Genomic DNA, 57,671 nt, shown 5'->3' with positions numbered 1-57,671 from the left:
CGGGCAACATCTCAATAAACTAGAGTGAGTCTAATTAACCTTTAGCAAAAGACTTAATGGACATGATATAACAATTATGGGTAAGATGTCACATAACTAAAAAACCCTAAATATAGTTTTTAAAAACTTCCACCGTTGCCATTCCAGTTTTTTGCCAACTAAATTCACTTGCTCGCTTAATCCCCAATTTTGAAAGCTGTTTTCTACAATCAGAATCATAAATAATAGTTGTCATTGCTGTGGCTATTTCCTGTGGATCATAGGGATTAATTAGAATAGCCGCATCTCCTGTTACTTCTGGGAGAGAAGAAATATTAGAAGTAATAACAGGAGTACCACAGGCCATGGCTTCCAATACGGGTAACCCAAAACCTTCCCATAAACTGGGAAAGACTAAAGCCAGGGCTTGATTAATAATAATTGGTAATTCTTTATATGGTAAGTAATTAAGAAATTTAACTAAATGATCTATTCCCAATGTTTGAATTTGGGTTTGTAACAAGGGAGTGTAACGTTTATCTGTAGGGCCAACTAACCAGAGTTCATAATCATTTCTATGGGGTATGGTGGAGAATGCAACGATTAGACGCCGAAGATTTTTATATGGATGCTGACGACCAATATATAAAAAATAGTTACGAGTTGGGAGGTTAAGAAACTGGAAGTGGGAAGAGTCACAAGCTAAAGGAATAGGTGTTATTTTGCTACCGGGTACTTGATGAAATTCCATGATATCATCAGCAGTAGCTTGAGAATTACAAATAATATGTTGAGCTTGCTTAAAAACCTGGGGAGTATAGTAACGGTGATAGAGAGTCAGGGGAGAAAAGGGTTGAGGAAAACGTAGGGGTATCATGTCATGTCCCATGACAATGGAGTGACATTTAGTATAGATAGGTGCTTCAGGAATGGGAGAGAAGAGAAGTTGCGATTTCAGCTGGTGATAGATTTTTGGCAGTTGCAATTGGGTCCAAATTAGACGGTTTAAATGTCCTTTTATTCCCTGTGCAGGGGTGAGATTAGGGGGGACGGGGTAACAGTTAAAATTGGGGTAGTTTTTGGGTGTTAGTAGGGTCGGTTGGAGTGTTTTTAAATAGGGAATGAGGTTTAGAGCATAGTTACTAATACCAGTTGGCTGGGGGAGAATAACCGATAGGTTGATCAGTAATTGGGATGAATTTGGACGTGTGTTCATTCTGGAATTGATCACCTGTGTAAAATACTAAGCATGTACCGATATTATCATCAAAATTATTCAAAAATCCGAAATTACTGATTGTGAAACTGGGGGGTGCGGAATGTGGGATATAAACACTAACTCAAAATCACTAAAAAATCACTAACAGGTAAGTTAGGTATATATTCCTCAACCCGCGTAACATCCCAGTCAGTAGGTTCTACTCTTAGTAGCTCCCAAGGGTGCATTACAGGTATATGATTGCTCTCTTGGTATTGACCCCGATAAAATGTGAAATTCTCCCTATCCCTCTACAAATATGCAAGGAGAGGGTTCATATCATGCTTCTGATTTTTTTTAACAATTTTAGAAAATAGGACAGTACTCCTGTTCCAGGTTTCTTTTTTTCTTGAAATTCATCAGCTAGTCCAGAAGAATGACCACAGCTATATGGTGACAAGTATTTTGAATTATCTATTAAAGAGTTATAAAAATGAATACCAGCTGTTTTAATTAATGATTCTGTTTCTTGTGAAAATGATGGACCTGATTTGTAAATTGCAGCCAGCATTCGATAGGACATACCAAAAATTATTACTTTGTTCATAATATCTGAGCTTTTTCTACTTAGTAGAATTCCAAAATAATATAAATATATACCTAAGTAAGGAGGTATATTATATAGGTATTTAGATGTTGAACCTAGACTAATCTCCTCTATATTTCTCGTTATTAGTTCGGAGATTGTTATGTTATATTTTTCACTAATAGTCTTCTCAATTTTCTCCCTTTCAATTTCGGCTTTTTCGTCCATTGCAAGATTAACATACTCTTTAAATAGCCTCCATTGTGCACCTTCTTTAACAACTCCTTTTCCAGAGTCAGACAAATAATCAAGATAATTCATATATTCTGAAGGATCAGAAGTTTTCCTGACTAAAGAATTTATATCTGCTTTAGGACTGGCATAAACTACTAGGCGCTCATTATGTTTTTCGATTATATTATTCTTGAAACCTGCGGATTCAAGAATATCTTTGATTGCAGGAATTGACAATATAAAGTTATGAAAACCAGGGGATAGAGCTGCTAACATAAGACTAAGTGGTTCGTTCTCTTGGATAAATTCAGCAGATGGAGTCGTTAAAATAAGTATTCCGTTATCTTTCATGTTTTTTCTTATTGCAACAAGAAAGTTTTTTGGATCATCCACATGCTCAATTACTTCAGATGAAATGACAATATCAAAACATCCAATTGGATTATCACTTACGTCTAAATATTTATTTATAATGTTAGCACCGAGCAATTGTCTTCCAATGTCTCCATATTTTGCAGCTTCTAAGCCCAAAGCACTACCATAATTCCTACGTGACCAATAATCTACATTAAATCCGAATCCGCAACCTACTTCAAGCAAGCTTCCGTTTTTATCTTTGAGACGCGATAGTAGGTTTATTCCGTAATCAATACCGCAACCTACTAGTACATAATGGTTTGTAAAAAACTCATTGGCATCTTCATCATCTGTTAAGTAACCAATTAATTTGCTTTTCTCCCATAATAAAGAATGACAATTAGAACATTTTATACCTCTATTATCAATATAATTTTTATTAACAACTGCATCAAAAGTTTTAACTTCTAAAAAAGTTTCATCATTAGGGAATCCACATATTGGGCAAAAAATAGGATTTTCGGTTTTACCAAGACAAAATTTTAGACTTTGCATTATGAATTATTCCTCAATGGTTGTTGATCTAAGAATGGGTATCTTGATTATATGGAAGATTGAAAACAGAACCTGTACAGTCGGCATAACTTGCTACCGAAGCAGTTTTACGGTTGTTCCCCATCCGTTTAAAGTTGCGACCCCATGCTTACCATTCCTATTACCATAACATTGATCTAGTCAACATGACAAGTTGGTTTTCCAGGGGGGAACCCCCCAACCTACCAGATCATGCTCAATTACCCGATTATGATGACAACTTTGTGAAGAACTTCCGAGAACACCTACAAAGCATAATATTAACCACATTCATTGAATCCATACTAGAAAAAATGTATCCCAACAGCTCTATTATATATGGCATTATAGTCGCATATGTCGGCGTTTCACAGAACCTGCGAAAAAAGGGTTATCAATTCTCTTTTTTGTTACTAAACTTTACTTTGTCACACCATGTCCCTATTAATGCTATTGATTCTCATTAAGCTCCCTAATTTTTGAATTGATTTTAGTTATTATGTACTACATTAGGATCCTGTTTTATCTGTCACAGCTTAGGGTGCGGAATGTGGGTTTTATTCCCTGTGCAGGGGTGAGATTAGGGGGGACGGGGTAACAGTTAAAATTGGGGTAGTTTTTGGGTGTTAGTAGGGTCGGTTGGAGTGTTTTTAAATAGGGAATGAGGTTTAGAGCATAGTTACTAATACCAGTTGGGAGAATAACCGATAGGTTGATCAGTAATTGCTGAGATGACGAATTTGGAGGTGTTTTCATTCCCTGTATAAGGATTTTCTTTGATAATGATTCGAAACATAATCCAGTATGCCACAAATTTTGCCCAAAGCCGCTTTTGGTCTTATAAGTAGCCCCATGATTGCCTTAATTATTTGTTGAAATAATCTAATGTAAAATATTAACTTATCTGTGTATTTATCTATCGTTAATAAGTAACTATAGGTACTATATCTAATCTTTCTAAATACATTTCTGTTAGTAACTGATGATGGTTGATGTATGACACTTAATTGTTTAGTTATTGCTATTAAATGTCCCTGATCAGCATAGCGCATACAAAAATCAAAATCCTCATAATATAAGAAGTAGGCATCATCAAATAAAGGACATTCAGAGAAGTTACGCAAATTAATTATTAAACTGCATCCAGAAACCCAATCGCAATTGACATAGTCTATGGCATCATTTGTCAATACATTTACCTCTAAAATCGCACCAGTTGCAGGTGTAAAAATGCCACCAGCAAACCAAATTTTTCCAGCAGGTGTATAAATAATAGTGCCTATTATAGATAATTTTGGATATGACTGTAAGAATGTTCTAGCTCTCTCTAAAGTATTGTCTGTAAAATAAGCATCGGGATTAATTATCCAAATTGTTGCCTCTTTATCCTGGGTATAAACCCACTCTAAACCTACATTACAAGCAGAACCAAAACCGAGATTTTTGTCAGCATCAATAATCAAAGTTGAGGGACTATTAAGGCTATAAATTGACTCGTCATCACTTGAGTTATTGACAATAATTATTTGGTAGTCAAGATTTGCATTATTAGAGATAGAGTCGATTAACTTCTTGATAAGATTGGCACAGTAATAATTAACAGTTATAAAATAAATCATCTTTAGTTAGTTTAATAAAGTTGAATATCAAATAAAATTGGATCACTTTTTTACCTTTTCATGTACAGATACAGGACACTGAAGAGCAGAGTAGTATTTATAGCATGCAATCCTAGTATAATTTCATGGTATTTCCAAGTTTATAAGTGGGAAAGAGACTGGAGAAAAATTTCTTTTGCTTTTGAGTTCTTAATACATTTTGTAAAAATGCACATGCAATAGTGCATCGAGATCAAATTCTCAGTATTTTTTTGAATCAAATCCCTTTTTAAAACTGGACAACCTGCAACCAAAAGCAAAGGCCATAACCTATGTGAAGGGTTCATCTCATGAAAATTTACTTGAAAAAACTCATTAAACAACTGTGGAATCAATTCTATCAAACACTGATTTGGAATACCTGACAGACTAATAAAAAAACTCTCAATGTTTTCCTTGGCGACCAACTCCATGATAGGGTACACTGACTTCAACTGATACCCATTATTTAGTAACAATTGTGATAAGCCAATTTCCCCCTTCTCTATCGAGAACAAACGGGAGTTTATGATAGGATAATCATGCCAATACTTGAGAAAGAGTTTAGATTGAAGCACAGTTTTGTTGAACTTCAAAAAATAAGATTGCAGGTGGTAGGCTATTTGCCAAGACTCTGTAAGACCTATCATATCAGTCTTAGTATCATCAATGAACTGAGATTGGAAACGAGTACTTTTGAGATTATCTCCTAACAAGACTACACTATCGTTGATCAGGTACAACTGAGAACAAGAGCTAAATAAAGATTGTTTATTCAGGAAAGCAATACCATCTTTCCACGCACCGAAGTCTCGTCCTATATTTCTTCTGATTATTAAAGCTGATAGGTTTTTTTCTACCCACTCTTTTGACTCATCAGACAACTTTGTCGTCAAAAATATAACGTCTATACCTTGTAACTGAAAAAACAAACAAAGTTCTTTGACTTGGTCTAAAATCAACCCATGCTTATTATAGTGACAAAAAAGAACACACGAATTAAATCCGTGGTTATTGCCATGATAAATGAATTCTGTGATAATTGCGGACTCCGTTGAGGAGAACTTGATCTTTAGTGGAATCAGAATTTGCCTTTCAAGTATTGTAGAGCAATATTTAATGACTTTTTTGATCCTTCCAATAGTAATGCGCATAAAATTAGATGAGATGTTTTACCAGTAGATTAACAGTATCAAGACTCATAAATTCCTGAAGGGCCTTCTCCCAGGTTGGCAAACTTATGCAAGTTTTGCTTTCCAGCTTTTGGGAATCAAGAAGACACATTTGGGGACGTTTTACCTTAGAAGAATAAGCTCCACAACTTATGGGAAGAATTGACTTATTTTCAAGTTTTATAGATCTGATAACCATTTTTGCAAAATCAAACCATGAAGTATTACCTTTGGGAGTTAAGTTATAGACACCTTTCATTTGGGAGATTTGATTGTTGTAAATCAATTTAGTTATAGATTTAGACACTAGATTTACGGGAGTTGGGGCTACAACAATATCATTTACTACATCTACAGTGTTCTGTTTCGCTAGACGCTCCAAGAAAGATGTAAAGAAGTTTTTTCTTACATACGAATAGATGCCAGAAATTCTAAATATGACCGTGTTATCACAAAAACTCTCTAACAAAACCTTGTCAGCATGAGCTTTAGTCCATCCGTAGTAGTTAATTGGACATAATTTATCTTCTTCTGTGTAAGGATCAGTTTTTAGACCATTAAACACATTATCAGACGAGAAGTGAACTAGCTGGATAGATAATCGATAACAAATCTCAGCAAGACGATGGGGAAAAATACAGTTGAGGAAAAAACCCTTATTCTTATCATTTTCTATAGCATCAATGTTTGTAAAGCCGACAGCATTGATGACGATGTCTGGTCGCAATCCAACAATCCTACTTTCCAATTGTTCCAAATTAAAGTATAGGTCTAGGTCACAAGATGACAAAGGAATTAAATGAAATTGCGAAAAGCAGGATAAGTCTGAAAGCAATTGACTCCCAATAATTCCAGTACTTCCTAGTATGACAACATTCATAAAATTTGTTTCCTAAAATATTTTACCAATCACTAAAGATACCGTAAGAGAAGTTAAAACTCGATATGGTATCCCCTGTAGGCGGCCAATTAAAAAGTCATTAAGTCAAAATAACCACCTATTTTAAATTCCATCCCGGTGTTAATAGACTTCCCGCCCAAATTTTCACTATAATTTTTGTAAGGTATAACTCTGAAATCAAAGCTAACATGGGTTGTACCTTCCAAATTCAGTTCATTACCATGGGTGCATCTTGTATGATCAAAATGAAGTATTTCTCCATATTTAACACTCTGGGGTTGGAAATCTCCCTTAGAGGATTCAGACTCAACATACAAGGATTTAGAACCGTACATGTCAGTGAAAGGAAGCAAAAAATTAAGCTCTTCATGTGGATGTCCATACCAGCCATCTCGATGATACTCACCTACCCATACATTGTTGGGAAACCCAACTCTGAAAGTAGGTACTTTTTGGTAGACCAGATCATCCCTAAGATAGGGATAAATAACAGCTCTCAAAAACTCTAGATATAGGTCTTTAAGAACAATGCCGAATGCATCATAAAACTGACGATGGAAAACAGTCACTTGATCACTTTCACGGGTAAACCGAGGGTAGTTCTTCAGCTCATGAAGTCTTTCTAGTGGGTAACCAAACAGTTCTTCAAGAATACTAGCAAAAGGAAAAGTGTTTACATCGTAGCTTATTATGTCTAAATGCTTAATCAATGACACCATTTAAGTCTCCAAATTACCTCTATTATGTCTACAAAATTTTTCAAGCTCACAGCAAATCCATAAATTTATGACGCCACAGATGAAAACAAGTCCATCCAAATGACAAAATAATCATTCCACTCAACAATGCACCCCATATCAACCCTAAATCTGGAGGTGAACCGGACAATGTAATCTGCCGCAAGCTCTCAATAATTGGTGATAGGGGATTTAAACCAAGAAAAGGTCTAACCTGTGGTGGCACAATAGCTGCTGGATAAAACACCGGGCTACTGATCCAAAGCACAAACACGACCAACTCATAAAAGTAGGGTAAATCCCTGAAGAACACATACAGTGCACTAACCAAAAATCCAACCCCCGTACAAACTAAAACTAGAGCTAAAAATGGAAACATCAGTGCCGCCACATTCACCATACTCTTGGCATTGATCAAAGTCATTACTGCCAATAGGGGAAATGTACTAACAGAAAATTGAAACACATTCGATGCTACCATAGAAACGGGAAAAATACTAACCGGTAACTGAATCTTATTCAATAATGTCCCATTACCCACTACACTCACCAAGCACTGGGTCGTGGATGCTGAAAAGAAATTTATCACCACCAGTCCCGTAAATGCCGCCAGCACGTAATTGGTGATGGAATTATTATAGTAGGCAGAAAAAGTAGCACCGAAAATCGCTGTGTATAGACTCGTCATGATTAATGGGTTAAGCAATGACCAATAAACACCCAAAATTGAACCCCGATATCTTACCTTTAAAGTCCGCACCACCAAAACATATAGAATTTCCCAAAAGCGTTGTAATTGCCAGTTGAGATTGGGTTTGGGCTGTTTTTCTTTTATAGATATGGTCATAGTCTAAAACCTGTCCAGGTGAGATACAGATACCGATAGGTACCGTACCATAATTTTTTCAAGTCAACACAAAATTTTAACTAGACAGGGCGATCGCACATAAAAATTAATAAAACAATCCAACCTAGCTGCTACAATCCCAAAGGAAGTCGTCTACCCTTTTGCAAATACTACTTAATAAGTCCGGACTATTAACATCAAAATATTCTAAATTGGAAGACTGTCTAAACCAAGTTCGCTGGCGCTTGGCAAATTGCCTGGTGTGTAAAGCAATTAAATCTATTGCCGCTTCTAAACTAATCTCCCCAGCTAAATATTGCTTAGTCTCTACGTATCCCAATGTATTTAATAAAGGTAAATCCACACCATACCTTTGACATAGATACTCCACCTCCTCTAGCAAACCATCTTTAATCATTTGCTTTGTCCTCCCATAAATTCTCAAATCCAAAACATCTGGTTCACAATCTAAATAAAGTTGTAAAATTGGGTAGGTGGGTGGTCTCTCTCCCTGCTGTTCAGATATGGGAAAACCTGTGACATAATACACCTCTAACGCCCTTAAAGTCCTGACTAAATCATGGGAGTGAATTTTTCTTGCAGCAACTGCATCAACCTGTTGCAACATCTGATAAAGTTGATGTTGACCTAATGACTCCAATTGGGAGCGCAATTGGGGATGTGGAGATACTCTGGGAATTTTCATGCCTTGGACAATAGCCCGAATATATAAACCTGTACCACCAACTAAAAATAATGGTGAAACTGGCAAATTATCAATTAACCGTTGGGCCTGTTCTTGATAATCTGCTACTGTTAAGGTTTCTGTTGGTTCACATATATCTATGAGATAATGGGGCACTAACCCCCGTTCTTCCTCCGTTGGCTTGGCTGTTCCAATATTAAATTCACGGTACACCTGACGGGAATCAGCACCTAGAATGACACAACCAAGTCTTTGTGCTAAACTCACCCCCAGTCCAGATTTCCCCGTTGCTGTTGCACCACAAATCACTATGAGCTTAACAGCCCTATCTAACCTAATTGATTGATCCATCTTGATTTACTCATTTACCTCATCCCCCCCTCTCATATCAATTTATCACTAAATGGTGCTAAACACGACACCAAGGCTTTAGTGCTATAATTCTGGGGTGATTTTACTTTTTTATGTTTCTAGCGAATTAACGCCCTTTAAATCAGGAGAATTTTCATGACGAGCAGTTACAGTGCCGATCAGATTCAAGTTCTGGAAGGTCTGGAAGCCGTCCGCAAACGACCGGGTATGTATATTGGCTCTACCGGACCGCGAGGACTGCACCATCTAGTTTATGAGGTAGTTGATAACTCTGTTGATGAGGCTTTGGCGGGTTACTGTACCCATGTAGATGTAGAACTCAATGCTGATGGTTCCTGTACGGTGACTGATGATGGTCGAGGTATTCCCACTGATATTCACCCTAAAACCGGTAAGTCCGCTCTGGAAACTGTGTTAACTGTACTCCACGCTGGTGGTAAATTTGGAGGCGGTGGTTACAAGGTTTCTGGGGGTTTACACGGTGTGGGTGTGTCTGTGGTTAATGCTCTATCGGAAGTAGTTGATATTACGGTTTGGCGAGAGCATAAGGTTCATACTCAACGTTATGAACGAGGTGCACCTACAACTGAATTGCAGGTAGAACCAGACCAACATTCCCGTACTGGCACATCCGTAAAGTTTAAACCAGATGTCCAAATTTTTACTACTGGTATTGAATTTGATTATATTACTCTGGCCGGTCGTCTCCGAGAGTTGGCTTATCTCAATGCAGGGGTGAAAATTAGTTTTACTGATCATCGTTTGGAACTCCTCAAAACTGATACCCCTAAAGTAGAAACTTATGAGTATAAGGGGGGAATTAAGGAATATGTATCCTACATAAATCGAGATAAGCAGGCTTTACATGAGGAAATTATCTACGTCCAAGGTGAGCGCAATAATGTTCAAGTGGAGGTGGCTTTACAATGGTGTACAGATGCTTATACTGATAATGTTTTAGGTTTTGCTAACAATATTCGCACTATTGATGGTGGTACTCATTTAGAAGGTTTAAAGACTGTTCTCACAAGAACTTTGAATTCTATCGCCCGCAAACGCAATAAAATTAAGGAGAGTGAATCCAATCTCAGTGGGGAACATGTGAGGGAAGGTTTAACCGCAGTTATTTCCGTGAAGGTTCCTGATCCGGAGTTTGAGGGACAAACCAAAACCAAGTTGGGTAATACGGAAGTGCGTGGCATTGTGGATTCTCTGGTGGGAGAAGTGCTGACGGAATATCTAGAATTTCACCCTGGTATTGCTGACTCTATTTTGGATAAGGCTATCCAGGCTTTTAAAGCCGCAGAAGCAGCTAGACATGCAAGGGAGCTGGTTCGGAGAAAGTCTGTTTTGGAATCTTCCCCTTTACCAGGTAAATTAGCTGATTGCAGTTCCCGCGACCCTGCTGAGTCGGAAATATTTATTGTGGAAGGGGATAGTGCGGGTGGTTGTTTTGTGGGGAATACTTTAGTTTCCCTCACGGATGGACGTAATCTTACTTTTACGGATTTGATAGCTGAACAAGCAGCAGGTAAACAAAACTATTGTTATACCATACAGGAAAATGGTGAGATAGGCACAGGAAAAATTCTTCATGTTCGCAGGACCAAAACCAATGCTCCAGTGGTCAGGGTAACTTTGGATAATGACCAGGTTTTGATTTGCACTCCTGACCATTTATTTATGTTGCGGGATGGAAATTACCAAGCTGCTGGTTTGCTCACTCCACAGGATTCTTTAATGCCCTATTATGACCAGTCTATACCTGCTGTAATTCGGAGTGCTGTCACCACCTATAACCACCGGGTGATAAGTGTGGAAAGTTTAGCCGAAAAATTTGATGTTTATGATTTAGAAGTTCCCCATACCCATAACTTTGCCTTAACAGCAGGAGTTTTTGTCCATAATAGTGCCAAACAAGGACGCGATCGCCGGACTCAGGCAATTTTGCCTCTACGGGGTAAAATTTTGAATATAGAAAAAACCGATGATGCGAAAATTTATAAAAATAATGAGGTACAATCATTAATTACGGCTTTAGGCCTAGGGGTGAAAGGTGAAGAGTTTGACGCTTCACAATTGCGGTATCATCGGGTAGTCATCATGACAGATGCGGACGTGGATGGGGCCCACATTCGTACCTTGCTGCTGACATTTTTCTATAGATACCAAAGATCATTAATTGAACAGGGATTCATCTACATTGCCTGTCCACCACTGTACAAAGTAGAGAGAGGAAAGAACTATCATTACTGTTACAGCGATCGAGAACTACAACAACACATCAGTACCTTACCAGGAAACGCTAATTACACAATTCAGCGATTCAAAGGGTTGGGTGAAATGATGCCAGAACAACTGTGGACTACCACCATGAACCCTGAAACCAGAACCCTGAAACAGGTGGAAATAGAGGATGCAGCAGAAGCTGACAGAATATTTACCATATTAATGGGCGATCGGGTTGCTCCTAGGAGGGAGTTTATTGAAACTTATGGTTCTAAGCTAAACCTAACAGACTTAGATATCTAGTCCTCCAAAGAAAGATAGCAACAGACAGAAATATCATCCTATACAATAGGAACAGTTTGTCAAGCTGCATAGGGTTGAAATTTCCACATTGCGCTAATGTGTTAATAAGGCTGAAAAAAAAATGAACTCAAGACCTGTCCCCCCGTAAGGGTGGGTGAACCAGAACGCCTGTCTAGCTCAACCCCGTTGGCGTTCTGACCAAAGCTGGGCTTTTGATTCTAATAATTCTGGCCCTTTCTCCTTTCATTTTAATTAGAATGCCACTGATCAAGCAAAAAGTTTTCAATAAGATTTAATGGTGTGACTACCTGTTTTAATGTCTTTTTGATAAAGGTGGCCTTCCATGAGGAAATGAGTTCATGGTTAATACACAAAAAAAGTGCAATTTCTGTGAAAGAGGTTACAATTAGAAAAGAGTTGACAAAATAAATCTGTCACCAGTCATATTTATGAGGTGGGGACGGGGTCAACTGGGAATTGTGTGTGGATAATGACGAGAATCAGGAGTGTTACTGAACTATCTTCAGCAAAACATCAGTGGATCCGTCAAAAGTTAAAATAATGCCTTGACAAAAGGCAAAAAAAGTGAAAACCCCTTGGGTATTTAACTCCATAAATTGATTCTGCAAGGAGCATGAGGAACGCGGCATGAACCAGGCTAACAACGTACTCGATAGCATTTATCAGCCTGAGCTAGAAATGATAAATCCGCCCGAGATAGAAGAAGAACTCTTATTAATCGAGGAGGAAGAGGACTTACTGCTAGTTGATGACGGGGATATTGATGATTTTTTAGAGCCTCAGACTGATGAGGACGACGCAAAGTCTGGAAAAGCCGCTAAATCGCGTCGTCGCACACAGACTAAGAAGAAGCCATTTACTGAGGACTCAATTCGTCTTTACCTGCAAGAGATTGGTCGAATTAGACTATTACGGGCGGATGAAGAAATTGAGTTGGCACGAAAAATAGCTGATTTGCTGGAGCTAGAAAGAGTTAGAGATGATTTATACGAACAGCTAGAAAGGGAACCGGAATTTAGGGAATGGGCCGAGGCGGTAAAATTGCCCTTACCAACCTTCCGCTATCGTCTTCACGTGGGGCGCAGGGCGAAGGATAAAATGGTACAATCCAACCTAAGGTTAGTGGTTTCCATTGCCAAAAAATATATGAATCGGGGTTTGTCATTCCAGGACTTAATTCAGGAGGGAAGTCTAGGTCTGATCCGGGCCGCCGAAAAATTTGACCATGAAAAGGGCTATAAGTTTTCTACTTATGCAACTTGGTGGATCCGTCAAGCAATTACAAGGGCAATAGCTGATCAGTCTCGAACCATTCGTTTACCCGTTCACCTTTACGAAACTATATCACGGATTAAGAAAACTACCAAACTTTTATCTCAAGAAATGGGACGCAAACCCACGGAGGAAGAAATTGCGACCCGCATGGAAATGACCATTGAAAAACTGAGGTTTATTGCTAAATCAGCTCAATTGCCTATTTCTTTGGAAACACCTATTGGTAAGGAGGAGGATTCCCGTTTAGGAGATTTTATTGAATCTGATGGTGAAACACCTGAGGATCAGGTTTCTAAAAGTCTTCTTAGGGAAGACCTAGAAAGAGTTTTAGATAGTTTGGGTCCCCGAGAAAGGGATGTTTTGAGACTGCGCTATGGTTTGGATGATGGTCGGATGAAAACCCTGGAGGAAATCGGTCAGATTTTTAATGTTACCCGGGAAAGGATTCGACAAATCGAGGCCAAGGCTCTGCGGAAACTGCGTCATCCCAATCGGAACAGTGTTCTCAAGGAGTATATTCGTTAGATATTAGGGGCATATTTTTGCTGGGATGGAGGTTAAAACTTCCATTCCCGGCGAAAATGTAAAAAACTCTGCAAGAACTCTTGTAACAGGTGGTTTTTGTGCAGTTTGTTGGTGCTCCATTCCCTAGCGGTTTGGGTGAGAATTTCTGAGCAGCTAGGGTAGACGACAGCTAAATTTTCTAAGTTATCAATTTTCAAGTTTTGAGCTATTGCTAGGCCAATGAGGTTGATTATTTCTTCTGCTTCTTGACCAAATATACTACACCCTAAAATTTTGCCGTTTTCTAAAACAATTAGTTTGCAAATACCTGTGGTCTCATTCTTAATTTGACCTGCTGTTGTGGTCTTAAAGTAGTTTTTAAAAACTAGAACTCGATTTTTATTATATGTTTTTTTGGCCTGTAATTCGGTGATTCCTACCCGTGCTACTATGGGTTGGGTAGATATTATCCAAGGAATGGCACTGTAGTTGACCCTATGTCTGGGAAAAAATAGGGCGTTTTTCACAGCTATTTTTGCCTCGTATTTGGCAATGTTCTCCATATCATAACCACCTATAATATCTCCACAGGCGTAAATATTGGGATTGGTGGTTTGTAGTTTGTCGTTGGTGATCAGGCGATCGCTTGAGGATTTAATTCTCGGACTGGCTAAGTTCAGGTTCTCTATTTTGGGTTGTTGGTGATTAGCTATTAAAATTTCGTCAGTTTCTATAGCTTGGTCTTTTAGTTGTACCCATTTTTGACCTTTAATTTTTGTTGTTTGGGTGACCGGTTGTTCTCGGAAAATACTTACCCCTTCAGCTTCTAGTTGGGCGATGAGTAATTCAACTATTTCTGGCTCCAAATGGGATAAAACCGTGGGATGGTTGAGGACTAAATCTATATGGCAACCTAAATGAGCTAGGGTTTGAGCGATTTCTATACTTTGGGGTAAACCACCAATAATTACCCAGTGTTTAGGTAGATTGGTGCTAACTAGGTAATGCCAAATATTAGTTAGGGTAACATAACCAGTGGTGGCGAGATTTTCTATGTGGGGAATTTTAGTCACCGAACCACAGGCCAGTAAGTATCTACTCCCCCTTAAAGTTCGACCTTGAACTCTAAAACTGGGTTTTCTAGAATTGACAAACTCCCCCCTACCAATAATTATATCTACTCCCTGAGTAGCTAAATTATCCAGAGAATTTATTAAGTTAAACTGGGACTCCATACCTTGGGCATAAAATATTGCCCGCTGGTAAGAAGAAATTAAACATCTTTCTGGCTGTTGCAGCTGCTTTAGTACCTGCGTACTAGGAGGTTGATCGGCACAAATGCCTAAACCCATCATTTCCAAGTACTGATAAGAGATCCTGCTCAGTTCCCTCAATGGGTAAACATAGTTTAGTTGATAAGTAGGTTGGGACTTTACTAAAGCTACTTTCGCATGTAGTTGAGCTGCATATAAAGCAGCTTCATATCCCGCTATACTATCACCAATGATTATTATATCATAGTCCAGTTTCATAGATGATTTTGGGTTATGGATTCCAGAGCAGTAATTAAACCTTGATTATCTGGTATGGAGCGCACAGCAACACGAAAATAGCGATCGCCTAGTTCCTTAAAACTCAAACAGTCACGAATGAGGATGTGGTGTTTTACTAGTAGCTGTTCTTGTAACCAAGAAGTGGAAATTTGGGACTCTACCAATAAATAGTTAACAGCACCCGGCAAAGGTTTAAGAGCAGGTAAACTAGATAAACCTTGTACAAGTTGATTTCTCGCTTGAGGTAACCAGGTCCAGGTTTGATGTTGAAATTCCCGATCTTGAAGTGCAGCTATAGCAGCACATACAGCCAAATTGTTTACGGGCCAGGGATCTCGCCAACACTGCCATTTTTGTAGCAAGTCAGGTGCAGCTATAGCATAGCCTAATCTCAGACCTGGCAAACTGTAGAACTTAGTCAGCGATCGCAATATGACCAAATTCCTATACTCCTGAACTAACCCTATCAAACTTTGCTCCTGTTCGGGGGTGAGAAAATCCATAAACGCTTCATCTACCACCACCAGGGCAAAATCCTGTAAGTAGGGTAAAATTTCCTCCCGTAAAAATAACCTACCCGTTGGATTGTGGGGATTATTCAGCAACAATCCATATTCCCCTAATCCAGAAACACACACACCAGAAGATAAAAAGGGGGGTAACCCCCTCTCCCAACTTAAATCCATAGGAAACTCCAACACTTTGGCATTATGGGCCGCCAGGGTGCGGTAATAATCGCCAAAAGCCGGAGTTACTAATATAGTTGCTCTTAGTTGTGCCAGTTCCCTACCCAGTAAGGTTAGTAATTCAGCCGAACCATTACCCGGTAAAATCCACTCCGGTGGTAGTTCATGGAAACGACCCAGAGCCAGTTTCAGCTCCATGTAATCTGGGTCGGGATAATGTTTTAGACTAGCCAATTGGGAGGCGATCGCATGAATTACGGTTTTAGGCGGTCCCAAGGGGCTAATACTAGCAGAAAAGTCCACAATAGCCTCTGGGGGACAGCCAGCTAATGCCGCCGCCCAAGCTAGATTTCCCCCATGTGCTTTGTGTTGCATCAAAACTGCACTTCCTAGAACTGAAACTACTCTTTTGGGGGTGCTACCTTTTCTCTAAATAGTTTCCCAGCGGAGAAAGCAGGAACCCTCGTAGCTGGTATTTCCATTTTTTCATTAGTTTTAGGGTTACGACCTTCACGAGCTTTACGGTCCCGTGATTCAAAAGAACCAAAACCAACCAAGGTAACCTTATCACCTGAAGCAACCGCTTCAACAATAGTGTCAATGGCAGCACTGAGGACAGCATCCGCTTGTTTTTTGGTCACATTGGCTTTTTCGGCCACTGCATCTACTAATTCACCTTTGTTCATATCAAACTCCTTGAGGTTTACTTGAGATTTGCTGCAAGATGAAATCCGGTCGCATCCTTACGGAAATCTCTGTCGGTAGAATTACAAAAATCGTTCGTTAAGAGTATTTGCACTCCCAACCCCTGTACATCAGATCAGCTCGACTTTTCAATGAATTATTCTAATGTCTTGTAGCCGAAAGTGGGTAGGTGAAAGCATTAATTTATATAGATTTCAGAATTTATTATCTTTTTTCCTCCATTGTTACTCTAAAAACCAGCATTTTTTAAGCATAAGTACTCACCAAAAGGCGAAATAAAGACCGATTCACGACTAGTTTTAAATTGTTTAATAGTAGCTGCAGCCCCAAAACGTTAATACCTGGCAAGCCGTTAAATTATTGAACTCCCACAAATCCCCAATCGGGACGTAATTTAGCTGCTTGACGTAAATACACGTGGTGTATGGGGGAAGAAGCGGGTAAATAGGCATGAATTAAAAACCTTATACAGCGCTGCAAACTTCCTTCCACATACATTTGTTGAACATCTAGCATGGCCACGCTATCCCATAAAGGACGACTGCGAGCGATCGCTGCTGGAAAGATAGCATCCAAGTCACGGGTAACAGAGAAAGTGACACTCAAAATTTCCGTAGGTCGCAGTTGATTACGGTCTTCTAACTCATTAAGTAATTCCGTTACTGCTTCTGTAATTGCCACTATACTATTTTCCCCAACAGTTGTCGCGCCACGAATTGCCCGCATTTGCCATTCCACTTCCAAGTTCCTCCTTTTCTGGTTGTCAGTTATTACTATCAGCGGTCAGTCGTCAGTTGCCAATTTTTACGACTGACCATTGACGAATGACATAACCTTCTAGGGTCTATATAACCACAGTGGTAACCCACTTGTAGACATTTCAAACTCCAGCCAATCAATTCCAGATCTAATACTTGATTTGGGATAGCGACTACCTGGTAGAACTCGACTCAATAATGGTTTCCGCTCTTCTAAGGTATAGCAGGGAGTTTTTTGGGGATCAAGTCCCACCAATTCGGTGGTCCAACGTCGAGCATCTTCCTCTGTTCCCAAACGGTCTACAACTCCCAAGTTTAAGGCCTGCTCTCCTGTAAAAATACGTCCGTCAGCGAAGGTCTTAACAGTTTCTATAGGTAAGGCACGCGCCTGAGCTACTGTTTGAATAAATTGCTGATAACTGACATCAATCAGTTCTTGCAGGATATTTTCCTCTGGTTGGGTCAGTTCTCTATCAAAGGATAAAATGTCTTTGTATGGCCCAGACTTAATTACTTTAAAAGAAACACCAACTTTTTCTAACAAGCGTTCTAGATTGTTTCCCCGTAGGATTACACCTATACTACCTGTAATTGTTCCCGGATTGGCCATAATATGCTCCGCCCCCATGCCTATATAGACCCCACCTGAAGCCGATATATTGCCAAAACTGGCGACGATTTTAGTTTTTTTGCCCAGTTCCTTGAGGGCACTATAGATCTCCTGAGAGTCCCCTACCGTACCACCAGGACTGTCAATACGTAACAACAGGGCAGGGAATTTCCTCTCTTCTACAGTTTTTATGGCTTCCAATACTCGCTTTCTTGTGCCACTGGCGATCGCACCAGTAATTTCAATGCGAGCGATTTGTTTACGAAACTTGGGTTTAAACGGCCAGATCATGAGTAATCTAATCTCTTATTTATATTTCTAATATATCAAACAAAAAATAACCATTAATTAACCTGGAGATTACCATATAGTTGATTTGTTTGCTTTTTATGGTTGGTATATAGGAAAATGGCACGAGGTAGATTATTTTTTGTGTTCAGCGAAGGTATGAAGAATCAGTATGGATATTAAACAATTATTTATAGCTGGTGGCGTGGTCATGTGGCCACTGCTATTGTCTTCCATAATTGCCGTAGGACTAATTATTGAGCGTATTTGGTTCTGGTCAAAAATTACCAGGCGACAAGAAAGAGTAGTTAAATACGTATTGAATCTATATCGTCAAAATAACTTAGTTAATGCCATTGATGTTCTGCAAAAGAATGCTGATTTACCCATCGCCCGGATTTTTTTGACTGCTTTAGAACTAGAAGAACCCAACCCGGAGGAATTTCGTTTGGCCTTAGAAACTGAAGCTCAGGCGGAAATACCCCTATTAAAACGATTCACCACAGTTTTTGACACCATTATTGCCCTGGCCCCCCTACTAGGATTATTGGGAACCGTACTGGGACTAATCAATTCCTTTGCTTCTTTAAACATTGGCAATGTGGGAGGGACTCAAACAGCGGGTGTTACCGGTGGTATTAGCGAGGCCTTAGTTTCTACTGCTACAGGTCTGATTGTAGCTATTTCCACTCTCTTATTTGCCAATTCCTTTCGAGGTCTTTACCAAAGGCAAATAGCCTTAATACAAGAATACGGGGGACAACTAGAACTATTATACCGTCGTCGTTATGAACGGGGAGATAAATCCTATGCGTCTACCAGATGAACCGGATATACCAGCACAAATTAATATTGTGCCCATGATTGATGTTATATTCGCAATCTTGACTTTTTTCATCATGTCATCTTTATACTTGACTCGTTTCAATAGTTTACCTGTGAATTTGCCTCAAGCAGGAACAACCCAAGCTGGTCCCCCTCCGCAAATAACAGTGACAATTGATCCCCAGGGACAGATTTTTTTGAATGAACAAAAAATTAATTTAGAGCAGTTATCAAAAGAAGTAAAATCACAAAGAAAACCATCACAGCCATTAATTGTAGTAATTAATGCAGACAAATCCGTTAACCATGGGCAGGTAGTAGGGGTAATGGATCAAATAAGACAAGTGGAAGGAGTGAAATTGGCCATAGCGACCAAGAAATAGGAGGAGAGATTTTCTCCAAAGGAAATTCTTGGCAAATGATGAATTTAGAGCAAAGATGGGATCGTTAAGTGCTAACCTAAAAGATGATATTGCTTGATCTTGTGGTCTTTGAAGACCAACTTGACCAAAAATAGCTTCATTTATTAGGCGCAGCATGGTCACCACCGCAGAAAAAACAAACATAGGTTACATTACCCAAGTAATTGGTCCGGTTGTAGACGTTAAATACCCTGGCGGTAAACTCCCCCAAATCTACAACGCTTTGACTATTAACGGCACTAACGAAGCTGGACAGGAAATCAACCTCACCGTTGAAGTACAGCAACTTTTAGGCGATAACCAAGTCCGAGCTGTGGCTATGAGTACCACTGATGGTTTGGTTCGTGGGTTGGAAGTTGTAGATACGGGCGCACCTATCAGTGTACCTGTAGGTAAGGCTACTTTAGGACGTATTTTCAACGTTTTAGGCGAACCTGTAGATAATCAAGGTCCTGTCAACAATGAGGAAACCTTACCTATTCACCGCGAATCCCCCAAACTTACAGATCTGGAAACTAAACCTTCTGTGTTTGAAACCGGTATCAAGGTTGTAGACCTGTTAACCCCCTACAGACGTGGTGGTAAAATCGGTCTCTTTGGCGGAGCTGGTGTTGGTAAAACCGTGATCATGATGGAGTTGATTAACAACATCGCTACTCAACATGGTGGTGTGTCCGTATTCGCTGGTGTAGGTGAACGCACCCGCGAAGGTAATGACCTCTATAACGAAATGATCGAATCTGGGGTAATCAATAAAGAAAACCTCAATGAGTCTAAAATTGCCCTGGTTTATGGGCAAATGAATGAACCACCTGGAGCTAGAATGCGGGTTGGTTTGTCTGGTTTGACTATGGCAGAATACTTCCGGGATGTAAATAAGCAAGACGTACTGTTATTTGTTGACAACATTTTCCGGTTCGTACAAGCTGGTTCTGAAGTATCCGCTCTCCTAGGACGTATGCCCTCCGCTGTGGGATATCAACCTACTCTGGGTACTGATGTGGGCGCTTTACAGGAACGTATTACCTCTACCACTGAAGGATCTATTACTTCTATTCAGGCTGTATACGTACCTGCAGATGACTTAACCGATCCCGCACCTGCTACTACCTTTGCTCACCTGGATGGTACAACAGTATTATCCCGTGGTTTGGCAGCTAAAGGTATTTATCCAGCAGTGGATCCCCTGGGTTCTACTTCTACAATGTTACAGCCCAGTATTGTTGGTAAAGAGCATTATGACATTGCTCGTTCCGTACAGTCTACACTACAGCGATATAAAGAGTTACAAGATATTATTGCTATTCTAGGTTTAGATGAGTTATCAGAAGATGATCGTCTAATCGTAGCACGCGCTCGTAAGATTGAGCGTTTCTTGTCTCAACCATTCTTTGTAGCTGAGGTATTTACTGGATCCCCCGGTAAGTATGTGAAGTTGGAAGAAACCATCAAAGGGTTCCAAAAAATTCTCGCCGGTGAGTTGGATGACCTACCAGAACAAGCTTTTTACATGGTCGGTGATATCAACGAAGCGATCGCCAAGGCTCAAAAACTGAAGGGTTAGTCATTGTCACTTGTCACTAGTTCTTGAGACTAGTGACTGACAAATTGGAAATAATCAAGGAAAACAGACAGATGACATTAACCATTCGTGTAATTTCTCCAGACAAAACCGTCTGGGATGGCCCTGCTGACGAGGTAATTCTCCCTAGCACTACTGGTCAATTAGGTGTACTAAGTGGTCACGCTCCCATGTTAACTGCATTGGATACAGGGGTAATGCGTGTGAGAGCAGAAAAAAATGCCAGCTGGCAGTCCATAGCTCTTTTAGGTGGTTTTGCCGAAGTTGAAGAAGACGAAGTAACCATCCTGGTAAATGGAGCCCAACGTGGTGACACTATTAATTTAGAGGAAGCTCGTTCAGAGTTTAACGCAGCCCAGAGCAAAATTAACCAGGTTGCAGCAGGGGACAGGCAAGCCCAGATACAGGCTAGGGCAGCATTAAAACGGGCTCGAGCTCGTTTTCAAGCTGCTGGTGGTATGGTATGAGGCTAAAATAAACAACAGACTGCATGGTGGTAGTAACCATCATGCAGGTTTAATTGGTGGCAATCAAGTGCTACCAGTGAAAGCAACTTCAGGAAACTTTAACTGTGCTTCAGACATGGGGCGGTTTTTACCTTCTTCCTGCCAATAATTAATCACCTCTGTGGCGTTGTTCAGTAATTCCACGCGATCAGGATCACTGATCCAGTGTTTGGATTCCAACTCCTTCTTGAGTTCTTCCCAAGCATCATTACGGGGCCAGAAGAAATATTTAGTCAGGGGACTAGTACCTTTACCGACAACCTGATCCACTGCTAAGGCTACATTATCATCTAACCAGAGAATTTTTAAGATAAATTTGGTCAATCGTACCTCCGGGGAAAATCCGGCTATAACTTGCTATGGTTTGCAATCTCCTATTCTAATCTAAAACTTGACTAGTGGGGAAGTAAAGAGTTAAAATCAGTGGAAAATTTCTCGTTTTTGTGAACTCTTGGCTTGGAGTTGGTTGGGACTAAAAATCTGTCTGACCAGGTCAGCCAATTGCTCAGCACTATCGACAACAGCTATAGCTTGAGCGCTATGACTCATTTCTTGTAAGATTGTTGGCGACTTTAATAGTTCTAAAACTTGGTTTTGTAAAGTTTTTGCTGTCAGTTTTGATTGTTGAAAAGTTAAAGCAGCACCCGCCTTGGTAAAAACAGCAGCATTGTAGGATTGATGATCTTCCGCTGCAAAGGGATAGGGAATTAAAATAGCAGGAGTACCACAAACTGCCAACTCGGCCAAACTCCCAGCTCCAGAGCGACTAATGGCTAGATTAGCTCGACCCAACAAGCCTGCCATATTGTCATAGAAGGGCAAAACTATGTATTGGGGGTGTTGTAAACTATTAGCATCAGGATCCCTATCTCCCGTTAAGTGGACAACATAAGCTCCCGCATTACACCAAGCAATTACTGCTTGTCTAACCAATTGATTCACCGCTACTGCTCCCTGACTACCCCCAAAAACTACAATTAAGGGTACTTCGTCGGGTATGGGTAACTCTAGTGGGGAACTGGTTTTTCGGTTTAAAAACTGCGATCGCACGGGGGTGCCAACATAGACAGTTTTAGCATTGGGTAAATATTTGGTAGTTACGTCAAATCCTATAGCCACCCTAGTGCAATAGGAACCAAAAAATCGGGTTACCTTTCCAGGTAGAGCATTGGACTCATGAAAAATAACTGGTAAACCCAAAGAACGAGCTGCAATAATAGCTGGACTGGCGATATAGCCACCTGTGGTGAATACTCCTTGAAACCGACCTTGACGAAGAATCTGTCTCACCCGAAAAATGGACCGAACCAGTTTCCAGATGACAGTTAAAGAAGCTAAACTCAGACCCTTCTGAAAACCTTCCACTGGGATAGTATGTAGGGGGTATTGGTTTGGTACTAGCTGGGTTTCTAGTCTATCGGGTACTCCTAACCATTCGATATCATATTCCGTCAATTTTTCGGCCAGGGCGATCGCTGGAAATAAATGTCCACCCGTACCACTAGCAGCTACTAATAGTTTTAACCTTCCGTTTACCATTACCGTTATACCGTTTATTCCTTAAATTGTTTTGTAGTTACTGCATTTTTTTTGATTGAGTCCTATAATAGGATTCTACAATGGGATACAATATAGATCACCATATATCCTGTTATTTACCGTTATTTAACACAGAATTTTCCCATCCTAGCGGGGGATCAGAAATTCCTGAGCTTGTGTAGAGAACTTAGTAAACTATTATTAGTGGTAGCTTTTGTTAGCTATTCTTAACTAAATTCACTAAACTTATTTGAACTTATTGATTTATTCATGCAGCCAAACCAAAAACTACTCTTTAGTATTTCTTTCCTCTCACTCCTGTTGAGTTTGGACATAGACAGTTGTGCATACGCACAAACAGTAACTCCAGATAATGCACCCCCCCAACTGAAAAAGCTGATTGCTCAAATTGATGCTGCTTCCAGTCGTGGTGACATCAAGGGAGTCATGGGATTTTATAGTTCTAAATTTAGCCATGGGGATGGATTAACCCGACAAGCTATGGAGCAGTCTTTAAAATCCTTTTGGCAAAGATACCCAAAATTGAGCTATCAAACAAAATTACAATCCTGGAAGTCAAACGGTAAGACTATCATTGCGGAAACTGTAACCCGGATTACGGGCCAGTCCTCCGACAGGACGAGCCCTCTTGCCATAAATGCGGCTATCACTTCAAGACAGCACATTACAGGTGCGCAAATTACCCATCAAGAAATTTTGTCAGAACGAACTCAAATGACATCGGGCAAAAAACCTCCCCAGGTGGAATTTAGGTTACCACAACAAGTAAAGGTGGGTGAGAAATATGCTTTTGATGCTATTGTGAAGGAACCATTAGGTAATAACTTCCTCCTGGGAACCGCTATGGAAGAAACTATCAAACCTAATAAGTATCTTAATCCTACACCAATAAACTTGGAATTACTTAGTACGGGGGGGTTATTTAAAACTGGCACTGCTCCCTTACAACCAGTAAATCAATGGATTTCCGCCGTCATTGTTCGCGATGATGGTGTTACCATGATTACTCAAAGGCTGAAAGTGGTTAGGAATTAGTTGGTTAAATACCATCGGGATTCCAGTTTGTCAAATTTGTGTATTTATTACTTACTAAATCCAGGGGTTGAATTGCACCATTAGAGCTGGAAACTCGAAACCAATAAACCGGACTGGTGGTGCTGTCAGGGTGATTTTCTAGGACTTTGACGGTGTAAAATGGTTGACTAGTTTTCGGATAGCTGCTAACGACTACACCCACATCAATAGTTCCTTGGGAAAGGGTTTTAATCTCCTTGGCTTTCCGTTGTACCTGTGGTAAGTTCCAAACAGATTTAACTGCTTTTTGTTTATTGATCTTCACGACGGCAACCTTTATGGAACTGGGTCTGTTCGTTACCACTTTAGCTACCTGTACAGATGGGGGATTCAATGAACTTTTAACTTGATTTTGCCCCATGAGGTAGGTGATTGAGTATGCTCCTGATAATGCTAGTAACCCTAGAAAAACTACATGGTAGTACCTAAATTGTTCCTGGAGGTAGTAGGTTAATAGCTGTTTGGGGTAAACTTTAAACATGTTTCCACACCTTGATTTTATAGTTTTCGCCTGGCTACATACATATAATATCAGAGCTTGTGCAACTGAATATTTTTTGTTTCCATCCAAATATCTGGTCTTGACAAAGATCCCCGGTTGTGAAGGGTTACCAAATAATCTTAGAATTTGATTTAATATATTTAGCTCTATTTAGTTCTTGACCTAAGTATGATAATTGTTTTTGACATTGATGGTGTGATTCGGGATGTGAGTGGTTCTTACCGCCGTGCTTTGGCAGATACAGTAGAATATTTTACTAACTATGCCTATCGTCCTACGGTCACGGATATTGACGACCTCAAATCTGAGGGGATATGGAACAATGATTGGGAGGGTTCCCAAGAGTTGATTTACCGTTACTTTGTCAGTCAGGGTCAGCAAAGGGAAGACTTACAATTAGATTATGAGAGCATTGTTGCCTATTTTCAATCCCGTTATCGCGGTACTGACACAGAAAACTGGAATGGTTATATTTGTCATGAACCCCTATTATTAGAACCAAGTTATTTAGAGTCCCTGACCCAGGCAAATATCAGCTGGGGATTTTTTAGTGGTGCAACTCGTGGATCTGCTAGTTATGTGTTAGAGCGACGCTTAGGTTTAAAATCTCCAGTTTTAATCGCCATGGAAGATGCGCCTGGTAAACCTGACCCTACAGGACTTTTTGCTACTATTAATCTTTTAGAAATTGCCAAACAAGACCAAAACAAAAAACAACCGGTTATATATGTGGGGGATACAGTAGCGGATATGCACACTGTAGCTAAAGCCAAAATTTTGGATAGTTCTCGAACCTGGGTAGCTGTGGGGGTTTTACCACCCCATGTCCAGGAAACTCCATCCCACAGAGATGCTTATCAGAAAATTATGCTGCAAGCAGGTGCAAATATATTGTTGACCAATGTTCAGGAGTTGACACCATCTAAAACAGCTGAATTAGTAAATATATATATTTAATTGAATATGAATCAACCAATAGTTTGGGTTAACGGAGACTGCTTAAGTCCCCACAGTCCTGCTTTCAAGAAATATCCTGATAGTCCAGCAATTTGGGTCTGGGATGATGCTTTAATTGCAGAATGGCAACTTAGTTTAAAAAGAATAACTTTCATTTATGAATGTCTAATAGAGTTACCAGTGGAAATTCGCCGGGGAGATATAGCACAGGAAGTGATTAGATTTGCTAGAGAAAACAATACCGGTTTAGTTATCACTACCAAGAGTCCTAGTCCCAAATTTGCACAAATTTGTGATGTGATTCGTCCCCATTTGGATTTGGAAGTATTAGGAGTGGAACCCTTTTTTGATTATGATGGTTTTATTGACCTGAAAAGATTTTCCCGTTATTGGAAAGTGGCTGAAAAATATGTTTTTAGATCTAATCAAGATGGTTGAATAATTATAGCCAAGCTTATAAACAAAACTGGAAAGATGTTTAGACTAACCAAGGACACCCAAGATTTACTTACTGACCTGATTTCTCGCTATAAAGATCAGGTTGACTACTTAATGATTCGACTAGAAGAAGCAGAGGGAACTGATATCTTATTGCGTGGTGATAAAGTAGAAACTCTTAGCGAAGGCGTTTCTATGGGTGCCCATATTCGGGCTTGTCATAAAGGGGGTTGGGGTTTAACTAGCTTCAACCACATTGCCGATATTGAAGAACGCATCCAAGAGGCTATCTCCGCAGCACGCACAGTGGGAGATGAACAAACCATTCTCGCTCCTATTCCTGTTATTCAATCCACTTGCAAACTGGGCATAACTGGTATTGACCCATCCACGGTTCCTTTAAAAAAGAAAAAACAATTATGCGATCGCTACCGGGAAATACTAAAGAGCGTTGATCCTCGGATCACGACCACATCCGTTCGTTACAACGATAGTAGTCAGAAAGTAATAATTGCCACTTCTGAAGGAACCCTAATAGAGCAGTCATGGGTGGATATGGAAATGAGATTTGCTGCCACAGCCAGGAATGGGGACACAGTACAAACTGGAAGGGAAACTGTAGGTTCACGTAAAGATTATAATGACTTAGTCAACTTAGATACCATAATACAGGGAGCTGCCCAAAGAGCAGTCACGGCCTTATCCCTACCACCAGTCAAAGGTAACACCTACACCGTAGTTATTGACCCCATATTAACAGGATTATTTGTGCATGAAGCCTTCGGTCATCTTTCAGAAGCGGACATGGCCTATGAGAATCCAGATTTACTGGAAGTGATGACCTTGGGGAGACGTTTTGGTCCAGAGGAACTACAAATTTTTGATGGTGCAGGATCTCCAGGTCATCGGGGTAGTTATTTGTACGATGATGAGGGGACACCAGCGACAACCACCCAATTAATTGAGGATGGGGTGTTAGTAGGAAGGTTACACTCCCGTGAAACTGCGGGTAAGTTAGGAGAAAAGCCCACAGGTAATGCTCGTTGCTTAGATTATCATTTTTCCCCTATTGTGAGGATGACCAACACTTGGATAGAAAGAGGTAAAACACCAGTGGTGGATTTATTTACAGATATTAAAGAAGGAGTATATGCGCGTAATTGGTTAGGGGGAATGACCAATGGAGAAATGTTTACCTTTAGTGCGGGTGAAGCATGGATGATTAGGAATGGTGCAATAGGGGAACCGGTAAAAGATGTAACCTTATCCGGCAATGTTTTTCAGACTTTAGCAGATATAGAAGGAATTGGGGATGATTTTCACTGGGATGAATCTGGTGGATGTGGTAAGGGGGGACAGAATGGGTTACCAGTAGGTTGTGGTGGACCCAGTTTAAGGATTAGAGATGTGGTTGTGGGGGGAGAAAGTTAGAGTGATATTTGATATGGTAGTATGATGGGTAGTAGGGGAGTATAGTAAAAGTTGGTTAAGCATGTGAGTCATATTACTAAATTACTGCAAACAGTTAATGAATTGCGCAATTTCATTATTTTCTGGCTAGGACAATCTGTATCAGAGATTGGGAATCGTTTAACAGGATTTGGGTTAGGAATCTGGGTCTATCAAAATACTCATGAGGTTGCCGGATTAAGCTTAGTCGTTTTTTTTACAACCCTGCCTGGGGTATTAATCACCCCTTTTGTTGGTGCATTAGTAGACAGATGGAATCGCAAATGGACCATAATCTTTAGTGACCTAGCTGCAGCTACTGTAACGCTAACGCTTATAGTGCTTCTACTAACAAACAATTTACAGGTTTGGCATACCTACATAACGGCATTTTGCACTTCAGTGTGTGGTTCTTTTCAAATGATTGCTAAAGGTGCAGCTTTACCAATGATGGTTAAGAAACACCAAATAGGGAGAGCAAATGGGTTAATTCACTTTAGTACAGCTCTGGGACAACTAACGGCACCAATTTTAGCGGGAATACTCCTCGCTAATATACAAATCCAGGGGTTACTGATGGTTGACTTATCTTCCTATTTCGTAGGACTACTTACCCTTTTGATTATTGATATTCCTCAACCGGAACCCATAATTGAATCAAATCAGAGTGTGAGAGTTAATACGATTATTCACGATATTGCTTATGGTTGGAATGCCGTTGTCGAGAATAATACTTTATTAATTTTGCTAGCATTCATGAGCATTCATTTTTTAGTAGATGGTATGACAACGGTTTTGATAAACCCTCTAGTTTTATCATTTTCTTCCACTCAGAGTTTTAGTGTTATTATGTCAATAGCTGCTTGTGGAATGGTAGGTGGTAGTTTAAGCATGACCCTTTGGGGAGGAGGTAAAAAACATACTTCTACTCTGTTTACTTTTACGGCCTTAAATGGTGTAGGATTGGTAATTGCGGGATTTTCCCCTTCTATTCCCATTATTGCACTTGGTCTTTTTATATCATTTTTCTCATTACCAATTACTCTTAGCACCAATAGCATGATTTGGCAGTCTAGTGTTAATGGCAATATTCAAGGTCGTGTTCTTTCTTTATTTAACACAGTAATAGGGTTAGCATTAGCTATTGGTAATCTAACTGCTAGTCCTTTGAGCGACGATTTGTTTGAACCGATGTTATTAGAAGGTGGTTTACTATCTACTAGTATGGGGTCAATTATAGGGACTGGTGAAGGAAGGGGGATTGGACTCTTAATAATTATGGCGGGAATGATACTATTTTGTCTGTCTATTATTTTCTATACCCATTTTAATTGGAAAGATAAAAATTTAGAAACCAACGATGAGTTTAGCATTTCCGCTAAGGAAGTTGTGAAAGATTCATAAGCGGTTTTTACTCGGCAAGTTCTAATTGGCGAATTTTAGGATGTTGGGAAGCAATGATGGCAGTTGTTGTAATGAAACAACCAACTATTACAAATAAAAGTCCAGTACCACGACCAGGACCAGTACCTATTAACTGGCCTATAAGTGCTTTTGACCAAGTGCCATCAAATCCCATTAATGGTTCAAATACATAGTCAGATAGGGGTGCGGCAACTATGGATGCTAAAGGTGTTGCAGCGCTTGAAATTGCACCAGTTAGAGCAAAGACTCTTCCCTGTAAGTTTTCAGCAACTCTTGTTTGGAAGAGAATTTGAATCATGCCATTAATGAAGGGGGTATTAAAGAAAAATAGTATGGTGCCAATATACATTTGCAGTAACGAGGGACGTGAACCGCCAATGGCTATAGCCATTCCGCTCAATGACATAGCTATCAGAATTGTGGTAATTAAGTTTTGCCATTGGTATTTCCAACTACTCATCAATAGGGATCCCAAAATCATACCAATACCACTAAGAAACACGATTTTTCCCAGTTCAGATGGGGTAGTTAGACTCAGAGCCAAAGGATAAAATAGTACAGTCACGAAGCCAATTGAAAATTGATAAACTGTCAAAATAATCACAAGACTTGTTAGTCCAGGACATTTGATCAAATAAGTCCAACCATCCGTAACGTCTCGCCATAAAAAGGATATACTTGGTTGGTAATTGTTTTCCTCAGTCTGATGGATTTTCTCACCAAACTTGACTGATATCAGAGTGGTTAGGGCAATTAATAATCCTAGAAAATCAATTGTTAAAATCCCTTGTAGATGGATTACATCCAAAATTGCACCTGCAATTAAAGGTCCGACAATCTGCTGAATCCCCATAGATAGTTGTACCATCCCGCTGGCTCTTGATAGTTCTTCTGCGGGAACCAAAGAGGTAATGGCGGCTTTATACGCAGGGTTACTGAATGTGCCAATTATGGAGGCAAAAATGTTGATTAAATAAATTTGCCAGATTTCTATGTGACCAATAGTCGCAATAATCAACAAACTTAGAGTCAGTACTCCTATAATAATGTGAGCAATAATCATTGTCATGCGTCGATCCCATTTATCCACCAAGGTTCCTGCTACAGGGGAAATAATGATCGGTGGTATGGTGCAAGTTAGCATGAGTAAGGCGAACTGTGTGGCTGAACCTGTTTGCCTAAATACAGATATATTGAGAGCAAAACTGGTCATAGAGATACCAATCAGGTAAAATAGTTGTCCCAGCCAAATTATTCTGAAAATAGACATGTTGACATAAACGTAGTAAATTTTGCTCGAATAGTGTTATGATGGTTGTATATTGTCGTGTATGAGGATATTTCCGCCTTTTCACCGTTTTGGGGGATTGTGAGGTACACCTATTTTATGAGCTTGGTGTTCTCCAAAACTGACAACTTTGGTAATTTACCAGTGGGAGAACTACTATACAAGTTTTATGAGTGTAAACCACTAGACTAGTATAACTCAATAACTCAAAAATAACCCATTCAAATGAGTAAATTTAAACCACAAGCAGTGTCACAGTTTTGGGCGATCGCCAAACTTTATTGGTTAGAAGGTGAAAAACGACCTGCAATCGTTCTACTTCTGCTAATGGGTATTTTGCTATTAGGTAACACCCAAGTTAAGGTCTTTTTAAATGGTATTCAAGGAGACTTAATTTCTGCCTTGTCATCTCGCGACAGTAACAGATTTTGGCAAGGTATAGGAGTTGCTTTTTTAGGCATTATTCTGTTTGGATGTTTAAACTCTGCCTATGGTTATCTGCGAGAGATGATAAATATATATTGGCGCAGATGGTTAACAGCTCATTTTCTTGGTGAATATTTTCGGGATCGTGCTTTTTATGAATTGAACAATTTTGATAAAGAGATTGATAACCCAGATCAACGCATTTCTGAAGACATTACCAACTTTTGTCAACAATCGGTTCAATTTTTAGTCAACTGTGTAGAGTCAATTTTTGTAGTAGTTGCTTTTAGTTTTATTCTGTGGTCAATTTCACCAAATCTAGTTTTAGTCTTAATTATTTATTCCCTACTAGCCTATACAATTACTATAGCTTTTTATGGCAAGAAATTAACTAGGCTAAACATTGAGCAGCTAAGAAAAGAGGCAGATTTTCGTTTCAGTTTAATTCGCATCCGAGAAAATTCTGAATCCATAGCCTTTTACAATGGAATTTTGCCAGAATCAAGGAAAGTTAAAGAGATATTTAACCTGGCATTTAAAAATTTTCAGAAACTAATTCTTTGGTCAGAAATATACCTAAATATTTTTAAATATCAATTTGGTTATCTTCCCTGGATTATTCCGGCATTAATTTTGGGTCAACAAGTGCTATCAGGTGAGATTGAAGTGGGCAAAGTTACAGAAGCTGGAGGTGCCTTTGGCCAGGTAGCATTTTCAGTCAATTTGATTATGTATCAATTTGAGAAATTTACAAAATTTGCCGCAGCAATTAATCGCTTGTATGTCTTTCATGAATATTTCCAACGTCCAAAAAAACCAAATGCTGACAGAGATAAAATTGGCATCACTAAAGATAATTATTTAGGTTTTAGAAATCTAACTTTATACACTCCTAACTACGAAAAAATCCTGTTTGAAAATTTTTCCTTGGAAATTCAACCCAATCAAAGCCTTTTGATTATGGGGGATAGTGGTTGTGGAAAAAGTTCTTTGTTGCGAGCATTGGCGGGATTATGGAAATCAGGAAGCGGCGAAATTGTCCGCCCTGAACTATCAGAAATTTTATTTTTGCCTCAGCGTCCTTACATGATTTTAGGCACTCTCAGAGAACAGCTAATTTATCCATATAACCACACTGATATTAGTGATGAAGAACTTTATCAAGTAGTTGAAAAAGTTGGTTTATCCTACCTGATAGAAAGATTTGGAGGTTTAAATAGAGAGCAAGATTGGAGTGAAATTCTTTCCCTGGGGGAACAGCAAAGATTAGCCTTTGGCAGACTTTTAGTTGCCAAACCCAAATATGTTATTTTAGACGAAGCTACCAGTGCTTTAGATTTAAAAAATGAAGAAAAGTTGTACAATTTTTTGATAAGTATGAATACAACCTTTGTTAGTGTTGGACATCGACCCACCCTAAAAAAATTCCATCAAGTAGTTATTAACATGTCAGGAGATTCCCCATGAGTCGTGTAATGTTCTTCAATGTTTCAGCACCGGGCCATATCATCCCAACTTTTGGACTGGTTAAAGAATTAATTGACAGAGGCGAAGAGGTAATTTACTATGAAGTACCTAGCTTTGAAGGAGAAATATTATCCTTTGGTGCCAAGTTTCGCCCTTATCCAACCCTAAATCCTGAAACAGCGCCACCTGCAGAAAATGAAATGTCTTTAGTTCCCTCGTTAATCTGGTGTGCCCATCAGATGCTCCCAGAATTAATAGAGTCTGTGAGTAAAGAGAAACCAGATTATATTATTCATGATTCCCTATGTCTTTGGGGGAGATTATTGGGGCAAATTCTCAATATTCCCGCCATAAATTCTATCTCTACAGCTGCTTTTACCCCCCAAACATTTTATGAATGTCCGTGGTTGAGAAAAAAACTGCCCTTTTTTTTAAAACAAGCTGCAGAGGGTATGAAATATTATCGAAAATACCAAAAAGAATTGCGGTTAACCTATGGACTGCCACCAATTAAGTTTGTAGATACATTTACCAATATTGAACCGTTAAACTTATGTTACTTGCCAGTAGAACTGCAACCCTATCACTATAAGTTTAATCAGTTTAGTCAGCAATTTCATTTCGTTGGACCTTGTAACCTTATAAGGGGTATCGAATTTGATTTTCCTTTGGAAAAACTACAAAAGGACAAGGTAATTCTTATTTCTTTTGGCACTGCTCACGATCCAGGAGTGAGATTCTATCAGAACTGTATTCAGGCATTTGGTAATATTGATGCTCAAGTAGTAATGATATTAAGTCCTACCATAGATGTAAGTGTTTTGGGGGATATTCCCGAAAACTTTATCATCAGACCCAATGGCACGGTTCCTCAATTAAAAATTTTAGAACGTGCCAGTTTGTTTATTATGCACGGAGGAGCTGGTGGCACAAGAGAAGCTATTTCCTATTCAGTACCGATGATTGCAGTACCACAAACCTATGAGCAGGAAATTATTTCTCGTCGTATTGAGGAGCAGGGTGCAGGAATTATGATGTTTTTAAAAGACAGTACGGTAGAAAATCTACGACAAACTGCACAGCAACTTTTAACTAATAATTCTTTTAGAGTTAATCTTCGTCGATTGGGCGATGCCTGTCATGCTGCTGGTGGAGTTAAAAGGGCAGTGGATGAAATTTGGCATTACATGACAAGCAAGCTATAACCCCCAATTAAAAATTGTCTGCTCATGATTGATTTCTAGTTCCAGCGGCTAACATTTTTGGTAAAAATCTCTTTCAAAATATCAGTTATTGTGTAACTTAGCTCCCAACGAGGATAATGATTTTTAAATTTTTGAACATCACTAATCCACCAAATGTGGTCGCCTATGCGGTTCACTTCTATGTATTGCCAGTTCAGCTTTTTGTCAGTAATTGCTTGGCAGTGCTGAACCGCTTCCAACATTGAGCAATTACTAAAACGACTTCCACCTATGTTGTATACTTCACCAACTCGCGGGTTTTGGTAAAAATGGTAAAAGGCATTTACTAAATCGTAGCTGTGGATATTATCACGAACCTGCTTGCCTTTGTAGCCAAGTATCTGATAAGGTTCGCCGGTCATTGTACATTTCATCAGGTAAGATAAAAAGCCGTGTAGTTGAGTACCAGAGTGGCTTGGTCCTGTCAAACATCCTCCTCGAAATGCAACGGTCTTCATGTTGAAATAGCGTCCATATTCCTGCACTAGTACGTCCGCCGCTAACTTTGAAGCTCCAAACAAAGAGTGCATAGAATGATCTATACTCATGTTTTCATCAATTCCTTGGTAGTACGGATGGGTTTGGTTAATTTCCCAGCGCAGTTCTTCTTCTAGTAACGGTAAGCGATTCGGAGTATCTCCATAGACTTTGTTGGTCGAGCAAAAGATAAAGACCGCATCCGGAGAGTATTGCCGCGTGTTTTCTAATAAAACTAAAGTGCCATTGGCATTGACGGAAAAGTCGGTATAGGGATCTTTAGCCGCCCAATCGTGGGATGGTTGAGCCGCAGTGTGAATGATCAAACCAATATCTGTACCATAGGTTTTAAAGATGTTGGATATGCTTTCGGAAGCCCGAATATCAACGTTATGGTGAATGTATTGATCACCATATTCCTCTAAAAGGCGATCACGATTCCATTCGGTTGAAGCACCTTCTCCAAAGAAAAAAGAGCGCATATTGTTATCAATGCCAACCACGCTAAATCCACGCTTGCAGAAAAATCGAACTGATTCAGAACCAATTAATCCAGCTGAACCTGTTACTAAAACGATCGTCATGATTATTATCCCTCTAAATGTATCAGACACTGTTACATTACATTTCATCGAGCCACCCAATCGGCGATCGCCTTAAAATTTATCGCATTATACCGCTCTTTCACTCCCAGGAACTATCATGAAATTAAACCAGAATAAAAATGAGGAAGCTCTATGCCCTTACAGTTAACCATTACCTACCCTGATACCTTTCCTGATGCTTTAGGTAGCACCAAAGAGCAATTTGAGCAGGAGGCTAAATGGGCAATGGCAATCAAACTTTTTGAAATGAAGCGGATTTCATCTGGTATGGCTGCTAGTTTATTAGGCGTAAACAGAACTACCTTTATAATGAAACTTGCTGATTACAATATTCCGCTTATTGACCTAACAGAAGAAGAATTATTATCTGATTTAGCAAATGCCTAAAACCGAGAAAATCGTCATCAACACATCTCCCTTAATTGCCCTAGTTGCTGCTTGGGGTGATTTAACTATTTTATCATCATTATATGAAGAAATATTTGTCACTTTTGAAGTCTGTCAGGAAATTCTTCAAGGTGGGTCAGTAAACTTTGCCGTTTCTGAATTTAACCATGCTAGTTGGCTAAATAAGCAGAGAATTCCTTTGACCATCACCCCCTTTCTCCTCAATTCTTTAGATTTAGGGGAAGCATCCGTCATCCAGTTCGCTCTCGATAATAACCTAACAACAGTCTGTATTGATGAATCTGTAGGCAGAAGAATTGCCCGATTAAACGGACTTAACTTAACTGGTTCTATTGGAATTATACTGAAAGCCAAACAACAAAATCCATCTCTTTCCGTGAAAGAAGCTATTAAGAATATGCTTAGTCACAAGATTAGATTGAGTCAAGTTGTCATTGATTTTGCTCTCAAACAAGCAGGGGAGGAAGAATAAATGGCAACACCCAGTTGCCAAACCTAAATATGTTATTTTACACGAAGCTAACAGTGCTTTAGATGTGAAAAATAAAGAAAATTTGTACTATACCACATGAAACCTCAGTCGCACTAAATGTATCAGGTATTCTATATACTGTCGCCAAGTCACTTTGCTTGCTCCTTCTTGACGTTCCTGAAACACATAGCCAACCTCAATAATATGGTTAATCTCACCTCGCCCCAGGACTTCAATTAAAATCTTATAGCCCAAAGGACTCATTAATTTCTGTGCGATCGCCTTTCGACGCACTAAGAAATAACCACTCATCGGATCGGAAACCCGACTGACGATATCAGGCAAAATCAGCAGTCCTAAAAATTGCGCTCCCCGTGACAAAAACCGCCTATGCCATTGCCAATCACTGGTTCCACCTCCAGTTATATTACGACTGGCCACGGCAATATCTGCTTCTTGATCCATCGCTTTCAATAACTTGAGTAATACTTCTGGTGGATGCTGTAAATCACCATCAATTACTCCTAGTATTTCCCCTTGAGCTATCTGCCAACCTCTAATTACTGCTGTAGATAGGCCTCGTTCTCCCTGACGACGCATCACCCGCAGACGGGGGTAATCTTTGGTTAGTTCCTGAGCAATTTCCCAGGTGCGATCATAGCTATCATCATCCACCACAATCAATTCGTAATTATCTACTAAGGCCTCATTGAGCAAATCACTCAAGAGATAGACCACTGCCAAAATGTTTTTGCTTTCGTTATAGGTCGGGATAACCAATGACAAATAAACTGGCTTAACTGATGATGAAACTTCCGACAATGCGGTAATTTCTAGGCTTCCAGAAGGGGCTAATACTAAGTCCTTACTGCTATTATTGGTCATGATTCTTTTTTCTCCATCACCTGCCAATTAAACCTCATGTTCATACCAAAATTCCAGGAAATCACACAAATGATGGCTATCAATTTGGCTAGATAAGCATTTATAGCAAACTTATAAACCAAAAAGTTCACAATTAAACTATTGAGAATTAAACCCAACAAACAAATTAAGTTAAACTTAAAAAACCTTTGTAATCTGTGACTGTTGTCTAAAACTAAATTTTCTTTCTGAACTACGTCACCAAATGTCCAAATATCATTCCAGAAGAAATTATTAATGATTGCTAATTCGGTTGATAGCATCGAACTAGGAGTTAGGTTTAAACCTAATAGGCTATGTAGAAAATAAAAACCTCCTAGATCCACTATTACACCGCTAAAACCCACCAACGCAAAACGAATTAACCGACTAATAAATATTCCGTACCGACTTAAGCTAATTTTATTTATCATACTGTTGATTTACTAACTTTTATTTAATATTGCTCTAAACCTTCTTCTCAAATCTCCATAAACCTCCTACAGTTACTGAGTGATTAGTGGTAATTTTTTGTATTGTTTTCATACAATAGTTTTGATTATCCTTTAGTTTACGAAATAAATGACTATTGTTATCTACAAAAAAAATCTGATTATAATTCTCCGGAATTACTAAAGGTTCAACATCTTTATTCGTTAGCAGAGAAATTCCTGGGGAATAATGAGTCAAAGCTAATATTCCTCCCAAATGTACAGCAGCATTATTTATTACCAATAAAGGTGAGTCTGCTTCGTTAATAGCCTGAATTGTTTCCATGATAAATGTGCTACCTGATTGCGTCCACGAATTTTGGGACTGAAAGAATTTGACATCAGAAACTAGTCCGGAAAAAATAAGTAATACCATCATTAATTGGGCTATTTTTCTCCGCCAAGTCTTTTCTTGTAAAATTGGAAAGGCAAAACTTAAAATATATGCTATGGCAATTTCTAAACAGATATACAAGGGCAATTCATATCGTACTTGTATGGAACGAGATCCACCCAAAATTATATCATATAAGATCAATAATATACTAGGAAATCCCCCTAGACAAAAAAGAAAAAGATAAGTTTCATTTTTAATATCCTTACAAAAACAAAATATGAGATAGCTTATTAAAAATAAGCCGAAGATCAGGGAAATAAGAGTATAGTACAAAGCCCCTTCATCAGAAAAATAACTAAAGGATCCTAATGGTTTAGCCAAACCAAGATCAAAAAATGTCCTAGTAGCTCGAACAAGAAAAACGGCAATTAACTCTAAGGGAATATCCGTATATCTAACACTGTAGCCAGAAATTAATGATACTCCTGTATCGAGATGATTTATGAATACAATTAGCCAAGGTAAAAATATCAACAAAGCTATGATTGTATAAATTATATAGTTAATCAAGGTTTTGGTGAGACGAAACTGTTGTTGAATAATCACATAAATTCCGTGAGATATAATCATGAAACCTGTTAATAAGTGGGTATATAGTCCCAGAATCAAGGTTAGGCTATACAAAACCCAGCTGAGTGTATTTTCTTTTCTGATGGATCTCAATAAAGCAGTACTGGATATGAGAATTTCTACCATCCATAAAGCATATTGGCGAGCCTCTTGAGCAAAATATAGCTGTAAGGGAGAAACAGCAATTAATCCCATTGCTATCCATGCCACAATTCCAGACTCAAACAACTCTAAACATATCCAAAATACACCCGGAAATATTAACAAACTAATAATTGCCGATAAACTCCTTATTCCCGTGGGGGAATCACCAAATATCTGGGCCCATAGTCTGACCATAATGTAGTACAATGGGGGATGTTGGGGGTCTGAGGTGATTAAATAATTAACTGTATCACTTACATGCTTTTCTGGACTTATGTGTTGATACTTTTGAAAGTTATTGATAGGAATTATGCCTTCATGTTCAGAAAGTTCCTTTTGTAACTCAACTAATGTGTGTCCAGAAATTGCTACAGATGTCCAGTTTTCGTCGCAGCAGTAAATTTTTTTGTCTAAACTTACCCAGCGACAGAAAATACTTAGTCCTATCAGAACTACTACTGCAATTTTTAACCAAGTTGGTGTTTTTGTTTTTAATTCTAAATTTGGCATTTGTCCTAATTTCCTAACGACTTTTTTTGAAGCGATCGCTCAGTACCTAAAATTTTCATCTAAAGTAGAACTCAATTTTGTCTAGCCGTCCTCCAATTGTTTTTTTGTGGTTCTCCCGAAAGTTTTGGTTCATAAATTAAATTTTGCCTTTAAATAAAGATCGAAAAAACCAGTATGGTTCTAACATCAACCCGAATAAAAACCTGGCTATTTGGTGTTTTCTAGGTAACCAAGAAGTGGTCATGTGATGTATAGTATAAGTCTCTGGGTTAACGTGACTCTTGAAGATTTTACCATTAAGTTCCATGGGTGCACCTGGCTCAAAAATATATCCTGGACAGACTAGAACATTAGAATTTTGATCAAATTTACCCCCAACCACGCAGTCGTTAAGCATAATTGGTCCAGTACTATGTCCAACATAAAGTGGCATTATTTTATGGTCTGAGTTATGTTGACGGTTTTTTAATTCCTCAAACACTTTCAACCACAGAGGATGCTTGGGAATACTACCCATAATTGCATTACTAAAACCTACCAACTTGGATAGAATAAGCTCGAAATCTGCCAATAAATTATCCAGTGGTTTTATACTTTCTACATCCATATCTAAGTAAAACCCACCATAGTGATAGAGTATGAAATAACGTATGGCATCACGACGCTGAATATCATGAGGATAAGCATCAAATACTGGTAGGAACCAGGGATAATTATCTGTCATAAATCCTCTAGCTTTGCGTTCATCCCAAAATTGGTATTCCCAATGGGGATGATTTTGTAAAACTGTTTGTTGATAACGTCGATATTTTTCCGGTACTGCTGCTGCTCCTAGAAAAAAAATTTGATGGATAATCTGGGGAATTTTACTCATTTCATTCTAAGTAATTTAGTTTTTTTGTTTAATAGATTTTTTAGTCATATTTAAGCAGATTTTTACTCAATGCCAATGACCTAATTAGTTAAGGAGTGTTTACTAATGTAGCCATGATTTCCGTGACCAAATTTTCCACTTCAGGTTCTTTTAACATAGTTTGATGTTCACCCATAACGCGACAAACTTGGACTTTTTGAGTGGTTAACTTTTGCCATCCAACAGTGGGGTCATTGGGAAATTTAGCTGCTAGGGAGGGAGTTATAAATAGTGTAATATTAGACCTATTTACAGGTGGTTGATAGACTACACTAGCGCGTAAATTAGCCTTATAAACCTTAATGAGACGAGCAATTAAACTATTTCCTGAGTTGGGTGGAATCAGATTATGTTGTTCTAATGTTTGTGCAACATAGTCTAACTGGGAATCTTGATCCAAACTAGAAATTGTCTGATAATTGATAGTCACATTTTTATTAAAAAATAATGCTATTTGCTCCACCATAAAACAAATAATTCCTGCATTATCCTCCAAAGAAGCTATAGTTTCATCCGTTGGCATAGGTGGATGGGTATCTATAATCAATACGCGCTCAATTTGTTCTCCCATAGCTTCCAATTGACTAGCCATGGCAAAGGCAATTAATCCCCCTAAAGAATGTCCACCTAATAAGTAAGGTCCATGGGGCTGTATTTCTCGAATGGTATGAATGTAGGTATTTGCCATTTCTTCAATGCTTTCTAAGGGTGATTGTTTACCATCTAATCCAGGTGACTGAATAGCATAGATGGGCAGTTTTTTACCCATACCTACAGCCAATTTTTCAGCTAGAACCGAATAGGATAAACCATAACCTCCTGCTTGGTGGACTAAAAATAAAGGTAGCAAATCGCCTTGAGTTTGCAGAGGAATTAGAATATCTGAATGATTGCTTGCTTTTTGGTGATCTTGGTCTAACAATAGGGCAATTTTCTCTATAGTCCCCTCTCTAAATAGAGAAACCACAGGTAAATTACATTTTAACTTTTGCTCAATAGCAGCTATCAATCTGATGGCTAAAAGAGAATGACCACCTAAATCAAAAAAGTTTTCAGTTACACTTATTGGACTGACTTGGAGAATTTCCTCCCATATTTCTACTAGTTTATATTCTAAAAGTGTGCGAGGGGAAACATGTTGATGAGCATCAAAATTCCTGTTTATATTCAACCCAGCCAATAGCTTCCTATCAATCTTCCCATTTGGTGTCATGGGTAGATGGTCTAAAACTATAAAACTGTTAGGTATCATATAATCGGGTAACTTTTCTTTGAGGAAATCACGTAACACACCCGAAGAGGTAAATTGCTTTTCTGTGCTTACATAATAAGCAATTAAACTGTTAGTGGCAGATGAGTCTCCAGAAATAACTACAACTGCATTCAGTACATTGGGATGTTGAGTCAATACAGCTTCAATTTCTCCCAGTTCAATGCGGAAACCGCGTATTTTAACTTGGTGGTCAATGCGTCCTATAAATTCAATGTTTCCATCGGGAAGGTAACGAACTAAGTCTCCTGTTTTATAAAGACGTGAATCTGGATTATCGCTAAAGGGATGAGCAATAAACTTATCTCTAGTTAATTGCGGAAGTTGGCAATAACCACGTGCTAGTCCCATACCACCTATGTATAGTTCACCTGGAACCCCAATGGGAACTGGTTGTAAGTGAGCATCAAGAACATAAGTTTGTGTATTAGCGATGGGACGACCAATGGGAAGCATATTTTGTTTAATATAGTGATTGTTTTCTTTTGTGAAGCTTAAAAAAGTAGCATCAATACAGGCTTCCGTAGGTCCATAGAGGTTGTGAAAGTTAACATTTAGTTTGCTCAATAAATTTTCTACCATAGCTACTGGTAAAGCTTCACCCCCACAGAAGATATGTGTTAAGGAATGACAATTTTCTATCTCCCCATATTCTAGGAACATTTGTAGTAAGGAAGGAACCATTTGTAGAACTGTTACTTGTTGCTCACAAATTAATTTCAACAGGTAAGAAACATCCTTGTGTCCATCTTTTTCGGCAATTATTAACTGTCCACCTGTTAATAGAGGTGCGTAAAATTCCCATACAGAAGCATCGAAACTAAAAGGTGTTTTTTGTAATACTTTTTCCCTTTCCCCAAAACTAAAGGTTTTTTGCATCCACAACATGTGATTACAAATAGCACTATGGCTTATCATCACTCCTTTGGGTTGACCAGTCGAGCCAGATGTGTAGATAAGATATGCAAGATTTTCTACTACTAAATTAGTAGAGGGATTATGTGTATCCTCTTGAGCAATAACTTGCCATTCCTTATCTAGGCAAATGATTTGGTGCGGAGGTAAAATATCTAGAGTTGTGACCTGGTTTTCTTGTGTTAATAATAGAGAAATTCCAGCATCTACTAACATAAAGTCAAGACGTTCCCGGGGATAATTGGAATCCATGGGAACATAAGCACCACCAGCTTTTAAAATTCCCAGTAAACCAATTACCATTTCTAATGAACGCTCCATACAAATTCCTACCAATACATCTGGTCGGACACCACGGGATTGTAAATAATGGGCCAATTGATTAGCTCTTTGATTTAATTGAAAATAGGTAAGACTTTGATTTTTAAAAACTACAGCTACATTATTAGGTGTTTTCTCTACTTGTAATTCAAACAATTGATGCAGGCACTTATTTTGTTGATACAAAGGGTACTCAAATTGCGTTTGATTCCATTGAAAGAGTAGTTGATTTTTCTCGTGGCTAGTAAGTACAGGTAAATGAGTAATTGGTTTTTGTGGTTCAGCAATAATACCCTTTAATAGAGTTTCAAAATGACCGATCATTCTATTAATTGTTTCTAGTGCAAATAAATCTGTCCTATATTCCCATGTTCCATCAATTCCCTGTTCAGTTTCCGTCATTAACAAGGTCAAATCAAACTTCGCTAATCTTTGTTCCAATCTCCAAGGAGCTAGTTGTAAGTTAGGTAGTTCCAACTTATTCATAGGTGCATTTTGCCAGACGAACATTACCTGAAATAATGGATGCTGACTGAGATTTCTTTGTGGATTTATTTCCTCTACTATCTTTTCAAAGGGTACATCTTGATGAGCATAAGCTTGTAGAGTTTCTTCCTTAGTTCTAGAGAGTAAGTTGATAAAATTAGGATTACCACTCAAGTTATTTCTGATGACCAAAGTATTGACAAAAAAACCGATTAAATCTTCGGTCTGCTTACGATTACGGTTAGCAATTGGCGTACCAATTAATAAGTCTTCTTGTCCTGAATAGCGCATAAGCAAAATGCTAAATACCACCAACAAACCCATGAATAAAGTGGCACCTTGAGATTCGCATAGTTTTTTAAATTCTTGAGTGGTTTGTTGATCAACTGCAAAGTTTACAGCACTACCTTGATAACTCGGAATTGGGGAACGAGGGTAATCTGTTGGTAGTTCTAAAATTTGATTTGCACCTGTTAGTTTTTGTTTCCAGTAAGCTAGTTGTATAGGTAGTTGTGTTTTCTGAAAAACTTCCCGTTGCCAATTGGCAAAATCTCCATACTGTATGGATAGAGGGGGTATAGATGGGATATTTCTTTGACAGATGGCCGTGTAGAACAAGGATAACTCTTTAACCATGACTCCCAAAGACCAACCATCAGCGATAATATGGTGTATGACCAACAACAAAACACTAATATTGTCAGATAATTGATAGAGATGGATACGTAGTAATGGTAGCTGTTTAAGATTAAAGGGAGTAATAACCACTTCTTGTATTGACCTTCTCAATGTTTCTTGTTGGGTTTGAAAGTCTAAACAACTGAGATTTGTTATGGTTAATTTTAATTCCAACCAGTCATGAACTGTCTGAATTGGGGATCCTTGCAGATTATCGAAAGTTGTGCGCAACACCTCATGACGTTGAATAATATTTTGCCAGCTTTCTCGTAGTGCATCTACATTTAAATCTCCTTCTAAATGAAAAGCTACTGATATATTATACGCGGCATTTTCTTTTTCTAATAGATCTAAAAACCAGAGTCGAGATTGGGAGAAAGAAAGGGGTAAATTTTCTCGGTTAGAAACAGGAATAATATCTTCTGGGCCTGTTTTAGTAGTATTTACATTAATTAAACAGTCAATTTCGTCTCCTAACCGAGCAATGGTTGAATATTCAAAAATTGACCGTAAAGGTAAGGCTACATTAAATTCCTCCCTAATACGAGACACCAATTTAGTTGCTAAAAGTGAATGTCCTCCCAAATGGAAGAAATCCTCCGTAACGCCAATTTTATCAATTCCTAAAACATCCATCCATAGTTGAGATAGTTTCTGTTCCGTAGGAGTTTTAGGTAACACCAGGGATTGTTGATTAATTGTTAAATCCCGATCTGGTATGGGTAGGGCACGTCTGTCCAGCTTACCACTGGGGGTAAGAGGGAAATTTTCTAAAATCATAAAGGCCGAGGGACACATATATTCTGGTAATTTCTCCTCTAACCTTTGCTTCAATTGAGAAATTAGGAATTTGGTAAATCTACTTTGGAGGGGATCAATCCAATATGGGTGATCATCTCGATCCAATGAATCACTTAAATCATTGATAATTGGCATTGATGGTACCATGAATTTTTTGTGGCTCACAGGATAAAAACATACATCAAAACAATCTACTTTTCCCGGTGAATAACTAATACTTACTTCCGAACCAATTTCTTGAGCAATAGCATAAAAATCTGCTGGATTGAACCCTTTTGGCTCATGAATGTTATTGAGCACAGTTCTTAATTCACCAATGGTTTTTTGTTCATTTTCGTGGCTGTTTTTTAACATCCATTGGTAAATGGCAGCATCTTTACTTAGCCGACCATTAGGTACACTATGCCAACCGATAGATCTCATTTCAATAACTTGCTGTTTTAAATCCGTCAATTGTAAATTGTCAGTCTCCCAATCTCGCCAGATAATTTCTGGTGGTTGTTCTGTTGATATACCTAACTTATGTAAGATCACATCATAACGGTATTTAGTCAGCTCATTTTCATTATTTTCCGACTTAATTTGAATTTCTACAGCTGTTAAGTCAGGAAATGATTTTCTTAAATCAGTGAAGAAATGCGGAGCAATAATTAATTCGTTCTCTTTTTTTGCAATGCGTCTAACCTGAGTTTTAAATGTTTCACAATCAGTGTTGTCATTAGCCTGAAAATAAGCAACGCTAGCGTAGAAATAATTTGACAGTGACAAATTTCGATTATCACCAATAAATAAACTTCCTCCGGTTTTTAATAATTGCCAAACACTTTTAATGACCTGTTGCAAATACTCAATTGATGGAAAATATTGCGCAACAGAGTTAATAACAACAGTGTCAAAATAACCAGTGGGAATTTCTGAAAAATCAATTGCTTCCCTAGTTAGTAGGTTGACGTTTTTTAGAGAGCGGTTTTTAACAATAGTATCCAGGCGATTAATTGCAGCTTGGGAAAAATCCGTTCCCCAGTAAGATTCTACTTGGGGAGCAATATTTAATAAAATCATACCCGTACCGCAACCAATTTCCAAAACTTTCCTAGGCTTGAGGGATTGTATTCTCAGTAGAGTATTGTTGAGCCATTGGCGCATTTCAACCCCAGGAATGGGCTGATTACTATAGCTGCTATTCCAACCAATAATATTAAAGTCTTCTTCAGTTTCCCCTGAGGTTATATTATAGGTATCATTAAAGGTATATTGCCATTCCTGAGTTTGTTCTTGTGTTAAAGTTTCAGTATTAGCAATTTGATTTATAGGAATTATGTAAGCATCCAACCTCACATCTTCTTTGCTTTCCTCTCTGGCAATTACCAGGGCATCTCTTACTTCTGGGTGACTTTTAATAAGTGCTTCAATTTCACCTAATTCTATGCGAAACCCACGAATCTTAACCTGATGATCATTGCGTCCTATATATTCAATGTTTCCATTATCCAGAAAACGGGCTAAATCACCGGTTTTATAGAGACGTACCGATGTGAGATCATTGGTGGCAAATGGGTTGGGAATCATCCGTTCTGCTGTTAGTTGAGGACGGTGAAAATAACCACGAGTAACACCTGCACCACCCACATACATTTCTCCTACAACACCTATGGGAACAGGTTGCAGATGACGATCTAAAATATATAAAGAAAGGTCAGGAATTTGTTTACCAATTAAACTGCCTGATCCTTTTTTGACATCCTTAAAAGTAAGGGGAAGGTAGGTTACATGAACTGTAGTCTCCGTAATTCCGTACATATTTACAAGTAGTGGAAACTGATCATCGTGCCTTTCAAACCAGGGTTCTAAACTAGCTAAATCCAATGCTTCACCACCAAAAATCACATACCGTAATTCTAATTCTCCCTCTCGACAGAGTGTGGATTCTGCCTGGATTAGTTGCTGAAAAGCTGAGGGGGTTTGATTTAAAACCGTAACTTTTTCTTCGCACAGTAAGTTATAGAATTCCTCCGGTGATCGACTGATTAGATAGGGGACGATCACTAAAACACCACCATAGAATAATGCCCCCCAAATTTCCCAAACTGAGAAATCAAAAGCACAGGAGTGAAAGAGTGTCCAAACATCCTTGGCGTTAAATTTAAACCACTTCTCAGTCGATAACATTAACCGCACCACATGACGATGGGTAACCACAACTCCTTTGGGTTTTCCCGTGGAACCAGAGGTATAAATAATGTAAGCAGCGTTATCGGGAAGAATTAATACTTCCGGTTCTGTTGTTACCTCTTGAGTGAATTCAGACTTGTATTTATCAATAAATATAGTAAGTATGTTATTATTGGTAAAATCAAATGGTATTTGAGCTTCAAATTCGCTGTGGGTTAGCAGAACTCTAATTTGACTATCTTCCAACATATAGGTTATACGATCCCTTGGATAGTTGGGGTCAAAGGGAACGTAAACACCTCCAGCTTTCAAAATTGCGATAATCCCTATGACCAAATCCAATGACCGAGATAACCATAGTCCCACTCTTGCTTCCGGTTTTACTCCAACACGCATTAAATAGTGTGCTAATTGGTTGGCACGATAATTTACTTCTGAATATGTCAGTCTTTCTTGCCCAAATATTAGTGCGGTTTGCTGAGGACGCAATTTGGCCTGCTCAGTAAATATATCATGCAAACAGAAATGCACGGGAAAAGTTTGTGCAGGTTGAGACGGTGCCAAAACAGCTATTTCTTCTGAGAGCAAAAAAGGTAAGCGACTAACTGGTATCTCGGGTTGAGCAAGTACGCTCTCTAACAGTTGACAAAAATGACGGGCAAGCCTTTCTACAGTTTCTCTTTTCAACAAATCAATGTTGTACGATACAGCTCCATTTAAAGTGTCTTCCGTTTCGGTAATGAACAGTTCTAAGTCAAAACGTGCTGCTTCCTGAGTTGCTAATATGCAAACTTCCAAATCACCAGTACCAAACTGCGGTTTAGGTGCGTTTAATAGGGTAAAAGCAATCTGAAATAAAGGATTTCTACTGGTGTCCCTTGGTAAATTCAATTTTTCGACTAAAGTTTCAAAGGGAATTTCTTTATGCTCAAAAGCAGATAAAATTGTTTTCTTTACGGTTTTTAATAAGGAATTAAAGTTAGGTTCATCGGCTAAGTTAGTACGAATTACTAACATATTGACGAAAAAACCAATTAGGTTTTCTGAGTCCGATGGACGGTTAGCAATCGAAGTCCCTACGGCTATATCTTCCTGTCCAGTGTAACGGGAAAGTAAAGTTTGGAATACAGCCATCAGAAACATAAATAAGGTTGCACCCTCTTTTACGATAAAGTTGCGGATCCTATTGGTTGTTTCTTTTGATATCTCAAATTTAATTAAGCCTCCGCGAAATGTTTGTAATCGCGGTCTGGGAAAATCCAAGGGGAACTGTAAAGTTGGCAATTGGGCTAGTTGTTTTTCCCAATAGGTCAGGCTTTTTTCTAAAATATTAGAATTCTGGAAATTTCCTTTTTGCCACAGGGCATAATCTGTATATTGGAATTTTAATTCTGGTAATGCCATTGGAGTTTTGGAAATTTCTGCCTGATAAAGCATAGCAATTTCTTCCAGAATTATGCCAACGGACCAAGCATCAGCAATAATATGATGTAGGTTAATACTAAGAATATGTTGTTTTGACTCAATTTTAAACAGTTGGGCACGGATCAGGGGACCTGTTTGCAGGTTGAACTGATGATCACTTTCATGACGAGCAATTTCAGCTATTATTTCTGGTCTTTTATCCTCACTCCTATCATTGCTCCAATCTTCCAGTCTTAATTCAGTTGCACTATTAGCATGGATTTTCTGCCAAGGCTCTCCATCAACATCCATAAATGTAGTTCGCAGGCTTTCATGACGTTGTTGTAACTGCTTGAATGCAACCCGTAAAGCTGTTATATTTAGTGTTCCTTTCAGATCAAAAATAGAACAAATGTTATAAGCTGAGGATGTAGGTTCTAATTCATAGAGAAACCATAGTCGTCTTTGTTGAAAAGAAGTGGGCGCTTCCGTGGATCCTACACGGGGAACTACTTCCTTGATTTCTAGTTCAATTCCTTCTTCTTCCAATAGCAATCCCAATAGATCTATATCATCCGCTTGTGAAAAGTTTGTCATATTAACTCTGTCTATATTTGCCTGTTGGCTGTCAATAAAATGAATCCCACAAAACAGTCTCACATAATGCCAATTGTGTCAATAGTTTTCCAAAAATTCACCTGAAAAACTTAAAAAAAAGAATGATAAGTTTTTATTATAGTTTGCAACATAAGCTTTGTATTATCTTATCGCTGTTAGATCTTGTTTTAGTTGAAGAGAGCTGTTGGGAAATAAAAGCATATTTCCGGATGACAGAACTTCCCCCATCCCGATTGAATTTATGCTGCATCTAAATAGAAGTTCCATAGCCCTGCACTGACCAACATCAATTGATCATCAAAATCGGTCACACGATTCCTATATACAGAATGTACACAGTTATATCTCTTAATTCCAGAGTGAGCGTGCTCACACACAACTCGCTGACGACTGAGTTCTCGATTCTCCTCCTTTTGCTGCTGTGTTAACTCCTTACCTTTCGGTTTCTTGTGTGGTAAATGGACATTGACAAATTCTTTCTCCAACCCATGAAAACCCAAATCTCCCTCTATTGCTACTTCATCAGGAATGTATTGCACTATCTCTGATTCATGGAGTAGCCGTTTGTCATGCACTTTACCTGCTCTGGTTTTCGTCAGAATAATCACTCGTTTCTCCCTTGTGCTGACTGTAATCTGCTTGCATGTATGCCGCTTTTTCTTGCCAGAGTAATACTCTTTTTGGCGTTCTCGGTTTTGAGGACGCTGGACTGGACGCTCCGTACCATCCACAATCACCTCCTTCACATCTGGAAACCTTTTGGTGAATTCCTGCTCCTGAGTTTGCGTGCTGGCAAAACTTGCTTTTCTCCTAAAGTGGTTTCTAGCACAGACAGTAGTCGATGTACCCAATCATGAGCACAGGAGCGGTCAAAGTTGAACAACACACTCAGCAAGTCAAACGTCGGATAACATTTGCAGTACAGCAGGATATAAAATAGTTTTTCCTCTATACTTCTGAGTGTAGGCTTGCGTCCGCCCCCGGGCGCACGTTTGCGGTTTGCTAAGGAGTTGAACACGGTGCGTTCATAGGTATCAGCAAACTGAGATAACAGCTCGTTGAATGCTTGGCGGTTAAGTCCAGTCATTGCTCGTAGCAGTCGCTCTTGATTCAGGATGCGGTCTAAGTTCAACATTAATGTCACCCTACTTGTCTGCTTGATTATTATCCCTTATTTTCCAACAACTCTATTACAGGAACTAAATTTGTGAACCAGATATTACCATTATCAACAAATCAAAAAGAAATCTATGTTGATCAAATCATGTCCCCAAATAGTTGCCATATGCATATAGGCGCAACTGTGACTGTTCGTGGGATTTTTGATCGGGAAATTCTTAATTACGCGATGAGCAAAACAATTGATTGCCATCCAGGACTAAAAACAAGAATTTATGAAGTTGATGGCGAACCTTTCCAAACTATCGCAAGTCATACAAGTAATCATATTCCCTTTATTGACTTTTCTGGTCATGACAACAGTGATGAACAGGCTGAAAATTACATAAACCAGGAATTCATCAAACCCCTTACTTTTGGTGAAAATGCTACCTTAGCTGACTTTCAGTTGATTAAGGTTTGTGATGATAAGCATATAGTTTACGCTAAGTATCATCATGTTATTACGGACGGTTGGGGAGCAGCAATATTCTTTCGGGAAGTTATTAAAACTTATAATCAAATCCTCCAAGAGGGTAGGGAAGATCAAGAAACAAGAGACTGGGTAATCACAGAATATATAGAGGAGGAAACAAAGTATTTAGCATCGGATATTTTTATGCGGGATCGGCATTATTGGCAACAACGGCTCAATAATCTATCCCCGATGATTTTTCACCCTATCAAACAACCACAAGAACTTGATGGAAAAAGGCATTCTATTTACATTCCTCGTCACCAGTATGATCAAGTTGATGAGCTTTGTAAAAATGTTAAATCAAATGTGTTTCATTTTATTTTAAGCTTAATTGCTATTTACGTAAGTAAACATTATCTAAAAAATGATGTAGTTGTAGGTTTATCTTTATTGAATCGCAGTAAAAATATTTTTAAAGATGCCATTGGAATGTTTGTGAGTACCATTCCCTTTAGACTGGAAGTCGAGCAAGAAAACACAATTCATCAATTATTAGACAAGATTCGTTACTCATTACGTCAGGACTATCGCCATCAAAAGTTTCCTTTAGCGGAAATGAAACAGCTTTCTGGGTTAAAAGCCACCAGCAAGCAGCATTTATTTGAGGTTTTTCTTTCTTATGAAAGGCACGACTATGCTGACAGTTTACCTAATACCAAAACTACATGTGTTCCTCTTTATAGTCAGCAACAAAAAGTCCCCTTAATTATTTACGTGCGAGAATATGAAAAAACTGACGATGTAAAAATAGACTTTGACTATAACCTTTCTTATTTAGATGGGGAAGCAGTTGGGGAGATAGTAAGAAGTTTTGAAACTTTGTTTACCCAAGCTGCTACTAATTTGGAAATTTCGATTGGCGATCTTGCCATTTGTGATTCAGAAACTATAAACATAAGCCAACCGGACTCTCCATCAACAAAATTCTTTGCCGATGATACAGAAACACTGGTTTCTGCTTTTGAAAAGGTCGTTTCTCAATACCCACAAAATCTAGCAGTTCAATTTGATGGAGAACTTTATAAAAAGTTTCTTAGCTACACAGAATTAAATGATCAAGCCAATCGATTGGCCAATTACTTAATTAGTCAGGGGGTAAAACCAGGATCACGGGTGGGGATTTGTTTGGAGCGTTCTGAACAGATAATAGTTGCAATTTTGGCTATCATAAAAACTGGATCAGCTTATGTTCCCATTGATCCCCATGCTCCCAGTGTACGTCGCCAATTCATTGTGCAAGATAGTGGCATGACAACACTAATTACAGAAACATCCCTAATAGCAGAATTAGTCACTGAAAATATCAGTACCCTTACCATCGAATCAATCAATTTAGCACTTGCTAAACAGGCAAATACATTACCAATAATTAGTATTAAGCCGGATTTTCCTGCTTATATTATTTACACTAGTGGGTCTACGGGAACTCCCAAGGGTTGTGTTGTTACTCACAAAAATGCTATTCGTCTAATGCGTGCTACAGAACCTTGGTTTGGATTTAATGAAAAAGATATTTGGACTCTATTTCATTCCTTTGCTTTTGATTTTTCCGTATGGGAATTATGGGGTGCCTTACTATACGGTGGCAAGGTAATTGTTGTACCTTTCTGGTTAAGCAGAAATCCTGAAAAATTCCGAGAATTTCTCAGCACCGAAAAGGTAACAGTGCTCAATCAGACACCTTCAGCTTTTTACCAGTTGATTCACGCAGATCAAAGTAGCGTACAGGATATATATCTACGCTATATAATGTTTGGTGGCGAAGCTTTAAATATACAAAGCCTACAACCCTGGTTGGAAAGGTATGGGGATAAAAAACCCTACTTGATCAACATGTATGGTATTACAGAAACTACCGTTCATGTTACCTATCGTCCTATTACCCGTCAGGATTTAAAAGTTAGGGGAAGTTTTATAGGTAAGGAAATCGCCGATCTTCATATATATCTCTTGGATGAGAAATTATCACCTGTAGCTGATGGAATTCCCGGAGAAATTTATGTAGGTGGTGCGGGAGTAACTAATGGTTATTTGAATCGTCCTGCTTTAACAGCAGAAAGGTTTTTGCCCAATCCCTTTGGGAGTGGAAGAATGTACCGTAGCGGTGATTTGGCCAAGAGATTACCTAATGGGGATTTAGAGTATTTGGGCAGAATAGACCAACAAGTCAAAATTCGCGGATTCCGCATTGAGTTAGGAGAAATTCAAGCAGCTTTAATATCTCATTATCAAGTACGGGAAGCAGTAGTTATTACGGATGAATGGGAGGAAGAAAAGCGTTTAGTTGCTTATTATGTCCCAGATGAGTCTTCACCGACTGCTCATGAATTGCGTCAATACCTGAAAAATAAGTTGCCAGATTATATGATTCCCGCAGCTTATGTTAAGCTAGAGGTTCTTCCCTTGAATGTCAATGGCAAGGTTGATATTAAGGCCTTACCCATGCCAGATTGGAATTTGTTAAGGGTAGAGGAAGACTACATCGCTCCTCGCAATCTGGATGAAGAAATATTGTGTACAATAGTGGCAGAAATTCTTGGCTTGCAAAAGGTTGGCATTGATGATAATTTCTTTGAGATAGGTGGGGATTCTATTTTGGCTTTACAAGTGGTTGCTAGGGCCAAAAATGCGGGTTTTTTAATCTCTGCTGGAGAACTATATGAGTTAGCAACGGTTCGTTATTTGGCTACCAAGAAAGCTATAATTACATCTGGGGATGGGGTTAAGAAACTTCCTAACATAGGTTCTGCTCTGGTCTCTGATGCTGATAAACTGCTTTTACCACAAGATGTGGGAGATGCTTATCCCCTCTCTAGTTTACAGAGTGGAATGCTATATCATAGTGAATTAGATCCTGATTCGGCAATTTTTCATCAGATTTTCACTTTTGATCTGCAAATAGGTTATTCAGAATTGGCTTGGAAGCAAGCAATTGCCGATATTTGTTCAGCTAATCCGGTGTTAAGGACTTCCTTCCACTGGACAGGATATAGTCAACCACTGCAAATGGTGCATGAACAGGTGGAATTACCTTTAAGTGTTGTTGATTTGCGGGGTTGTGATAATGCTGATGAACAAATTAGGGAATGGATTGAGTTAGAAAAGAATCACAATTTTGATATTACTCAAGCACCCCTTTTCCGCTTGCAAATTCACAGAGTTTCTGATCTGAAACTGAGTTTTAGTTTTAGTTTTCATCATGTTATCCTGGATGGTTGGAGTGTGGCAACTTTATTAACACAATTATTAAGGCGTTATGTGGAATATTTGGCCACAGAAAATTTGCCACCACTACCAGTAACCCAAATTAGTTACAAGGATTTTATTGCCCAGGAACAAAACGTAATTACTAATCATACAGTACGTGAATTCTGGTTACAACATCTCAGGAATTTACAAGTCACTTTCCTGCCACGCTTAAGTACAAATACGGCAAAAACTACAGCAGCAAGTCATCAAAAACGTCAGCTCAAACGTATGTCTGTTCTTGTTGATACAAAATTAGCAGAAAAGCTGCGTCAAATTACTAAAAATCTCGGTGTTCCTTTAAAGACATCTTTGCTAGCCTTGCATCTGCGGGTTCTTTCCTTTATCACTGGACAAAAGCAGGTAGTTACAGGTAATGTCATTAATGCTAGACCGGAAACTAGTGGTAGCGAAAACTTACTTGGCTTGTTTGTTAATACTATACCTTTCCGCTTAGAATTACCGCAAGGTAACTGGTTAGACTTGGTGCGAGCAGTTTTCCGCTTGGAAACGGAAATTCTTCCCCATCGTACATTCCCACTCGCTGAAATTCAACGGGTTCTGGATCAGCGCCCTCTGTTTGACGTGGGGTTTAACTATGTTCATTTCCATGTTTATGAAGGACTGCTCAATTTGCCACAAATTCAGGTTGAAAATGTGGATATTTTTGAGGAAACAGATTTCCCCTTCTTAACGGAATTTTGTTTAGTACCTGGAAGTGCAGCGCTACAGCTGAATTTGATCTACGACACCCAACAATTTGCAGACACACAAGTTGACCAGTATGCCAACTATTACCAAGCTGCTATGTTTGATATGGTTACCAATCCCCAAACACCATATCACAGGCGATCGCTCATTTCTAGCCAAGAGCGTCAACACCTGATTCAAAGTGCTAATCAAAATCTGAAAGACTTTGTATCCTCCCAAACTCTGGTTTCTGCTTTTAACCAAACTGTTGCCAAACATGCTAATAAAACAGCCCTAGTCTATCAACAAACCAGTCTCAGTTTTGGAGAATTGGAAATCCAAGCCAATCGTCTGGCCCATTATCTACAAGCCAAGGGGATAGGACCGGAAACACTGGTAGGCCTATGTTTAGAGCGTTCTGAACAATTAATTATTAGCATATTGGGCATTTTGAAAGCTGGTGGTGCTTATGTCCCTATTGATCCGGCTTATCCTAGCGATCGCCTGGAATTTCTCTTCCGAGATAGTGGAATTATGCTTTTAATTACTCAAAGATCAGTGATTTCCCAACTACCAGAATGTGGAGCTGAAATGATTATTCTGGAGGATATTGCTGAAGAAATAGAGCAGGAGAATTCCCAAGCTCCAGAAGTTAACATACTGCCGCAAAATGCAGCCTATGTAATTTATACTAGCGGTTCCACAGGTCAACCCAAGGGTTGTATAGTCACCCATGCTAACGTAATACGTTTGTTTAACAGCACTGAAACCTGGTTTAACTTTGATAGTGAAGATATCTGGACTTTGTTTCATTCCTATGCTTTCGATTTCTCCGTGTGGGAAATGTGGGGTGGTTTATTATATGGTGGTCAAGTTGTAGTTGTTCCCCATTGGACAGTGCGCTCACCCAAGGAGTTTTTGCAAATGCTGGCAACACACAGAGTTACAGTATTGAATCAAACACCTTCAGCATTCAAACAACTTATTTCCGTTGTCCGCCAAAAGCCAGAAAAATTATCCTTACGCTATGTGATTTTTGGTGGTGAAGCCCTGGAATTAGCCGACCTACAACCCTGGATTGACTTATATGGTCATACCCAACCAGAGTTGATTAACATGTATGGTATTACAGAAACCACCGTACACGTCACCTATAGACCAATTACCCAGAAAGACATTATCAATAATCTTAACCATCGTCCCAGTGTCATTGGTCAGTCAATTCCCGATTTAGAGCTTTATATCTTGGATGAGAATTTAGATCCCACACCCACAGGAGTTACAGGAGAAATTTATATTGGCGGTGCAGGGGTGACGAGGGGATACCTTCAACAACCAGGACTCACCGCACAAAGATTTATTCCCCATGCTCATAGACCTGGTAGTCGGTTATATCGTAGTGGAGACCTAGCTAGATATTTACCCGATGGAGAAATTCAATATCTCGGACGTGCTGACCAACAAATTAAAATACGTGGATTCCGGATTGAACTGGAAGAGATTCAATTAGTAATCACTAGCCATCCTGATGTCAAACAAGCACTAGTAGTATGCCAGAAGTCTCCCACCGGTGAGAATCGCATAGTTGCTTACGTGATATTTAGTGGTGTGGCACAACCCCAAAATGACCTAGGAAAGTTTTTAAAAACTAAACTGCCTGATTATATGGTTCCATCAGTTTTTGTGCCAATAGAGACCATACCTTTAACTATCAATGGCAAAGTTGATTATGCTGCACTGCCAGTACATAATTGGAACTCAATCAAAAAGGATTACATTGCTCCCAGGAATGACCGCGAGGCAACTATTTGCTCCTTGATGGCATCACTGTTAAAATTAGAACGAGTGGGGGTGGATGATGATTTCTTTGAGATTGGTGGAGACTCTCTGTTAGTCACCCAGTTAGCTATTAGTTTGCGTCAAACATATGACACAGAATTTCCCTTACCGGAGCTATTTACTCATCGCACCCCGGGAGAAATTGCACTTTTAGTAGGAGATGAATCACCTGCACTACCAGAAATAGAAATCCCCAAAGCGTCGCGCACACGCCGTTCCGTCACCTTAACTGATGATGGCATCCTGTCTAAATATTAATTACCTTTACTGGGGCGACCACCTACCCAAAACTAAAAGTTTTGGGTAGAATTGGGCAGATATTTACTGAAATGAAACTAAGTGTTAACTTTCTCCATTGCCTGTCTTAGACTTAAAGGACGCATGTCAGTCCAAACCTCCTCAATATAGGCTAAACATTCTGCTTTATTTCCCTCTTTACCTGCTGCACGCCAACCTAATGGTACTTCTTTCCATTTAGGCCAAATGGAATATTGTTCCTCATGGTTGACTACTACCAAATAAATTGTACTATCGCTTTGCTCGTTGTTATACATTTTACCGTCTTCTAGTATCTATTAACCACTCACATTTTACAGAATTTTTCCTGTCTTAATTTTTTGGCTAAAATCTGGCTCCTCCATCCACATCTATAACACTGGCAGTAAAATAGTCACACTCAATAATAAAACGCACTGCTTGCCAGATTTCATAAGGTTCAGCAATACGTTTCAAGGGTATGCTTCCGGTCATATCAGCTAAAGCTGTGGGTGATACTCGGCTCAAAATAGGAGTATTTGTTAGTCCAGGAGCTACACCTGCTACTCGAAAACCGAAGGGAGCTAATTCTAAAGCCCAGGTGCGTGTATCTGCATCCAGCCCTGCTTTTGATGCGCTATAATTGGATTGTCCAGGGTTTCCTGATCTAGTTACAGAAGAAATATTGACGATCAGTGCTGGAGAAACATTTTGCTCGATAGCTACAGCAGCAAACTCCCGGGCCATGAAAAAAGCACCCGTCAAATTTACATCAATCACTCGCTTCCATTGTGCTGTTGGTAATTTTCTGAGCCAGCCATCCTCATCTTGTGTAACTAATAGACCATCTCTAAGAATGCCTGCATTATTGATAAGGGTATTAGGATGGCCGATTTTTTCACAAGCAGCAAAGATAAATTCTTTAACATTTGATTCATTTGCTACATCCAATTGTAAGACATAGATCTTACCAGGTAATTCTTTGGCCTCTAACTCCAGGCTTTTTAGCCCTTCCATATCTACATCTCCACCAACCACTGTAGCACCTGCACTGGCTAGTTCTAGAGCAATGCAGCGTCCGATCCCACTAGCAGCACCAGTTACTAAGCTCTTAGTATCTTCCAATTTCATTCCCAGATTCCTTAGGGTCTTTGTTTTAAAATTACCTCAAAAATTATAGTTGACTTTTTAAGACACAATGTGGTACTTGTACTTCTAGCAAGAGATAAAACCGAAACCGTAACCTAGTTCATATGTTTTTCAATCCTGCAATTTTCCCATTTACTTCTGCTTTGGAGGCAAGTTGGCCTGATATCCGTAAAGAACTGGAGCAATTACAGCCAGCAGACTTCATAGATTGGCCCGAGAGGAATATCTACAACCATGGTTGGGGGGTACTAGGACTATACGCTTTTGGACAAAGGTTAGAAGAGAACTGCAGGCTTTGTCCAAAAACGGCTGGAGTTGTGGAAAATATACCTGGCATGATAACAGCTGGATTCTCTTCTTTAGATCCAGGAACTTATATAGGTCCCCATTTTGGCGTGAGCAAAGCAGTTCTTCGCTGTCATCTGGGTGTGGTTGTACCTGATAACAATTGTGCTATCAGAGTGGATAAGGAAACTAAAAATTGGCAGGAGGGGAAATGCTTAGTTTTTGACGATACTTACGAACATGAAGCCTGGAATAGATCTAATAAAACGCGGATTGTGTTATTGGTAGACTTTATGAGAAGCAACCCCACTTCCGAAGAACTAGTGACAGGCGATCAGAATGTTGACCATGACTATTGGATAAATATCCTTAGACAAAAGGATGTAAATTTAAAGTAAGTAAGTCGGCGGGGAAATTTATAACTACGTAGCGAAAGGTTAAAAAAGGCAAGAGTTGTTAAATTTAATAGGTTTTGTACTATTATTCCAAGGGTTTTGGGCTACACCATTAAACTATTCCTTTAGATTAATTGTCAAAAAACCACAACATTCTCCCCGATTTCTACACCAGTTCTTCGATATTATCTTAAGGGAAGCGACTACTCCTTTCTAATTGTAACG

The 57,671-nt window shown here is 39.0% G+C and carries 44 protein-coding genes and 1 pseudogene; 17 read left to right on the top strand and 28 right to left on the bottom strand.

The annotated features are described in order from the left end of the window. Window positions 1-106: 106 nt before the first annotated feature. The 9 genes and pseudogenes from C6N34_RS16070 to miaA form a co-directional block, all read right to left on the bottom strand. Complete coding sequence (locus C6N34_RS16070; protein WP_115538249.1) at window positions 107-1,195, bottom strand: glycosyltransferase family 4 protein; 1,089 nt, start codon at window positions 1,193-1,195, stop codon at window positions 107-109. Between the two features lie 316 nt (window positions 1,196-1,511). Further along, window positions 1,512-2,909 carry a class I SAM-dependent methyltransferase gene (locus C6N34_RS16065; protein ID WP_115538248.1) on the bottom strand — a complete coding sequence of 466 codons (1,398 nt, stop codon included), beginning with the start codon at window positions 2,907-2,909 and terminating at the stop codon, window positions 1,512-1,514. Between the two features lie 564 nt (window positions 2,910-3,473). Continuing rightward, window positions 3,474-3,683 (bottom strand): annotated as a pseudogene (locus C6N34_RS16060) (glycosyltransferase family 1 protein); the annotation flags it as partial. After that, window positions 3,680-4,546, bottom strand: coding sequence for a glycosyltransferase (locus C6N34_RS16055; RefSeq protein WP_115538246.1), 867 nt, complete (start codon window positions 4,544-4,546; stop codon window positions 3,680-3,682). The pseudogene C6N34_RS16060 and the gene C6N34_RS16055, both read right to left, overlap by 4 nt. 140 nt (window positions 4,547-4,686) lie before the next feature. Then, a complete protein-coding gene (locus C6N34_RS16050; RefSeq protein ID WP_115538245.1) occupies window positions 4,687-5,718 on the bottom strand; it encodes a rhamnan synthesis F family protein in 1,032 nt (343 codons plus the stop codon). A gap of 4 nt (window positions 5,719-5,722) precedes the next feature. Next, complete coding sequence (locus C6N34_RS16045; RefSeq protein ID WP_115538244.1) at window positions 5,723-6,616, bottom strand: SDR family oxidoreductase; 894 nt, start codon at window positions 6,614-6,616, stop codon at window positions 5,723-5,725. An 89-nt stretch (window positions 6,617-6,705) separates the two neighbouring features. After that, the gene (locus C6N34_RS16040) at window positions 6,706-7,356 is read right to left on the bottom strand and encodes a hypothetical protein (RefSeq protein WP_115538243.1); all 651 of its coding nucleotides are present in this window, start codon (window positions 7,354-7,356) and stop codon (window positions 6,706-6,708) included. A 46-nt stretch (window positions 7,357-7,402) separates the two neighbouring features. Continuing rightward, complete coding sequence (locus C6N34_RS16035) at window positions 7,403-8,221, bottom strand: ABC transporter permease (RefSeq protein WP_115538242.1); 819 nt, start codon at window positions 8,219-8,221, stop codon at window positions 7,403-7,405. A gap of 124 nt (window positions 8,222-8,345) precedes the next feature. Further along, on the bottom strand, window positions 8,346-9,278 hold the full coding sequence (gene miaA / locus C6N34_RS16030; RefSeq protein WP_115538241.1) for a tRNA (adenosine(37)-N6)-dimethylallyltransferase MiaA: 933 nt from the start codon (window positions 9,276-9,278) through the stop codon (window positions 8,346-8,348). A 156-nt stretch (window positions 9,279-9,434) separates the two neighbouring features. On the opposite strand from miaA, the gene gyrB reads away from it, so the two are divergent. Further along, window positions 9,435-11,831, top strand: coding sequence for a DNA topoisomerase (ATP-hydrolyzing) subunit B (gene gyrB, locus C6N34_RS16025; protein ID WP_115538240.1), 2,397 nt, complete (start codon window positions 9,435-9,437; stop codon window positions 11,829-11,831). A gap of 648 nt (window positions 11,832-12,479) precedes the next feature. Then, a complete protein-coding gene (rpoD, locus tag C6N34_RS16020) occupies window positions 12,480-13,652 on the top strand; it encodes an RNA polymerase sigma factor RpoD (RefSeq protein ID WP_009342633.1) in 1,173 nt (390 codons plus the stop codon). A 32-nt stretch (window positions 13,653-13,684) separates the two neighbouring features. On the opposite strand, the gene C6N34_RS16015 is transcribed toward rpoD, so the two are convergent. The 5 genes from C6N34_RS16015 to sppA all read right to left on the bottom strand — a co-directional run bounded on the left by C6N34_RS16015 (window position 13,685) and on the right by sppA (window position 18,234). Beyond that, the gene (locus C6N34_RS16015) at window positions 13,685-15,163 is read right to left on the bottom strand and encodes a dihydrolipoyl dehydrogenase family protein (protein ID WP_057178240.1); all 1,479 of its coding nucleotides are present in this window, start codon (window positions 15,161-15,163) and stop codon (window positions 13,685-13,687) included. Next, complete coding sequence (gene cobD, locus C6N34_RS16010; RefSeq protein WP_115538239.1) at window positions 15,160-16,245, bottom strand: threonine-phosphate decarboxylase CobD; 1,086 nt, start codon at window positions 16,243-16,245, stop codon at window positions 15,160-15,162. Before cobD ends, C6N34_RS16015 begins: the two co-directional genes overlap by 4 nt. A gap of 26 nt (window positions 16,246-16,271) precedes the next feature. After that, the gene (locus C6N34_RS16005; RefSeq protein WP_006276712.1) at window positions 16,272-16,556 is read right to left on the bottom strand and encodes an HU family DNA-binding protein; all 285 of its coding nucleotides are present in this window, start codon (window positions 16,554-16,556) and stop codon (window positions 16,272-16,274) included. Between the two features lie 376 nt (window positions 16,557-16,932). Continuing rightward, window positions 16,933-17,313 (bottom strand): chorismate mutase, encoded by a 381-nt coding sequence (gene aroH / locus C6N34_RS16000; protein ID WP_057178238.1) that lies wholly within the window; start codon window positions 17,311-17,313, stop codon window positions 16,933-16,935. Between the two features lie 99 nt (window positions 17,314-17,412). Continuing rightward, window positions 17,413-18,234 (bottom strand): signal peptide peptidase SppA, encoded by an 822-nt coding sequence (gene sppA / locus C6N34_RS15995; protein ID WP_057178237.1) that lies wholly within the window; start codon window positions 18,232-18,234, stop codon window positions 17,413-17,415. 169 nt (window positions 18,235-18,403) lie between these two features. Between sppA and C6N34_RS15990 the strand changes: the two genes are divergently transcribed. From C6N34_RS15990 to atpC, 4 genes are all read left to right on the top strand, one after another. Then, window positions 18,404-19,057, top strand: coding sequence for a MotA/TolQ/ExbB proton channel family protein (locus C6N34_RS15990; protein WP_115538238.1), 654 nt, complete (start codon window positions 18,404-18,406; stop codon window positions 19,055-19,057). Then, on the top strand, window positions 19,041-19,439 hold the full coding sequence (locus C6N34_RS15985) for an ExbD/TolR family protein (RefSeq protein ID WP_115538237.1): 399 nt from the start codon (window positions 19,041-19,043) through the stop codon (window positions 19,437-19,439). The genes C6N34_RS15990 and C6N34_RS15985 overlap by 17 nt, the downstream gene beginning before the upstream one ends. 154 nt (window positions 19,440-19,593) lie before the next feature. Continuing rightward, on the top strand, window positions 19,594-21,042 hold the full coding sequence (gene atpD, locus C6N34_RS15980) for a F0F1 ATP synthase subunit beta (protein WP_057178235.1): 1,449 nt from the start codon (window positions 19,594-19,596) through the stop codon (window positions 21,040-21,042). A gap of 71 nt (window positions 21,043-21,113) precedes the next feature. Beyond that, the gene (atpC, locus tag C6N34_RS15975; protein WP_057178234.1) at window positions 21,114-21,527 is read left to right on the top strand and encodes an ATP synthase F1 subunit epsilon; all 414 of its coding nucleotides are present in this window, start codon (window positions 21,114-21,116) and stop codon (window positions 21,525-21,527) included. Between the two features lie 63 nt (window positions 21,528-21,590). On the opposite strand, the gene C6N34_RS15970 is transcribed toward atpC, so the two are convergent. Next, on the bottom strand, window positions 21,591-21,890 hold the full coding sequence (locus C6N34_RS15970; protein ID WP_236107224.1) for a 30S ribosomal protein PSRP-3: 300 nt from the start codon (window positions 21,888-21,890) through the stop codon (window positions 21,591-21,593). A 96-nt stretch (window positions 21,891-21,986) separates the two neighbouring features. After that, complete coding sequence (gene murG, locus C6N34_RS15965; RefSeq protein ID WP_115538235.1) at window positions 21,987-23,105, bottom strand: undecaprenyldiphospho-muramoylpentapeptide beta-N-acetylglucosaminyltransferase; 1,119 nt, start codon at window positions 23,103-23,105, stop codon at window positions 21,987-21,989. 270 nt (window positions 23,106-23,375) lie between these two features. Here murG and C6N34_RS15960 point away from each other — a divergent pair, with 270 nt between their 5' ends. After that, a complete protein-coding gene (locus C6N34_RS15960) occupies window positions 23,376-24,161 on the top strand; it encodes a Cif family virulence factor (protein ID WP_115538234.1) in 786 nt (261 codons plus the stop codon). 4 nt (window positions 24,162-24,165) lie between these two features. Here C6N34_RS15960 and C6N34_RS15955 read toward each other — a convergent pair whose 3' ends face one another. Then, a complete protein-coding gene (locus tag C6N34_RS15955; RefSeq protein ID WP_115538233.1) occupies window positions 24,166-24,681 on the bottom strand; it encodes a hypothetical protein in 516 nt (171 codons plus the stop codon). A 189-nt stretch (window positions 24,682-24,870) separates the two neighbouring features. Between C6N34_RS15955 and C6N34_RS15950 the strand changes: the two genes are divergently transcribed. From C6N34_RS15950 to C6N34_RS15935, 4 genes are all read left to right on the top strand, one after another. Continuing rightward, window positions 24,871-25,659, top strand: a complete 789-nt coding sequence (locus C6N34_RS15950) for a TIGR01548 family HAD-type hydrolase (protein ID WP_115538232.1) — start codon at window positions 24,871-24,873, stop codon at window positions 25,657-25,659. Window positions 25,660-25,665: 6 nt separating this feature from the next. Continuing rightward, complete coding sequence (locus tag C6N34_RS15945) at window positions 25,666-26,097, top strand: hypothetical protein (protein WP_057178230.1); 432 nt, start codon at window positions 25,666-25,668, stop codon at window positions 26,095-26,097. A 36-nt stretch (window positions 26,098-26,133) separates the two neighbouring features. Beyond that, window positions 26,134-27,528 carry a TldD/PmbA family protein gene (locus C6N34_RS15940; protein WP_115538231.1) on the top strand — a complete coding sequence of 465 codons (1,395 nt, stop codon included), beginning with the start codon at window positions 26,134-26,136 and terminating at the stop codon, window positions 27,526-27,528. Between the two features lie 63 nt (window positions 27,529-27,591). Continuing rightward, window positions 27,592-28,950, top strand: coding sequence for an MFS transporter (locus tag C6N34_RS15935; protein ID WP_236107222.1), 1,359 nt, complete (start codon window positions 27,592-27,594; stop codon window positions 28,948-28,950). Window positions 28,951-28,957: 7 nt separating this feature from the next. Here C6N34_RS15935 and C6N34_RS15930 read toward each other — a convergent pair whose 3' ends face one another. Continuing rightward, window positions 28,958-30,241: an MFS transporter gene (locus C6N34_RS15930; protein ID WP_115538229.1), complete on the bottom strand. Its 1,284-nt coding sequence runs from the start codon at window positions 30,239-30,241 to the stop codon at window positions 28,958-28,960. Window positions 30,242-30,484: 243 nt separating this feature from the next. Between C6N34_RS15930 and C6N34_RS15925 the strand changes: the two genes are divergently transcribed. After that, the gene (locus tag C6N34_RS15925; RefSeq protein WP_006276696.1) at window positions 30,485-32,152 is read left to right on the top strand and encodes an ABC transporter ATP-binding protein/permease; all 1,668 of its coding nucleotides are present in this window, start codon (window positions 30,485-30,487) and stop codon (window positions 32,150-32,152) included. Beyond that, window positions 32,149-33,357, top strand: coding sequence for a macrolide family glycosyltransferase (locus C6N34_RS15920; protein WP_115538228.1), 1,209 nt, complete (start codon window positions 32,149-32,151; stop codon window positions 33,355-33,357). Before C6N34_RS15925 ends, C6N34_RS15920 begins: the two co-directional genes overlap by 4 nt. A gap of 35 nt (window positions 33,358-33,392) precedes the next feature. Here C6N34_RS15920 and C6N34_RS15915 read toward each other — a convergent pair whose 3' ends face one another. Then, window positions 33,393-34,457 (bottom strand): NAD-dependent epimerase/dehydratase family protein, encoded by a 1,065-nt coding sequence (locus C6N34_RS15915; RefSeq protein WP_096546216.1) that lies wholly within the window; start codon window positions 34,455-34,457, stop codon window positions 33,393-33,395. A gap of 153 nt (window positions 34,458-34,610) precedes the next feature. On the opposite strand from C6N34_RS15915, the gene C6N34_RS15910 reads away from it, so the two are divergent. Both C6N34_RS15910 and C6N34_RS15905 read left to right on the top strand, forming a co-directional pair. Next, entirely contained in the window at window positions 34,611-34,865 is a 255-nt protein-coding gene (locus C6N34_RS15910) for a UPF0175 family protein (protein WP_006276693.1), read from the top strand. Beyond that, a complete protein-coding gene (locus C6N34_RS15905) occupies window positions 34,858-35,358 on the top strand; it encodes a DUF3368 domain-containing protein (RefSeq protein WP_115538227.1) in 501 nt (166 codons plus the stop codon). The genes C6N34_RS15910 and C6N34_RS15905 overlap by 8 nt, the downstream gene beginning before the upstream one ends. Before the next feature lie 87 nt (window positions 35,359-35,445). Here the strand turns inward: C6N34_RS15905 and C6N34_RS15900 are convergent, their stop codons facing one another. The 7 genes from C6N34_RS15900 to C6N34_RS15870 all read right to left on the bottom strand — a co-directional run bounded on the left by C6N34_RS15900 (window position 35,446) and on the right by C6N34_RS15870 (window position 49,086). Further along, window positions 35,446-36,243, bottom strand: a complete 798-nt coding sequence (locus C6N34_RS15900) for a polyprenol monophosphomannose synthase (RefSeq protein WP_115538226.1) — start codon at window positions 36,241-36,243, stop codon at window positions 35,446-35,448. Next, a complete protein-coding gene (locus C6N34_RS15895; protein ID WP_006276688.1) occupies window positions 36,240-36,695 on the bottom strand; it encodes a GtrA family protein in 456 nt (151 codons plus the stop codon). The genes C6N34_RS15900 and C6N34_RS15895 overlap by 4 nt, the downstream gene beginning before the upstream one ends. Before the next feature lie 34 nt (window positions 36,696-36,729). Then, the gene (locus tag C6N34_RS15890; RefSeq protein ID WP_115538225.1) at window positions 36,730-38,373 is read right to left on the bottom strand and encodes a glycosyltransferase family 39 protein; all 1,644 of its coding nucleotides are present in this window, start codon (window positions 38,371-38,373) and stop codon (window positions 36,730-36,732) included. Between the two features lie 136 nt (window positions 38,374-38,509). Beyond that, entirely contained in the window at window positions 38,510-39,247 is a 738-nt protein-coding gene (locus C6N34_RS15885) for a glycosyltransferase family 32 protein (protein ID WP_115538224.1), read from the bottom strand. Between the two features lie 88 nt (window positions 39,248-39,335). Next, window positions 39,336-47,930: a non-ribosomal peptide synthetase gene (locus tag C6N34_RS15880; RefSeq protein ID WP_115538280.1), complete on the bottom strand. Its 8,595-nt coding sequence runs from the start codon at window positions 47,928-47,930 to the stop codon at window positions 39,336-39,338. 260 nt (window positions 47,931-48,190) lie between these two features. Further along, complete coding sequence (locus C6N34_RS15875) at window positions 48,191-48,697, bottom strand: transposase family protein (protein ID WP_006279026.1); 507 nt, start codon at window positions 48,695-48,697, stop codon at window positions 48,191-48,193. Continuing rightward, window positions 48,694-49,086 carry a helix-turn-helix domain-containing protein gene (locus tag C6N34_RS15870; protein ID WP_236107115.1) on the bottom strand — a complete coding sequence of 131 codons (393 nt, stop codon included), beginning with the start codon at window positions 49,084-49,086 and terminating at the stop codon, window positions 48,694-48,696. Before C6N34_RS15870 ends, C6N34_RS15875 begins: the two co-directional genes overlap by 4 nt. A gap of 72 nt (window positions 49,087-49,158) precedes the next feature. Here C6N34_RS15870 and C6N34_RS15865 point away from each other — a divergent pair, with 72 nt between their 5' ends. Beyond that, window positions 49,159-55,620, top strand: coding sequence for a non-ribosomal peptide synthetase (locus tag C6N34_RS15865; RefSeq protein ID WP_115538541.1), 6,462 nt, complete (start codon window positions 49,159-49,161; stop codon window positions 55,618-55,620). Between the two features lie 77 nt (window positions 55,621-55,697). Here C6N34_RS15865 and C6N34_RS15860 read toward each other — a convergent pair whose 3' ends face one another. Together C6N34_RS15860 and C6N34_RS15855 are read right to left on the bottom strand one after the other, a co-directional pair. After that, the gene (locus C6N34_RS15860; RefSeq protein WP_006276683.1) at window positions 55,698-55,916 is read right to left on the bottom strand and encodes an MbtH family protein; all 219 of its coding nucleotides are present in this window, start codon (window positions 55,914-55,916) and stop codon (window positions 55,698-55,700) included. Window positions 55,917-55,983: 67 nt separating this feature from the next. Continuing rightward, on the bottom strand, window positions 55,984-56,748 hold the full coding sequence (locus C6N34_RS15855; protein ID WP_057178218.1) for an SDR family oxidoreductase: 765 nt from the start codon (window positions 56,746-56,748) through the stop codon (window positions 55,984-55,986). 122 nt (window positions 56,749-56,870) lie between these two features. Here C6N34_RS15855 and C6N34_RS15850 point away from each other — a divergent pair, with 122 nt between their 5' ends. Then, on the top strand, window positions 56,871-57,449 hold the full coding sequence (locus C6N34_RS15850; protein ID WP_006276681.1) for an aspartyl/asparaginyl beta-hydroxylase domain-containing protein: 579 nt from the start codon (window positions 56,871-56,873) through the stop codon (window positions 57,447-57,449). The last annotated feature ends 222 nt before the right edge of the window (window positions 57,450-57,671 follow it).

Origin of the sequence: Cylindrospermopsis raciborskii Cr2010, from assembly GCF_003367075.2 — a bacterium.
Taxonomy (GTDB): Bacteria; Cyanobacteriota; Cyanobacteriia; order Cyanobacteriales; family Nostocaceae; genus Raphidiopsis; species Raphidiopsis raciborskii.
The sequence above is the reverse complement of the archived record's forward strand: the minus strand, read 5'-3'. Positions and strand labels throughout refer to the sequence as shown.

Excerpts from the sequence above, each read along its gene's own strand:
- C6N34_RS16045 (WP_115538244.1), bottom strand. The coding sequence starts at position 6,616 with ATGAATGTTGTCATACTAGGAAGTACTGGAATTATTGGGAGTCAATTG.
- C6N34_RS15940 (WP_115538231.1), top strand. The coding sequence starts at position 26,134 with ATGTTTAGACTAACCAAGGACACCCAAGATTTACTTACTGACCTGATT.
- C6N34_RS15870 (WP_236107115.1), bottom strand. The coding sequence starts at position 49,086 with ATGTTGAACTTAGACCGCATCCTGAATCAAGAGCGACTGCTACGAGCA.
- atpD (WP_057178235.1), top strand. The coding sequence starts at position 19,594 with ATGGTCACCACCGCAGAAAAAACAAACATAGGTTACATTACCCAAGTA.
- C6N34_RS15950 (WP_115538232.1), top strand. The coding sequence starts at position 24,871 with ATGATAATTGTTTTTGACATTGATGGTGTGATTCGGGATGTGAGTGGT.
- C6N34_RS15985 (WP_115538237.1), top strand. The coding sequence starts at position 19,041 with ATGCGTCTACCAGATGAACCGGATATACCAGCACAAATTAATATTGTG.
- gyrB (WP_115538240.1), top strand. The coding sequence starts at position 9,435 with ATGACGAGCAGTTACAGTGCCGATCAGATTCAAGTTCTGGAAGGTCTG.
- C6N34_RS15925 (WP_006276696.1), top strand. The coding sequence starts at position 30,485 with ATGAGTAAATTTAAACCACAAGCAGTGTCACAGTTTTGGGCGATCGCC.
- C6N34_RS15920 (WP_115538228.1), top strand. The coding sequence starts at position 32,149 with ATGAGTCGTGTAATGTTCTTCAATGTTTCAGCACCGGGCCATATCATC.
- miaA (WP_115538241.1), bottom strand. The coding sequence starts at position 9,278 with ATGGATCAATCAATTAGGTTAGATAGGGCTGTTAAGCTCATAGTGATT.
- C6N34_RS15880 (WP_115538280.1), bottom strand. The coding sequence starts at position 47,930 with ATGACAAACTTTTCACAAGCGGATGATATAGATCTATTGGGATTGCTA.
- C6N34_RS15960 (WP_115538234.1), top strand. The coding sequence starts at position 23,376 with ATGCAGCCAAACCAAAAACTACTCTTTAGTATTTCTTTCCTCTCACTC.
- C6N34_RS15885 (WP_115538224.1), bottom strand. The coding sequence starts at position 39,247 with ATGAGTAAAATTCCCCAGATTATCCATCAAATTTTTTTTCTAGGAGCA.
- C6N34_RS15990 (WP_115538238.1), top strand. The coding sequence starts at position 18,404 with ATGGATATTAAACAATTATTTATAGCTGGTGGCGTGGTCATGTGGCCA.
- C6N34_RS15945 (WP_057178230.1), top strand. The coding sequence starts at position 25,666 with ATGAATCAACCAATAGTTTGGGTTAACGGAGACTGCTTAAGTCCCCAC.
- C6N34_RS16015 (WP_057178240.1), bottom strand. The coding sequence starts at position 15,163 with ATGAAACTGGACTATGATATAATAATCATTGGTGATAGTATAGCGGGA.
- C6N34_RS16065 (WP_115538248.1), bottom strand. The coding sequence starts at position 2,909 with ATGCAAAGTCTAAAATTTTGTCTTGGTAAAACCGAAAATCCTATTTTT.
- murG (WP_115538235.1), bottom strand. The coding sequence starts at position 23,105 with ATGGTAAACGGAAGGTTAAAACTATTAGTAGCTGCTAGTGGTACGGGT.
- C6N34_RS15905 (WP_115538227.1), top strand. The coding sequence starts at position 34,858 with ATGCCTAAAACCGAGAAAATCGTCATCAACACATCTCCCTTAATTGCC.
- C6N34_RS16070 (WP_115538249.1), bottom strand. The coding sequence starts at position 1,195 with ATGAACACACGTCCAAATTCATCCCAATTACTGATCAACCTATCGGTT.
- C6N34_RS15915 (WP_096546216.1), bottom strand. The coding sequence starts at position 34,457 with ATGACGATCGTTTTAGTAACAGGTTCAGCTGGATTAATTGGTTCTGAA.
- C6N34_RS15930 (WP_115538229.1), bottom strand. The coding sequence starts at position 30,241 with ATGTCTATTTTCAGAATAATTTGGCTGGGACAACTATTTTACCTGATT.
- C6N34_RS16050 (WP_115538245.1), bottom strand. The coding sequence starts at position 5,718 with ATGCGCATTACTATTGGAAGGATCAAAAAAGTCATTAAATATTGCTCT.
- C6N34_RS15910 (WP_006276693.1), top strand. The coding sequence starts at position 34,611 with ATGCCCTTACAGTTAACCATTACCTACCCTGATACCTTTCCTGATGCT.
- C6N34_RS16055 (WP_115538246.1), bottom strand. The coding sequence starts at position 4,546 with ATGATTTATTTTATAACTGTTAATTATTACTGTGCCAATCTTATCAAG.
- C6N34_RS16035 (WP_115538242.1), bottom strand. The coding sequence starts at position 8,221 with ATGACCATATCTATAAAAGAAAAACAGCCCAAACCCAATCTCAACTGG.
- atpC (WP_057178234.1), top strand. The coding sequence starts at position 21,114 with ATGACATTAACCATTCGTGTAATTTCTCCAGACAAAACCGTCTGGGAT.
- C6N34_RS15955 (WP_115538233.1), bottom strand. The coding sequence starts at position 24,681 with ATGTTTAAAGTTTACCCCAAACAGCTATTAACCTACTACCTCCAGGAA.
- C6N34_RS15890 (WP_115538225.1), bottom strand. The coding sequence starts at position 38,373 with ATGCCAAATTTAGAATTAAAAACAAAAACACCAACTTGGTTAAAAATT.
- C6N34_RS15900 (WP_115538226.1), bottom strand. The coding sequence starts at position 36,243 with ATGACCAATAATAGCAGTAAGGACTTAGTATTAGCCCCTTCTGGAAGC.
- rpoD (WP_009342633.1), top strand. The coding sequence starts at position 12,480 with ATGAACCAGGCTAACAACGTACTCGATAGCATTTATCAGCCTGAGCTA.
- C6N34_RS15860 (WP_006276683.1), bottom strand. The coding sequence starts at position 55,916 with ATGTATAACAACGAGCAAAGCGATAGTACAATTTATTTGGTAGTAGTC.
- C6N34_RS16005 (WP_006276712.1), bottom strand. The coding sequence starts at position 16,556 with ATGAACAAAGGTGAATTAGTAGATGCAGTGGCCGAAAAAGCCAATGTG.
- C6N34_RS16040 (WP_115538243.1), bottom strand. The coding sequence starts at position 7,356 with ATGGTGTCATTGATTAAGCATTTAGACATAATAAGCTACGATGTAAAC.
- cobD (WP_115538239.1), bottom strand. The coding sequence starts at position 16,245 with ATGCAACACAAAGCACATGGGGGAAATCTAGCTTGGGCGGCGGCATTA.
- C6N34_RS15855 (WP_057178218.1), bottom strand. The coding sequence starts at position 56,748 with ATGAAATTGGAAGATACTAAGAGCTTAGTAACTGGTGCTGCTAGTGGG.
- C6N34_RS15850 (WP_006276681.1), top strand. The coding sequence starts at position 56,871 with ATGTTTTTCAATCCTGCAATTTTCCCATTTACTTCTGCTTTGGAGGCA.
- sppA (WP_057178237.1), bottom strand. The coding sequence starts at position 18,234 with ATGATCTGGCCGTTTAAACCCAAGTTTCGTAAACAAATCGCTCGCATT.
- C6N34_RS15895 (WP_006276688.1), bottom strand. The coding sequence starts at position 36,695 with ATGATAAATAAAATTAGCTTAAGTCGGTACGGAATATTTATTAGTCGG.